The 56,678-nt window shown below is 49.3% G+C and carries 61 protein-coding genes and 1 pseudogene (1 of these 62 running past the window's edge); 8 read left to right on the top strand and 54 right to left on the bottom strand.

The window, feature by feature from the left end; all coding sequences use genetic code 11:
- Nucleotides 1–191: 191 nt before the first annotated feature.
- Together B5F22_RS07075 and B5F22_RS07080 are read right to left on the bottom strand one after the other, a co-directional pair.
- On the bottom strand, nt 192–1,025 hold the full coding sequence (locus tag B5F22_RS07075; RefSeq protein ID WP_143482204.1) for a DUF6076 domain-containing protein: 834 nt from the start codon (nt 1,023–1,025) through the stop codon (nt 192–194).
- 69 nt (nt 1,026–1,094) lie between these two features.
- The gene (locus B5F22_RS07080; RefSeq protein WP_087392038.1) at nt 1,095–1,418 is read right to left on the bottom strand and encodes a hypothetical protein; all 324 of its coding nucleotides are present in this window, start codon (nt 1,416–1,418) and stop codon (nt 1,095–1,097) included.
- A 384-nt stretch (nt 1,419–1,802) separates the two neighbouring features.
- Between B5F22_RS07080 and B5F22_RS07085 the strand changes: the two genes are divergently transcribed.
- The 5 genes from B5F22_RS07085 to B5F22_RS07115 all read left to right on the top strand — a co-directional run bounded on the left by B5F22_RS07085 (nt 1,803) and on the right by B5F22_RS07115 (nt 5,031).
- Entirely contained in the window at nt 1,803–2,012 is a 210-nt protein-coding gene (locus tag B5F22_RS07085; protein WP_087392039.1) for a helix-turn-helix domain-containing protein, read from the top strand.
- A complete protein-coding gene (locus tag B5F22_RS07090; protein ID WP_087392040.1) occupies nt 2,009–2,476 on the top strand; it encodes a helix-turn-helix domain-containing protein in 468 nt (155 codons plus the stop codon). The genes B5F22_RS07085 and B5F22_RS07090 overlap by 4 nt, the downstream gene beginning before the upstream one ends.
- A 396-nt stretch (nt 2,477–2,872) precedes the next feature.
- On the top strand, nt 2,873–3,277 hold the full coding sequence (locus tag B5F22_RS07100) for a hypothetical protein (protein WP_087392042.1): 405 nt from the start codon (nt 2,873–2,875) through the stop codon (nt 3,275–3,277).
- Between the two features lie 147 nt (nt 3,278–3,424).
- Entirely contained in the window at nt 3,425–3,730 is a 306-nt protein-coding gene (locus B5F22_RS07105) for a hypothetical protein (protein WP_087392043.1), read from the top strand.
- Nucleotides 3,731–3,981: 251 nt separating this feature from the next.
- Complete coding sequence (locus B5F22_RS07115) at nt 3,982–5,031, top strand: tyrosine-type recombinase/integrase (RefSeq protein WP_242955077.1); 1,050 nt, start codon at nt 3,982–3,984, stop codon at nt 5,029–5,031.
- On the opposite strand, the gene B5F22_RS12475 is transcribed toward B5F22_RS07115, so the two are convergent.
- From B5F22_RS12475 to B5F22_RS07220, 21 genes are all read right to left on the bottom strand, one after another.
- Nucleotides 4,996–5,154 carry a hypothetical protein gene (locus B5F22_RS12475; protein ID WP_204210547.1) on the bottom strand — a complete coding sequence of 53 codons (159 nt, stop codon included), beginning with the start codon at nt 5,152–5,154 and terminating at the stop codon, nt 4,996–4,998. The two genes, B5F22_RS07115 and B5F22_RS12475, sit on opposite strands and share 36 nt — an antisense overlap.
- A gap of 16 nt (nt 5,155–5,170) precedes the next feature.
- Entirely contained in the window at nt 5,171–6,703 is a 1,533-nt protein-coding gene (locus B5F22_RS07120) for a recombinase family protein (protein WP_087392045.1), read from the bottom strand.
- Nucleotides 6,700–8,310, bottom strand: coding sequence for a recombinase family protein (locus tag B5F22_RS07125; protein WP_343223930.1), 1,611 nt, complete (start codon nt 8,308–8,310; stop codon nt 6,700–6,702). Before B5F22_RS07125 ends, B5F22_RS07120 begins: the two co-directional genes overlap by 4 nt.
- Nucleotides 8,311–8,338: 28 nt before the next feature.
- Nucleotides 8,339–9,958 (bottom strand): recombinase family protein, encoded by a 1,620-nt coding sequence (locus B5F22_RS07130; protein WP_087225078.1) that lies wholly within the window; start codon nt 9,956–9,958, stop codon nt 8,339–8,341.
- 144 nt (nt 9,959–10,102) lie between these two features.
- Nucleotides 10,103–10,333, bottom strand: coding sequence for a DUF6870 family protein (locus B5F22_RS07135; RefSeq protein WP_087180054.1), 231 nt, complete (start codon nt 10,331–10,333; stop codon nt 10,103–10,105).
- Nucleotides 10,334–10,983: 650 nt separating this feature from the next.
- Nucleotides 10,984–11,409, bottom strand: coding sequence for a sigma factor-like helix-turn-helix DNA-binding protein (locus B5F22_RS07145; RefSeq protein ID WP_067536939.1), 426 nt, complete (start codon nt 11,407–11,409; stop codon nt 10,984–10,986).
- Nucleotides 11,410–11,921: 512 nt separating this feature from the next.
- Nucleotides 11,922–12,410 carry a response regulator transcription factor gene (locus tag B5F22_RS07150; protein ID WP_140398257.1) on the bottom strand — a complete coding sequence of 163 codons (489 nt, stop codon included), beginning with the start codon at nt 12,408–12,410 and terminating at the stop codon, nt 11,922–11,924.
- 98 nt (nt 12,411–12,508) lie between these two features.
- Nucleotides 12,509–12,700 carry a PspC domain-containing protein gene (locus B5F22_RS07155; RefSeq protein ID WP_087168767.1) on the bottom strand — a complete coding sequence of 64 codons (192 nt, stop codon included), beginning with the start codon at nt 12,698–12,700 and terminating at the stop codon, nt 12,509–12,511.
- Complete coding sequence (locus tag B5F22_RS07160; protein WP_087225087.1) at nt 12,690–13,442, bottom strand: ABC transporter permease; 753 nt, start codon at nt 13,440–13,442, stop codon at nt 12,690–12,692. Before B5F22_RS07160 ends, B5F22_RS07155 begins: the two co-directional genes overlap by 11 nt.
- Before the next feature lie 9 nt (nt 13,443–13,451).
- Nucleotides 13,452–14,237: an ABC transporter permease gene (locus B5F22_RS07165; RefSeq protein WP_343223931.1), complete on the bottom strand. Its 786-nt coding sequence runs from the start codon at nt 14,235–14,237 to the stop codon at nt 13,452–13,454.
- On the bottom strand, nt 14,182–15,105 hold the full coding sequence (locus B5F22_RS07170) for an ABC transporter ATP-binding protein (protein ID WP_087225189.1): 924 nt from the start codon (nt 15,103–15,105) through the stop codon (nt 14,182–14,184). Before B5F22_RS07170 ends, B5F22_RS07165 begins: the two co-directional genes overlap by 56 nt.
- Nucleotides 15,106–15,238: 133 nt before the next feature.
- The gene (locus tag B5F22_RS07175) at nt 15,239–16,162 is read right to left on the bottom strand and encodes a HAMP domain-containing sensor histidine kinase (protein ID WP_087225093.1); all 924 of its coding nucleotides are present in this window, start codon (nt 16,160–16,162) and stop codon (nt 15,239–15,241) included.
- A 2-nt stretch (nt 16,163–16,164) separates the two neighbouring features.
- Nucleotides 16,165–16,866, bottom strand: coding sequence for a response regulator transcription factor (locus tag B5F22_RS07180; protein WP_087225097.1), 702 nt, complete (start codon nt 16,864–16,866; stop codon nt 16,165–16,167).
- Entirely contained in the window at nt 16,859–17,047 is a 189-nt protein-coding gene (locus B5F22_RS07185; RefSeq protein ID WP_087392046.1) for a helix-turn-helix domain-containing protein, read from the bottom strand. The genes B5F22_RS07180 and B5F22_RS07185 overlap by 8 nt, the downstream gene beginning before the upstream one ends.
- A gap of 187 nt (nt 17,048–17,234) precedes the next feature.
- Nucleotides 17,235–17,723, bottom strand: coding sequence for a response regulator transcription factor (locus tag B5F22_RS07190; protein ID WP_087225103.1), 489 nt, complete (start codon nt 17,721–17,723; stop codon nt 17,235–17,237).
- 32 nt (nt 17,724–17,755) lie between these two features.
- Nucleotides 17,756–18,118: a metal-dependent transcriptional regulator gene (locus B5F22_RS07195; RefSeq protein ID WP_087225107.1), complete on the bottom strand. Its 363-nt coding sequence runs from the start codon at nt 18,116–18,118 to the stop codon at nt 17,756–17,758.
- An 11-nt stretch (nt 18,119–18,129) separates the two neighbouring features.
- Nucleotides 18,130–19,869 (bottom strand): ABC transporter ATP-binding protein, encoded by a 1,740-nt coding sequence (locus B5F22_RS07200; protein WP_087225110.1) that lies wholly within the window; start codon nt 19,867–19,869, stop codon nt 18,130–18,132.
- The gene (locus B5F22_RS07205) at nt 19,866–21,680 is read right to left on the bottom strand and encodes an ABC transporter ATP-binding protein (RefSeq protein WP_087225113.1); all 1,815 of its coding nucleotides are present in this window, start codon (nt 21,678–21,680) and stop codon (nt 19,866–19,868) included. Before B5F22_RS07205 ends, B5F22_RS07200 begins: the two co-directional genes overlap by 4 nt.
- A 23-nt stretch (nt 21,681–21,703) precedes the next feature.
- Nucleotides 21,704–22,303, bottom strand: coding sequence for an MptD family putative ECF transporter S component (locus tag B5F22_RS07210; protein WP_087225116.1), 600 nt, complete (start codon nt 22,301–22,303; stop codon nt 21,704–21,706).
- Between the two features lie 17 nt (nt 22,304–22,320).
- Nucleotides 22,321–23,802, bottom strand: a complete 1,482-nt coding sequence (locus tag B5F22_RS07215) for an ABC transporter ATP-binding protein (RefSeq protein WP_087225118.1) — start codon at nt 23,800–23,802, stop codon at nt 22,321–22,323.
- Between the two features lie 19 nt (nt 23,803–23,821).
- Nucleotides 23,822–24,544 (bottom strand): energy-coupling factor transporter transmembrane component T, encoded by a 723-nt coding sequence (locus tag B5F22_RS07220; RefSeq protein ID WP_087225121.1) that lies wholly within the window; start codon nt 24,542–24,544, stop codon nt 23,822–23,824.
- 180 nt (nt 24,545–24,724) lie between these two features.
- Between B5F22_RS07220 and B5F22_RS07225 the strand changes: the two genes are divergently transcribed.
- The gene (locus B5F22_RS07225; RefSeq protein WP_087225124.1) at nt 24,725–25,690 is read left to right on the top strand and encodes an AraC family transcriptional regulator; all 966 of its coding nucleotides are present in this window, start codon (nt 24,725–24,727) and stop codon (nt 25,688–25,690) included.
- A gap of 203 nt (nt 25,691–25,893) precedes the next feature.
- Here the strand turns inward: B5F22_RS07225 and B5F22_RS07230 are convergent, their stop codons facing one another.
- The 6 genes from B5F22_RS07230 to B5F22_RS07255 form a co-directional block, all read right to left on the bottom strand.
- Nucleotides 25,894–26,382, bottom strand: coding sequence for a response regulator transcription factor (locus B5F22_RS07230; protein WP_204210549.1), 489 nt, complete (start codon nt 26,380–26,382; stop codon nt 25,894–25,896).
- Nucleotides 26,383–26,459: 77 nt separating this feature from the next.
- Entirely contained in the window at nt 26,460–27,209 is a 750-nt protein-coding gene (locus B5F22_RS07235; RefSeq protein ID WP_087392047.1) for an ABC transporter permease, read from the bottom strand.
- Complete coding sequence (locus B5F22_RS07240; RefSeq protein WP_087392048.1) at nt 27,202–28,119, bottom strand: ATP-binding cassette domain-containing protein; 918 nt, start codon at nt 28,117–28,119, stop codon at nt 27,202–27,204. Before B5F22_RS07240 ends, B5F22_RS07235 begins: the two co-directional genes overlap by 8 nt.
- A 134-nt stretch (nt 28,120–28,253) precedes the next feature.
- The gene (locus B5F22_RS07245; RefSeq protein WP_087392049.1) at nt 28,254–29,327 is read right to left on the bottom strand and encodes a HAMP domain-containing sensor histidine kinase; all 1,074 of its coding nucleotides are present in this window, start codon (nt 29,325–29,327) and stop codon (nt 28,254–28,256) included.
- Complete coding sequence (locus tag B5F22_RS07250) at nt 29,324–29,995, bottom strand: response regulator transcription factor (RefSeq protein ID WP_087392050.1); 672 nt, start codon at nt 29,993–29,995, stop codon at nt 29,324–29,326. The genes B5F22_RS07245 and B5F22_RS07250 overlap by 4 nt, the downstream gene beginning before the upstream one ends.
- Nucleotides 29,996–30,178, bottom strand: a complete 183-nt coding sequence (locus B5F22_RS07255) for a helix-turn-helix domain-containing protein (protein ID WP_087392051.1) — start codon at nt 30,176–30,178, stop codon at nt 29,996–29,998.
- A 113-nt stretch (nt 30,179–30,291) separates the two neighbouring features.
- On the opposite strand from B5F22_RS07255, the gene mobC (B5F22_RS07260) reads away from it, so the two are divergent.
- Nucleotides 30,292–30,621, top strand: a complete 330-nt coding sequence (mobC, locus tag B5F22_RS07260; RefSeq protein ID WP_087392052.1) for a plasmid mobilization relaxosome protein MobC — start codon at nt 30,292–30,294, stop codon at nt 30,619–30,621.
- A gap of 120 nt (nt 30,622–30,741) precedes the next feature.
- On the opposite strand, the pseudogene B5F22_RS07265 reads toward mobC (B5F22_RS07260), so the two are convergent.
- The 14 genes and pseudogenes from B5F22_RS07265 to B5F22_RS07330 form a co-directional block, all read right to left on the bottom strand.
- Nucleotides 30,742–32,133, bottom strand: a pseudogene (locus tag B5F22_RS07265) (relaxase/mobilization nuclease domain-containing protein).
- Between the two features lie 93 nt (nt 32,134–32,226).
- Nucleotides 32,227–32,628: a hypothetical protein gene (locus B5F22_RS07270; protein WP_087392053.1), complete on the bottom strand. Its 402-nt coding sequence runs from the start codon at nt 32,626–32,628 to the stop codon at nt 32,227–32,229.
- Nucleotides 32,629–32,719: 91 nt separating this feature from the next.
- On the bottom strand, nt 32,720–33,064 hold the full coding sequence (gene mobC / locus B5F22_RS07275) for a plasmid mobilization relaxosome protein MobC (protein ID WP_087392054.1): 345 nt from the start codon (nt 33,062–33,064) through the stop codon (nt 32,720–32,722).
- On the bottom strand, nt 33,061–33,765 hold the full coding sequence (locus B5F22_RS07280; RefSeq protein ID WP_087392055.1) for a hypothetical protein: 705 nt from the start codon (nt 33,763–33,765) through the stop codon (nt 33,061–33,063). The genes mobC (B5F22_RS07275) and B5F22_RS07280 overlap by 4 nt, the downstream gene beginning before the upstream one ends.
- A gap of 3 nt (nt 33,766–33,768) precedes the next feature.
- Entirely contained in the window at nt 33,769–34,695 is a 927-nt protein-coding gene (locus B5F22_RS07285) for a DUF4316 domain-containing protein (RefSeq protein WP_087392056.1), read from the bottom strand.
- A gap of 12 nt (nt 34,696–34,707) precedes the next feature.
- Nucleotides 34,708–35,340, bottom strand: a complete 633-nt coding sequence (locus tag B5F22_RS07290; RefSeq protein WP_087392079.1) for a hypothetical protein — start codon at nt 35,338–35,340, stop codon at nt 34,708–34,710.
- A 472-nt stretch (nt 35,341–35,812) separates the two neighbouring features.
- Nucleotides 35,813–36,652 carry a hypothetical protein gene (locus B5F22_RS07295; protein ID WP_087392057.1) on the bottom strand — a complete coding sequence of 280 codons (840 nt, stop codon included), beginning with the start codon at nt 36,650–36,652 and terminating at the stop codon, nt 35,813–35,815.
- Nucleotides 36,653–36,799: 147 nt separating this feature from the next.
- On the bottom strand, nt 36,800–37,402 hold the full coding sequence (locus B5F22_RS07300; RefSeq protein ID WP_087392058.1) for an alpha/beta hydrolase: 603 nt from the start codon (nt 37,400–37,402) through the stop codon (nt 36,800–36,802).
- Nucleotides 37,399–38,202 carry a helix-turn-helix domain-containing protein gene (locus tag B5F22_RS07305; protein ID WP_087392059.1) on the bottom strand — a complete coding sequence of 268 codons (804 nt, stop codon included), beginning with the start codon at nt 38,200–38,202 and terminating at the stop codon, nt 37,399–37,401. The genes B5F22_RS07300 and B5F22_RS07305 overlap by 4 nt, the downstream gene beginning before the upstream one ends.
- 399 nt (nt 38,203–38,601) lie before the next feature.
- Nucleotides 38,602–38,976 (bottom strand): cysteine-rich VLP protein, encoded by a 375-nt coding sequence (locus B5F22_RS07310; RefSeq protein WP_087392060.1) that lies wholly within the window; start codon nt 38,974–38,976, stop codon nt 38,602–38,604.
- Nucleotides 38,973–41,081 (bottom strand): type IA DNA topoisomerase, encoded by a 2,109-nt coding sequence (locus tag B5F22_RS07315; protein ID WP_087392061.1) that lies wholly within the window; start codon nt 41,079–41,081, stop codon nt 38,973–38,975. The genes B5F22_RS07310 and B5F22_RS07315 overlap by 4 nt, the downstream gene beginning before the upstream one ends.
- Nucleotides 41,078–41,221: a DUF3789 domain-containing protein gene (locus tag B5F22_RS07320; RefSeq protein ID WP_087242977.1), complete on the bottom strand. Its 144-nt coding sequence runs from the start codon at nt 41,219–41,221 to the stop codon at nt 41,078–41,080. Before B5F22_RS07320 ends, B5F22_RS07315 begins: the two co-directional genes overlap by 4 nt.
- A gap of 192 nt (nt 41,222–41,413) precedes the next feature.
- Nucleotides 41,414–41,809, bottom strand: a complete 396-nt coding sequence (locus B5F22_RS07325; protein ID WP_087392062.1) for a helix-turn-helix domain-containing protein — start codon at nt 41,807–41,809, stop codon at nt 41,414–41,416.
- A gap of 224 nt (nt 41,810–42,033) precedes the next feature.
- A complete protein-coding gene (locus B5F22_RS07330) occupies nt 42,034–42,561 on the bottom strand; it encodes an SLOG family protein (protein WP_087392063.1) in 528 nt (175 codons plus the stop codon).
- A 154-nt stretch (nt 42,562–42,715) separates the two neighbouring features.
- On the opposite strand from B5F22_RS07330, the gene B5F22_RS07335 reads away from it, so the two are divergent.
- On the top strand, nt 42,716–43,030 hold the full coding sequence (locus B5F22_RS07335) for a helix-turn-helix transcriptional regulator (protein ID WP_087219096.1): 315 nt from the start codon (nt 42,716–42,718) through the stop codon (nt 43,028–43,030).
- Nucleotides 43,031–43,133: 103 nt separating this feature from the next.
- On the opposite strand, the gene B5F22_RS07340 is transcribed toward B5F22_RS07335, so the two are convergent.
- The 11 genes from B5F22_RS07340 to B5F22_RS12290 form a co-directional block, all read right to left on the bottom strand.
- The gene (locus B5F22_RS07340; RefSeq protein WP_087348818.1) at nt 43,134–44,132 is read right to left on the bottom strand and encodes a nucleotidyl transferase AbiEii/AbiGii toxin family protein; all 999 of its coding nucleotides are present in this window, start codon (nt 44,130–44,132) and stop codon (nt 43,134–43,136) included.
- Nucleotides 44,125–44,745 (bottom strand): DUF6088 family protein, encoded by a 621-nt coding sequence (locus B5F22_RS07345; RefSeq protein ID WP_087348820.1) that lies wholly within the window; start codon nt 44,743–44,745, stop codon nt 44,125–44,127. Before B5F22_RS07345 ends, B5F22_RS07340 begins: the two co-directional genes overlap by 8 nt.
- 121 nt (nt 44,746–44,866) lie before the next feature.
- The gene (locus B5F22_RS07350; RefSeq protein WP_087392064.1) at nt 44,867–45,280 is read right to left on the bottom strand and encodes a deoxyuridine 5'-triphosphate nucleotidohydrolase; all 414 of its coding nucleotides are present in this window, start codon (nt 45,278–45,280) and stop codon (nt 44,867–44,869) included.
- Entirely contained in the window at nt 45,277–46,044 is a 768-nt protein-coding gene (locus tag B5F22_RS07355) for an FAD-dependent thymidylate synthase (protein WP_275532480.1), read from the bottom strand. The genes B5F22_RS07350 and B5F22_RS07355 overlap by 4 nt, the downstream gene beginning before the upstream one ends.
- Entirely contained in the window at nt 46,031–46,357 is a 327-nt protein-coding gene (locus B5F22_RS07360; RefSeq protein WP_087348666.1) for a hypothetical protein, read from the bottom strand. The genes B5F22_RS07355 and B5F22_RS07360 overlap by 14 nt, the downstream gene beginning before the upstream one ends.
- 13 nt (nt 46,358–46,370) lie before the next feature.
- Nucleotides 46,371–46,853, bottom strand: coding sequence for a hypothetical protein (locus tag B5F22_RS07365; protein WP_087392065.1), 483 nt, complete (start codon nt 46,851–46,853; stop codon nt 46,371–46,373).
- A gap of 69 nt (nt 46,854–46,922) precedes the next feature.
- Nucleotides 46,923–51,899 carry a class B sortase gene (gene srtB, locus B5F22_RS07370; protein ID WP_087392066.1) on the bottom strand — a complete coding sequence of 1,659 codons (4,977 nt, stop codon included), beginning with the start codon at nt 51,897–51,899 and terminating at the stop codon, nt 46,923–46,925.
- A 36-nt stretch (nt 51,900–51,935) separates the two neighbouring features.
- Nucleotides 51,936–53,099 carry a DUF4366 domain-containing protein gene (locus B5F22_RS07375; RefSeq protein ID WP_087392067.1) on the bottom strand — a complete coding sequence of 388 codons (1,164 nt, stop codon included), beginning with the start codon at nt 53,097–53,099 and terminating at the stop codon, nt 51,936–51,938.
- Complete coding sequence (locus tag B5F22_RS07380; RefSeq protein WP_087392068.1) at nt 53,089–53,346, bottom strand: DUF4315 family protein; 258 nt, start codon at nt 53,344–53,346, stop codon at nt 53,089–53,091. Before B5F22_RS07380 ends, B5F22_RS07375 begins: the two co-directional genes overlap by 11 nt.
- Before the next feature lie 17 nt (nt 53,347–53,363).
- Entirely contained in the window at nt 53,364–55,880 is a 2,517-nt protein-coding gene (locus B5F22_RS07385; protein ID WP_087392069.1) for a M23 family metallopeptidase, read from the bottom strand.
- 33 nt (nt 55,881–55,913) lie between these two features.
- Nucleotides 55,914–56,678 carry the 3' end of a conjugal transfer protein TraE gene (locus tag B5F22_RS12290; RefSeq protein ID WP_158096643.1) on the bottom strand. 2,124 nt of this gene lie beyond the right edge of the window, so 765 of the gene's 2,889 nt are visible here — the last part of the coding sequence; its start codon lies beyond the right edge, outside the window — the gene reads right to left on this strand; the stop codon is at nt 55,914–55,916.

The following is a 56,678-nucleotide window of genomic DNA, read 5'->3' on the forward strand; positions in this document are numbered from 1 at the left end:
TATCTCAGAGTCTTGAATACTCTCTGGTACTACCTTGTACTATTTCAGACTCTTATAGTTTGGCAGAGGCATTCTTCCCTGACAAGTCGCTGCTTGAATTGACGCTTACTGTCATGCAAAGGATACATCGCTATATACAAAGAATACAGCCGAGGGGTGCTTCTAGATGAAGCGCCCCTCGGCTCATGTTATTATTTCCCGTATTTCTCCCGGAGACTCTGGTGTCCCTCCTGATCCCGCCGCCGTAGATCATCTGCCGAGCAGGTCTGCCATTGGGGATCGTCCGTCCCCAGATCTAACTGCATGACTGCTTCCGGATAGTGCATCTCCGGGTCAAAGCCCATGTCCTCGGCCAGCATCCGCTGCCAGGGGGTATTTGCCGGTGGAGCCTGCACTTCATCCACAGTGTAGTCTTCCAGATCGTGCATGGTGTCAATCTTCCGGAGAAATTCCTCCCCAGTCAACTTTCCGTCCAGATAGTCTATTCGAGCCAGTCGAGCATTCTCGCTCCAGGCATCATATTCCATGTAGTCCACGGGAATCAGATCCTGCCGGTTTTCGGGAAGGGCTATGGTGTAGCGCAGCATACGGGCGTACATCCTGTCACGCAGCTGTTTGCAGGCCAGCAAAGCCTCGTCCTGCTCTGCATCCAGGTTGCGCTTGAAGCGAGAACCTCTCTGCTTGCAGGGGAAACCGTCTGTCTCCCGGTCGCAGTAGTGGGTTTCCTTTCTGGTCTTGGGGATGAAGTAGAGCCAGCAGTAGTCACAGCGGGCGATGCGCTGTTTGTCCTGCCGAAAGTACAGGGCAAGCTCCAGCCCCAGCAGAGCAAAGAGAGAATTGACGGCATAGACCTGCCCCTTACTTGGCGTATGGGGCAGCAGGGCAGGATCACATAGGGACTGCAGTTCCGGATAGGTTCCAATCAGCTTCTGGAATCGTTCCTGCTGCGTGGCTCGCTCCATACCATCACAGGCAATCCCCAGTACATTGCGTAAGTACACCTGGGTCCGAACAGGCTCCTCCAAAATCTGAAGCAGCTGCTCTGCAGCCCGGAGGAGGAAGGATGCACTGCCGTCATCCTCTTGCCGCAGGGATTAGTCCAGGAGTTGCTCCAGAACAAAGTACCCCACCGGGTCAACCTCCTGGAGCATACTGGGCAGCAGAAGCGCCTCGGCAACAAAGTCTTCAAAGTCGTCCAGGGATACCTCGAAACACGATTCAAAGAAGGGATGCTGCTCCCGCAACTTTTGGATCTCCCGGCGGTATGGGCGGTAATCAATCTCGGAAGCAGCTATGAGATGCTCAGCGGGAGTTACACAGGGAAGTGCGGTTGTCCTGCCGTCGGCATGGTGCAGGATCACAGACCAAAGATTTTTATCTTCTGCCTTCAGCAGCAATCGGGAAATCCCATCTGCCATCGATCAGCCTCCTCTCAAGATCACTTCCTGATGTAAACTGTTCTTTTTTAATTTTACACTGAACTCAGCCCAAAGGGCAACCGCACCTTGAGAATGAAATACCCATCACCAGAGATGATACTCACCCGGGGAAGTACCGCCATGACACTGTTATAGGAAAAACAGCTGAGCGTGCCAAGGGGAAGCAAAGGCCGTGTAGGTTAAGCAGGGCAGGAACGGGTATGGTGGTGGCCAACCAGAAACATAAAAGACCGCTGAACTGCTGCAACAGTTCAACGGCCCGCTGCGTTTCGGAACACAGCCCAATCTGTGTTCCGTCTATCAGAGGGACCTCCGGAGCGCAAGAAGTTTTTCTCTGCACTTAAAGAGATTGGAGGTATTGCAATGAAACTCTCAACCTGTAAAAGTTACGACGAGCTGCCGCTGTTTCTCAATGCGGAAATAGTGGCAGCTGTATTGGGTGTCTCGTCATCCAGTGCTTATGAGCTGATGCATGAACCTGGTTTTCCTACTCTACGTGTGGGCAGCCGCATGGTGGTTCCGAAAGAAAAGTTCATGCAGTGGGCGGAAGCACAGTCTGGAGGTATGAAATGAAGAAGAGCTGGACCAAGCGTGATCCCATCAAGAACTACTTCCCGGTGCCCAACGAGATATACTCTCTGGGCCTGTCCTCGGATGCCATCTCCATCTACGGGTATCTCCTCAGCCGGGAGGACAGAAAAACCTATCAGTGTCTGGTGAGCTACCGGATGATCTCAGAGGCCATTGGGAAATGCGTAACTACGGTGCGCAAGTATGTGACAGAGCTGGAGGAACGGCAGCTCATCCGCACGGAGCATACATCGGTAGTTGCCAAAGATGGTCGTAACCTTAACGGTCGTCTGCGTTACACCATCCTTCCCATTCAGTTGGTCATAGATGAATTCAACAACCATCAGCTGCAGGTGGCTGAACAGCAGAAGAAGCAGTGGGAGCTGGACAAGAAGAAGGCTGCCCGTGCTGCCAAGGAACGGGACGCAAGCCGGAAGGGGACAGATGCCCCGTGTGGCCGCCTGTGAGCCGCTGTGTGGAACGAGAAGGGGCAGGGGAGACCCCTGCCAAACTAGATAGGATTGAAGCGAATTGGACCCGATTTCAGGGGGGAGGACAAAATGGGCCCCCGCCGAAGCCCAGCGCAAGCGGGTTCGGTGGGGAGAGGAGGAGCAGTGGAATGAGCGAGTTTTCGCCCTTCCGGGCGGAAATGAGAGATATGGAGCTTGCGACGACGAGAAGCAGGAGAAAGACACGACGCTCCTTGAGCGCCGTGACGGCCACAACTGCCCGCAGTGCAGGCAGTTTCAGGCTTTTCAAAGGGCGTTCCTTTTGGCGAAAAATTCAGGGAGGAACGCTCTGTTGGGGACGAGCCTTACAGTCCCAAGGACTTTGAGGCAGTTGTAAAGGGAAAGGAGAATATTATGGTCAAAGGAAAACAGAAAACAACCGTCTTTTTCACCCCTTCTGCGAGGGAGAAAATTGAGGACACCTACCGGAGTGATAACTGCAAGAGCCAGAGCGAGTTCATCGAAAAAGCAGTGGAGTTCTATCTGGGCTATCTGAACACCAAGAATGCCGGTGCATTCCTGCCCGAGGTTCTCTCCACCATACTCATCGGCATCACGGATGACTTCGCACAGCGCATGGGCAGGTATCTCTACAAGGTGGCGGTGGAACAAAATCTGTGCAATCACATTCTGGCATCAGACACCGACATGGATCAGCGAACCTATGAGCTTATGCGTGGCCGGAGTGTGCGGGAGGTGAACAGCACCAACGGCCGCATTAGCTTCAAGGAAGTCCTGGACTTCCAGAAGTCGGTGTGATTCATGTGAGTGTATGAAAATCTGATGTGCAATACAAAGATAAAAGCCCTTGCCAGCCGCAGAATCTTTCTGAAAGAATTTCAAATAAGGGCTGGATATTGCAAAACGGTTGGGGTATTGTGTGTTGCTGATAAGGAGGCGGCACACATGAACGACTACATGAGAGCATTGCACCAGCACTTCTTCCAAAAGCCCAATCTCGCAGAGCTGGAGATGGAGATTGAAACTGCCCGCCAAGACGTGCGGGACTGGCTGGACAAGGCCCAGCGGCGCAGGCTCATGGACTTGGTGGATGGGCAAGCCCTGCTGCGGGAGGCCATCGCCCTGGCCAGCTTCACCGCAGGGTTCAAACTGGCCTGGGGAATTGCAAAAGAACTGGAGGCGGATGGTCTGCACCCTCTGGATGAGGGGGAGGCAGACTGCATCCACCCAAGCATAGGAAAGGAGGGGTAATCAAGATGACAAATTGGATTCCCGTTCAACGGTGCCAGTACTGTGGGTGCGAGGATATCGGGCTTGACTGGCAACACGGCGAGGCACTGGTCACATTCAAGAAACACGGTATGATGGGCAACCGACTGCAGTACTTGATCTGTCGTCGGTGCGGTGCTGTGCTCTATCAGTGCGTGGCAGAGCCATACAGGTTTCCTCCTGTGAAGTAGGCCACACAACAAATGAAACTGAACTACTGGAGGTGAAACAACATGGCAAAGAGACGACCATCCGGGGACGGCATGGTGCGCAAGCGGGACGATGGCCGCTGGGAGGGCCGCATTGTGGTGGGCCACAAGCAAAACGGAGAGCCCATTTTCCGATATGTGCTGGGAAAGACGCAGAAGGAATTGCTGGCCAAGCTCCACCGGGACATGGAACTCTACCAGGACGCACAGCTCACCGAGGACAGCCGCATGACCCTGTGCCAGTGGCTGGACCGCTGGATGGAGGAATACGGGGCCGTCACTCTGCGGCCCAACACACTGCGCAGCTACGAGCAGTACATCCGGTGCTACATCGATCCCTATCTGGGTGGCAAGATCATCTCCCGCATCACCCGAATGGACATTCAGAAGCTGTACCGGAAGTTGAAAAAGGAGGGGCGGGTTCACGACCACCCAGAGCACGGACACGAACTGTCGGACACCATGGTGCTCCGTATCCACGCCATGCTCCACCGCTGTCTCAAGGATGCGGAGCAGGAGCACATCATCGCCTACAACCCCACGGACGGAGCCAAGCTGCCCAAGAGCAACTACAAACCCAAGCAGGTCCTGGATCGGGAGCAGATTGACACCTTCCTGGCGGCAGTAGACAAAAACGAAGTCTGGCGGGACTTCTTCTACACGGAGTTGACCACCGGCCTGCGCCGGGGTGAGATCTGCGGCCTCATGTGGCGGGACTTCGATGAAACCGCCGGGACGCTGAAAATTCTCCGCTCGGTGCATGTGCCAAAGCGGGGCGAGCTGGAGATCGGCGAAACCAAAACCAGTCAGGGCAGGCGCACCATCCGACTGCCGCCCAGCACCGTCCAGCGTCTGAAAGAGCGGAAGAAACACGCCATCAGCCAGTGGATCTTCCCGGAACCTCTGGCCCCGGAGAAGCCGGTGCGCCCCAGTGCCGCCTACTACTGGATGAAGGTGATGCTGAAGGAAGCGGGACTGCCCCACATTCGCTTCCACGATTTGCGCCACCCTTATGTCAAGTCCACGACAAAAAAATATTTATTTTTTCTTGTCCCCACAATCCAGCTTTCTTGATAGGAATTTTGCCGCCTCCCGTTTCTGTTCGGCGGCAAAAAACGCATGAAGTCGCTCCTTTTCTTCCGGCAGCATACACCCAAAAGTTGTGCCGCCTTTTCTGCAATAAAACGCAATCCGCATAATCAATCCCTTTCCCTCATTTGTGAGTTGTCAAGCTGTCCCTTATCTTAAAGGCAATATCTACCCGTTTATCAGGATAAACATAAATCTTATCAATCAGAAGATCAACTAATTCCGACGTCAGCCCATCGCTTTCCGTCAGCATCCGGGAAATATCCATCTGCTGGCGCTGGTGCTGCCGTTCTTCCTGTTTGGCTTCAAGACGGGCCATGACAACCGCTTTGGTATTCTGTACTTCCAACAGTTTTTCACTGATCTGCTCTTTTTGATCCTTGTATTCCGGGAGCGGAATCCTGCCGGAAACAAGAGCTTCATACAGTTTCCGCTTTTCTTCCTGCAGTTCAAAAATCTGTCGGTCAAAGTCAGCTTGACGTAAAGCAACGGTATCTACCTTACGGAGATCCTCTAAGCTGTCAATACCGAAAGCTACCTGAAACTGTTTGCATAGCAATTCATATACAAGCTGATTCAGTTCTTTTTCCCGGATATGAATGTTATAGCAGTCAAGTGAAGGAATCGTGCTGGAAAAGCGACACCGGTAAGATGTCCCATTTGCCAGGTGCAGGGCATGTTTACAGCATCCGCAGATAACCTTCCCACGCAGGAGATAGTCGTGTTTTTTCCTATTTGGAATCTTAAAACGCTGAATAGAGGCATTGGCTTTTGAAAAGATTTCCTCATTCACCAGCGGTATATGATGGTCCGGTATTTTGATCCAGTCGCTTTCCGCTTTGCTCCGCATCTTGTGGCCGCCGATTTCTGTAACCTCTCTTTTGCCAATCACATAAGTGCCCATATATCGTTCGTCAGCAAGAATCCGAAGCACCGTAGAATTGCACCACATTCCGTGAGTTCTTGAAACATCGTGTGTCTTAATCCCTTTTCGGGCCTTATGCTCTCCGGGTGTGGGAATCTGCTGACGGGAAAGTTCCCGCGCAATATCGGTTGCGTTCATGCCATTTACGGCATACTCAAAAATTTTCTGTACTACTTCGGAAGTCTCCGGGTCCGGCACCATCCGTCCGTTTTCCCCTTTGCGATAACCGTAAGGGCAAATTTTACTTTGGTATTCGCCCCGCTGGAACTTCAGGTATTTGGCCGTTTTGGTCTTTACCGACATATCACGGCTATAATACTCACTGATTAAATACTTGAAGGCGACTTCCATACCTCCGGTATCACCTTTTAACTTTTGGGTGTCAAAATCATCATTGACAGAGATAAAGCGGGTATGAAACAGCGGAAATACCCGCTCGATAAAATAGCCGGTTTCCAAACTGTTGCGGCCAAACCGAGAAAAATCTTTTACCATGATACAGTCAATCCGATTGGCCCGTACCAGGTCAAGTAATTCCTGCACCGCAGGGCGCTCGAAGTTTGCCCCGCTGTACCCGTTATCTACAAATTCCGTAAGTTCCGCATTAGCATATTCCGGCAGTTCAGAGGCATATTCCCGAAGGATGTTTCTCTGGCTGGAAATACTCATACTGTCTGTTTTTGCGTCCTCCAAAGAGAGACGGATGTAAAGAGCAATCCTGTACTTCTTCATTCTGCCTCCGCCTCCTTAAACGCCTCAAATTCTGCGCGGAACGTGAATTTTACATCTACCTGTTTATCCGGGTAGACTGTGATCCGCTCAATCAACCGCTCAATGAGGGCGGCAGTCAGGACGCCTCCGCTCAAAAGTTCCTGTTCGTCTTTTTCCAGATCTTTGCACTTTTCAGCCTGCTTCTGGCGGACATCAGCCTGCTTTTCGTAAAAAGCAAGCTCCTTTTGCGCTGCCTGTATCTGCTTTTCATAGGTCGCTTTCAAGTCGAAGTATTCTTCACTGTCAATCGCACCGTTCATCAGATTTTCATAAAGAGTCTGCAAAAGCTCACGGCTTTGATTAAACTGCAGCTTTGCCCGGTTGACTTTCTCACGGGAAGCAGCTTCTTTTTCGTGCTTTTGCATGTTGTCTTTCAGAAGCAGCGCGTAATCCCCCAGGACGGCGGCAAGTTCCCTTTTAAGAATATCCAGTATCGTTGCGATCAGCTCGGTTTCGCTGATGGAAACGCCAGTGCATTTATCTTTATGTACCCTGGTAGGGGTCAGGCAGTGGAAGCGATATGAACCATTGCATTGTTGGCGCTGCCGATGCAGGCTTCTCCCGCAGTCTCCACAGAAGATACGCCCCTTAAAAATATTGGGCGTGTATGGGATAACCGGGTGCTTCTTGCTTTCCTCGGCCACTTCTGCCCGGTACTTCTGAACGGCATCGAAAATCTCTTTGGAAACGATAGGCTCATGGGTTCCAGTAACGACAATCAGGTTTTCCTCGCCTGCGGGCACCTGCCGGTGAAGGACCGTTTTTGTTCGCCCTTGCACCATGTCGCCGGTATATTTATCCTCCTTCAAAATCTTGGCAACTGTCCAGGTCTGCCAGTAGCCGCGCCCTGCTAACGCCTGATGGGTGATCTCCCCGGTTTGCATCTTATACATTCCGGGAGAAGGGTAGTTTCCTTCATTGAGCAGAAGCACAATCCGGTTGAGGGGGACTTTTTCATAAGCCCACTGGAAAATCTGGCGTACCACAGGAGCCGCCACCGGATCAATAATCAATTTGTGGCAGTCATCAGGGTCTTTCATATATCCAAATGGCGCCCTGCCACCCACATACTTGCCCTCTTTCATATCTTGACGGGCCTGGGCCTTTATCTTACGTCCTATGTCCAGAGCATAGGCTTCGTTAATCATATTTTTCAGCGGAAGGATAATACCGCCGTGGAGATTATCAGGATTTTCAGAATCAAATTGATCCGTAACGCTGATGAACCGGACATTATGGGAAGGGAAATACCGCTCAATGTAATATCCCGTGTCAATGGCATTGCGTCCCAGGCGTGAAAGGTCTTTGACAATCACACAGCCTACTTTGCCGGATTCAATATCCGAAAGCATCCGTTGGAAGCCGTCACGGTTAAAATTCGTTCCTGTTGCTCCATTGTCGATATAAATGTCATAAAGACGCAGTTCAGGTTTTCCCAATAGGAATTTTTCGAGAACCAGCTTTTGCGTTTCGATAGAATTTCCACGTTTATTGTTATCCTCCACAGACAGCCGGATATACAGCGCCGTGCTGATAAACGGGGAAGCAGGCATGGCAGCCTGCGCCATAGTATGTTTCCTGCTCTTTCTCGCCATTTCAGACCACCATCCTTTCCTGTACCGGCGTAATCAGGGCGAGGGCTTTTTCATATTCGTCCTGATAATTAAATTGAATCTGCAATTCGTCTTTCCCCAGCACTGTAATCACCTGCACAAGTTGGATCACCGCCTTGCGGTCCAGTTCTTCCAGATCGGAAAAACGCCTGAAATTCTCAATCCAGCGATTCCGCTCACTCCGGTTTTCCATTACATCGGTCCGTTTTTCCTTAAGGGCAGCAACCGCCTGTTCCAGTTGGGTGATACGGGCGCTGTAACTGCTTTTGTTATAAAGGAACTCCGACTTGTCCAGAAAGCCGTTTACCATGCTCTCATACAGTTTCATCTTATATTGACGAATCTGCTCCAACTGCTGCTCATTCTGGGCGATCTGCCGCGAATACTCCTTGATAAGTTCACGGTTGATACGGCTCTGGTCTATGCCGGATAAGATTTCATCCAGAGAGACTACATTGGCAATAAACCCTTTCAGGCTGTCCCGCACGCACTCCATCAGCTCATGTTCCTTTACCATGACCGGATGGGCGCAGCCGTTCTTCTTTCCGGTGGGACAATAGTAATAGTGATATTCTTTGTCTTTGTAGCGGTTCGTTTTGCGTACCATCCGGCTGCCGCAGCAACCGCAGACCAGTATGCCGGAAAACAGATAGACTTTATCTTTTTGGGGAGATGTACGGGTGTCCAGGTTGCGAATCCTTTGCACCAGGTCAAAATCGTTCCGATCAACAATGGCTTCGTGAGCATTTTCCACGCGAACCCACTCGGAGGAAGGGCGGCTCTCCATTTCTTTCAGTTTGAAGTGCTGGGAACCCTTTCGGCCCTGGACCAGCGTACCGGTATAGGTTTCATCCTGCAAGATCCGGGTGACAGTATTTGCCGACCACCGGCAATCCTTCCGGTCTGTATAGCCTTTCTTGGCATGGGGAAGGCCATAATACTTTTTATATGCCAAAGGAGAGAGCGTACCCAGCCGGTTCAGCTCATTCGCGATGGCGTAGGGGCTGAATCCTTCCAGGCGCATCCTGAAAATGCTCCGCACCACCTGGGCAGCATATTCGTCTACTACAAGAAGATTATGGTTATCTTCGGATTTACGATAGCCGTAAACCGGGAAAGCTCCAACGAAATCCCCATTCTTACGCTTAGTTTCCAGGGAACTTCTCGTCTTAATGGAAATATCCCGTGCATAGGCTTCATTCATAATGTTCTTTACTGATACAGTCAGGTCATCGCCTGCGCTCTCATTGAGAGTATCGATATTGTCATTGATGGCAATAAACCTCACGCCATAGGCCGGAAAGACACGGCGCATATAGCGGCCAGTCTCAATATACTCACGGCCAAGACGGGAAAGGTCTTTGACGATGACACAGTTAATCTTTCCCTCCATGATGTCATCCATCATTTCTTTAAAAGCCGGACGGTCAAAGATAACCCCGCTGTACCCATCGTCTACCTTTTCGGAAACCAGCTCGATTTCCGGGTGACGGCTCACGAAATCTTCGATCAGCTTTCGTTGATTGCCGACACTGTTGCTTTCATTTGATTTGTCATCCGTATAAGATAAGCGGATATATTTGGCAGCTTTATAAACCTGCATAGAAAAACACTCCTTTCATCACGGAAAAATCCCCGCAATTCAAGGAGTGCAGTCTGCGTATCAGTATTCAATTCCTTTTCCATGTTTATTATAACGCTCCATGCGGGAAAAATCAGCCCCCAAAATAAAAAATATCAATAATTTTCAGCGTAGGATTCCGCGGAGGCATTCTTCCAGGGTAGCGCCTCCCTGGGAAAAACTTGCCCTGACAACAAATCCGCCGCATTTGAAATGATACGGGTCCCGGATCTGCCGGACAAACTCGGCAATCCTTTCTTCCCGCGGCAGGTCCTTATTGACAGATACATCCCGGATGTCGGCAAGTCTGTCTGCTTCCGGGGTATGTATGACCGTATAGGCCGGTGTTTGAGTCATAACAACAGCTCCTTTCTTTTCATACTGGATCATCAAAATCACATGAATAAGGCCGGACACACGAAAAGAGCGGCCCGGCCTCATGGTATCTGATTTCGATTTTATAAGAATCCATGCCGCTGCTCGAAAATCAAAACAACGGCATGGATGTTTTCTTGGTAACTTGCCGTATTTGCCACGCCCCCCGGCAGGCCCTTTTCCGGGCCGGGGATGCCACAGGCTGCGGCCAGCTTTACCGCATCATAGCCCTGCTCGTGCCGTCGCTTCGCCAGAGCTAACGAACACAGAAGGGACTCCCCCCAAGTCTTTGACGGGTCGTGAGAAAGTATCATTATACCCTGTATCAGTCATCGCGTCTGGCCTGCCACAGCCAGATCAATGGATAGCGTAGATCGCTCGGACGGCTGGGCTTCATCACCTCCTTAAAGCCGCCTGTCATCGCGCCGCTCCATTTGCCGCTCGGAATACAGGGAAAGTACCTATGGCACCGTATATGCAGTTTTCAAGGTCCAGATGAAGGATTGGGAGCTTGTCTGCATATACAGGTGGGTGTGGCACCGTTGAAGGTTCTCACTCACCGAAATGGCATTGTCCCAAAAAATTGTCCTTCTATAAGTCGTGACATTTTCGGGGGTACATTTATAGGGGGTTTAGAAATTTTCTTCTAAAATTTTTTCCAGACGCCGAAGTCCGCGCCGAATACTTTCATGGACAGCATGGAGAGAAACACCTTCCATCTTGGCAATATCCATCAGGGTAATGCCGAGAATATAGTGAGCGTACACACGCTGGCGTTGTTTCTCTGGCAATGAAGAAATCGCCTGGTACAGCCGTTCTTCCTCCAGGTGCCTTTCTACGATCTCCTGCAGCGTTGGGGTAAAAAGAACAGCTTCGCGTTCAATATCATCCCCATAATCAAGAGAAAGGAATGCCTTATGCCGGTATGTACGGCGGCGATATGCCACTTCTTTCCGCTGATATTCTACCAGCACATCCACAACCTCATCGGGCAGGCTGATAAACAGATCCGTTTTATATATTTCCGGGTAAAATTCCCGCAGATTGATTTCTTTCATGGTAATCCTCCAATTTCGATTTTTGAGTGGGTTAATGGACAAATCGAAATCAGAGGGGCGGTGATCTACACCGTACAGGTCCGGCGGCAGGCTTGTCCTGCGCCTTATCTGTAAAAAAGAGCGCCCACCGTACAGCGGTAAGCGGCGCCTGTCGTATTCCGTCACCATCTGACGGAGCAGAATGGAAAATGCAAAATCCTGTCGAATGGAAAAACCCCGCAATCCATCGCAGGATTACGGGGTTTAAATCTCTTTTATATGATCGGCTATGTCGAGGCCGGTATTCTGACCTCGGCAGCATTTTCCATGCCCTCCTTTAGTGAAGGAGAGCAGAGTTACCTATTATGTCCACCTCCCTCATTTTGGGGCATTATATAGGGATAAATGCTATAATTCTTCCAGAAGCGTCATGGTTTTACTGAATTTAATCAACAACACATGACAAAATCAGGTATTATCCACACAACAGAAAAAAGAAAACTTAAGGGTGCGGCAGAAATACCGCACCCTTTCTATATTTCAAATTTGTAGCCTACACCATAGACGCTTTTTACATAATCCGGCAAGTCGGGGGCAACCCGGAGTTTCTTTCGCAAGTTGCTTATGTGGTTGTTGATCGCTTTCCGGGAATAGTAGGAATAATCCTCGTGCCATACCAGATCCAGGAGCATTTCATAAGTGAACACCCGCTTTGGATTCAGTATGAGCAAAGCAAAGATTTCAAATTCCTTGACCGTTAGCGGAATTATCTGGCTCCGTACAGTAACAAGGCGCTGCTCTAAGCAGAAATATAAAGCACCTTCCCGGATTTCTGTCAACGGCTGATCTGCCTGCGGAGGAATAAAATACTGGCCTCGAAGAAGTGTTAAGTATGGGACATCAGCCGGAATATTGCCAGCCTCATAGTCACGAACAAACTGAGCCAGCTCCTTCTTTTGACTGGCAGAAAGCAGAGCAAACAGCTTTTCACCGATCTGCTTGCCGGAATCTTGTAAATCCAATACGGCTAATTTCCCATGTTGTCACCACCTCCTTAATTTCTAAACAATAAAAAATGTTCGCTTATTGATACCTTTCATGTTAGGCCGCCAAATTTCACTTAACGCGCCGCCTCTTTTGGTATAAAGATTGCCAGTATAATGTAAAGCATCAGCCCGCTACCATACACCATAATCAATAGGGCGCAGATAATACGCACAATCTTCGGAGAAAGGCCGAAATATTCAGCAATACCCCCACAGACACCGGCAATCCACCGATTATCTCTTGATCTACGAAGTTTATTTGCCATGATATTTTTTCTCCTTTCCGCTGCGTTGGTGACATACCAATATGAGCGCAGCCAAACAGCCGCATAATAGCAACACAAATAGGCTTTCAAACAGATTGGTGGTTGTCGTCTCATAATACCCCGCTACCCCCAGCAAGGCAGTAATGGGATAAAATGTTTTCGTCAGGCTGGACATACTCATAAACAGCCCGGCGAAAGAATAAATTTCTGCCAGCAGCAAAGCCAGCCAATAGCTCTTTTTGGTATAGGACACTAACGCAATAATTGGAGATACCGCTAAAAAGACACCAATGCCCTCTAACAGATAACTCTTAAAAAAGGATAGTACCATTCCCACAGATAGATCGGTATGATGCAATAATAATTCTACGGAAAAGGTAATTGCAAAAAGCAATAAATAAATCAAAATGCTAATTGCAAAGGTCACAATCATTTTTGCTGCGGTCAATGTAGTTTCATTCACGGGGATCAGCAACAATGATTTCAAGGTGTCGTCTTGTTCCTCCCGGCAAATCATATAACTTCCGAGCATTGCAACGATGGCAGGCAGAACAAACATGGTAGCCCACGGTTGTACCATTGTCATGTACCAGCCTGCGTCACTCAAATAAAACCCATCAACGGTTGTTTCCCGTCCCGCTACCAGCACAATGACCGCAATCAATACAGTTGCAAAGACAGTAAGCAAGATGATACTGGAACGGCGAAGTTTTCTCCATTCCGCCCAAAGCATTTTTCGCATCAAATCACCTCACTTTCTCTTGCGAAGCGAAAAAGCAGCAAACAGCACAGACAGCGCATCCCAAATAAAGATACAGAACAACGCCAACGGGACATTGATATTCTGTGCGAAAGCAAGTCCCTGAATATTTCCGCTTCTTGCAATGATAACGGAAATGCTGGACACAGGATGCAGGTACATACTGATTGACGTGATAAAAAAGCCGAGAAATACATAAAGCAGCGTCATGCAAACGGGAAAAATATAGCCCTTTTTTGAAGCGGCAAGGGCTAAAATCGGCATAACAGCAAAAGCGGTCAATACGCCAATCTCCAAACACCTTTCTGCCAAAAATCCAACACTCTGCCACTCAAAAGCGACAAATCCGGGCAAAACACTGAATAGAACCGTAGCCACCGCCGAAATCAGCATGAAAACAATGGAATAGATCAACACAACAATAAACTTGCTGAAAAAATAACCCATTTTACTGACAGGGACAATCCAAAGCTGTTTGAGCATATCATAGCGGTTTTCATCGTGCATCAGCACAACACAAAATACGCCCAGCACAAAGGGAAGGATGATAAAGGGGGTATATCCAAAGGCGGCCAGCTTGTAAAACGCTACCGGGTCAATACCGTTCGCCTCAAAATAGTTGTAATAGATAAAAGAGAAAAACGGCATGATAAACGCAGCCAGCAGCATAAACCAAATCATTTTCTTGCGCCGCAGTTTCAAAAATTCTGTCTGAACCAAATTAAGCAATTCCCTCACCCCCCGTAATTCTTTTGAAATAGTCCTCCAAAGTATCATTACAGAGCTGGGAACTGATAACGGACACATCGTGCATAACAAGAGCTTTGTTGACTGCTCCCATATCCAGAGAAGTGTCATAGATACATAATGTGTGCCCATCGTACATATCAAAATTGGTCACATGAAATTCCTGCTCCAAAATCAGCATGGCCTTTGGCATATCACTTATCCGAAGCAGAACATACTTCCGATTTTTCTTTTCTAACGCTTTCATGGTATTTTCTACCAGCAAGGTTCCGTGGTCGATAATACCAATATCATCCGCCAGAAGCGAAATTTCAGAAAGGATATGACTGGAAATCAAAATCGTTTTTCCACGTTCCGCGCTTAAATGTTTGATAAAGTCCCGCATTTCCGCAATGCCAATGGGGTCAAGTCCGTTGGTCGGTTCATCGAGGATTAAAAGTTCCGGGTCATGCAGAATTGCATTGGCAATGCCGAGCCGCTGCTTCATTCCCAGCGAATACTTGCTGAACAGCTTTTTATCTTTGTATGGTAGTCCCACCACTTTCAAAGCGTTTTTAACGGCGTTGGGGGCAGCAGTACCACGCAGCCTTGCGAAAATTTCAAGGTTCTCTGTTCCGGTTAGATTAGGATAGAACCCCGGCGTTTCAATAATTGCGCCAATGCGGGGATAAATACGTTTCTCATGGCCTTTGATGTTCTGTCCGAACACATCTACCTCGCCGGAAGTAATAGATGTCAGACCTAAAATCATCTTCATAATGGTGGTTTTTCCAGCTCCATTACGTCCCAGCAACCCATATATGCGCCCTTTCTTCACATGAAGATTAACGTCTTTCACGGCAGCCTGATCCCCGTAAGTTTTTGTTAGTTGTTTTGTTTCGATCAGATAATCGCTCATACTTATTTCCTCACTTTCCGGGCTGTAATGCCGCGATATAATACCGGCATCTCCAACCACAAGGCCAGTATAAAACACAAACCTTGCCATAACCTTGCCGAGATAAAATTTTTTCAAAAAAAGCTCTGCGAAATCACAGAGCTTTCGGAAGTATAATGGTAAATGTTGTTCCCGCTTCGGGAATACTGTCTGCTGTGATGGTGCCTTTATGGGCGTTCACCAGTTCTTTTGCAATGGAGAGGCCCAGCCCGTTCCCTCTGGCAGACCTGGAGTGGTCGCATTGATACATCCGTTCAAAGATATGGGGAAGATCTGCGTCAGAAATCCCTTTCCCGTTATCCGCCACCATGATTTTTGCCTGCTGCTCCGTTTCGGTCACGGTCAGGGTCACTTGTCTTGCGCCGCTGTGCGTCAGGATATTTTGCAGCAGATTATTGAGAATACGGGTGTAGGCGGTAGGGTCAACCCTCGTCATGTATTCTGTTTCGGGTATCTCAATTTCATAGGTGAGATCGTGGCTTTCCAGCAGCGGCACCCAGTCGGCCATGATGTCGCGGGAAAGTTCATTCAGGTCGCAGACTTCAAAATGAAAAATCTGTTCCCCGGCGTCCAGCTTCACCCATTCAAACAGGGCGGTCACAAAGTCTTTCAGGTAGTGGGCTTTTTCCATAGCCACCCGGATATATTCTTCTTGCTCGGCCCCTGTCACCATCTTGCTTTCCACGGCCTCCAAATAGCCTACAAGAGAAGCAAGAGGGGTTTTCACATCATGGGAAAGACTTGTCATCAGCCGCTTGTACGCCTGTTCAGACTGCTTTTGCTGGATCAGACGTGATTGGTTACTCATGGCGATCTCGTTGATGTCGTAGCAAATTTGTTTCGTCAGGTCACTTTCCCGTGCCAGCACACGGCGGTTCATGTTTCCGTCCTTTATATCCATCAGGGCATCTTTAATAAGGGAAAGCTGCCCCCGGACACGGTGAAGTTTTGCCAAAAGCCAGCCAATTACCAGCAGGGCAATCAATAGGGCCAGCAGCAGATAAAGATTTAACTCCATGCTCATGCCTCCTTATTGAACCGATACCCCACACCCCGGACGGTTTGGATATAAAACGGCTGTTCTGGATTTGGCTCAATCTTCTTCCGTAGTTTACTGATAAAGGCCATGATATTGTTATCGTCAAAGTCGTATTCTTCCGTCCATACCTGCGTGTAAAGTTGCTTTTTTGTAAATACCCGTCCCTTATTGGACGCCAAAACCAGAAGCAAATCAAATTCCTTGCCGGTTAGCTCTACCGGGATATTTTGGACAGTCACCATCCGATTGACTTTATCAATCACCATATCTTTCAGAAGCATGGTGGCGGCCTCGTTCCCGGTCACGGGATTTAGGGTGGTGTAGCGCCGGATTAGGGAATTGACGCGGGCCATCAGCTCGTTAATGCTGAAAGGTTTTGTCAGGTAATCGTCCGCCCCCAGCCGCAGGCCGGAAACCTTATCTTCCTCGTCGCTTTTGGCGGTCAGCATCAGCACCGGCACATTATTTTTCTCCCGGATTTTCTGCAATACCTGAAAGCCGTCCATACCCGGCATCATCACATCCAGAATAATCAGGCAATAGGTGTCTTTGTTTTCTTTCAGCAGCCGTAAGCCCTCTAAACCGCCATGCGCCACCGCCGCAGACAAATTTTCCTGTTCCACACATTTTTTCATCAAGGCACAAAGTTCCTTATCATCGTCTATAATCAAAACACTATTCATGTTTCAAAGCCCTCCCTTGCTTTGTCCTGCCGTCCACTGGCTTTTTGGCATCTTTGGGGATTAACCATAGTGTTGCCATTTTCAACGCGCCGGGAAAACGGCCGTCAACACAGTAATAGTTTATTTGACGGGCCGAAACGCCCCATTTTTCGCTGGCTTCTTTAATCGTCATATAGTCCATACCTTCACCTCCAACATAATTCATTATATTTCTTTCTCTCGAAGAATACAATATGTGGAATGTAAATAATAGCGGATAGGGATAGGTAAAATGGCATACCGGTCAACAATACATGACAAAATCAGGCATTATCCACACAGCAGAAAAAGCGAAAATTTAAGGGTGCGGCAGAAATACCGCACCCTTTCTATACATCAAATTTATAACCTACACCATAGACACTTTTCACATAATCCGGCAAACCAGGCGCAACCCGGAGCTTCTTTCTCAGGTTGCTTATGTGGTTGTTGATTGCTTTCCGGGAATAGTAGGAATAATCCTCATGCCATACCAGATCCAGGAGCATTTCATAAGTGAACACCCGCTTTGGGTTCAGTATGAGCAAAGCGAAGATTTCAAATTCCTTGACCGTCAGCGGAATTACCTGACTCCGCACGGTAACAAGGCGCTGTTCCAAGCAGAAATACAAATCACCTTCCCGGATTTCCGTCAATGGCTGATCTGCCTGCGGAGGGATAAAATACTGGCCTCGAAGAAGTGTTAAGTATGGGACATCAGCCAGAATATTGCCAGCCTCATAGTCACGAACAAACTGAGCCAGCTCCTTCTTTTGGCAGGGAGAAAGCAGAGCAAATAGCTTTTCACCAATCTGCCTGCCGGAATCTTTTAAATCCAGTACGGCTAATTTCCCATGTTATCACCACCTCCTTAGTCCTCTAAAGCATCTTTCAGTTTTTGAAAAGATTCATTGCTAATAACATGTTCAATCCGGCAGGCGTCGGCCTCCGCTGTCCTGGGGTCAACGCCTGCTGCGATAAGCTGCTCGGTAAAAAAGCAATGGCGCTCGTAGATTTTTTCGGCAACCTCGCGGCCAACATCGGTCAGATGGAGAAAATGATCTTCGTCCATCGTGAGAAAGCCGCCGTCCCGCAAGGTAGCCACTGCATGGCACACGCTGGGCTTTGACACCTCCATGTGCCGGGCCACATCTACGGATCGCACCATACCGAGTTTCTTTTGGAGAACAAGGATGGTTTCCAGATAGTCCTCCCCGGACGCATGAAGTTTCATAAATATTTCTCCTAATTGATTTGCCAACCGGCTGTGGTCTGCTGAATATCCCACAAATGCCGATATAGACCATGATTATCCATTAGTTCTTTATGTGTACCTACTTCTTTTACCTCGCCCTGATCCAATACAATGATTTGATCTGCTCCAGCAATCGTTTTCAATTTATGGGCGATCATTACCACAGTACGGTCTTTCACGAGTTCTTCGATGGCTTGCTGAACCTCCACTTCATTTTCCGGATCAAGGGAGGAAGTTGCTTCATCTAACAGCAGCACAGGGGCATCTTTCAAAATTGCGCGGGCGATAGAAATCCGTTGTTTCTCGCCGCCTGACAATGTGGAGCCGCCTTCGCCAACCATTGTGTCATAGCCATCTGGCAGAGCCATAATGAAATCGTGACAATGGGCCAGTTTTGCGGCTGCTTCAATTTCTTCCTGCGTGGCATTTTCCCGGCCATAGCGGATGTTGTTGCCGATGGTATCCTGGAACAAATATACATCCTGAAAGACCACAGATATTTTAGACATCAGTTTTTCCGGGTCAACCGTCTTTTCGTCAACACCTCCAAAACGAACAATACCATTCTGTGGATCATAGAACCGGGCAATCAGCCGTAGCATTGTACTTTTTCCGCTGCCAGAAGGTCCGACAATCGCTGTCATAGTTCCTTTCGGGAAACTCGCATTGACATTGTGAAGGACAACATCCTCCCCATAACCGAAGGTGACATTTTCAAAGATAACATCGTGATCCTTCGGGGCTTCTCCTTCGCCCTGCATGGTTGGTTCTTCCAGTAAATCTACAATGCGCTTTCCCGCCGCAGCCTGATAAGTAAATACAGGGAGCTGAGTAATTGCGCTCACCAACGGATCAAATACACGGGAACCGACTAAAAGGAAGATGATAAACATTGGCAGTTCCAGAGTTCCTCCCAGAAGCAGATAAGTACCGGCCATTGTAATCATGGAAAGCCCGATCTGTAAAAACGCAACTGCTATCAGATAAAACGGGCCAGACACACCTTCCAGCTTAATGCTTTCTTTCATAAAATTGTAGAACGCCCGCTCCAGCTTTTTGAAATTCGCCCCCCGCAGGTTATATGCTTTTATTACCTTCATTCCGGTCAGATATTCCTGCAAGCGGTTCGTTTGTTCAATTCTTGCTTTTGTATGTGCAGCACCGCGCTTGCGGTCAATCACACGGACACCCCAAAGGATTAAGAAGGTCACAGGAAGTCCGGCAAACATAGCCAGTGCCATACGCCAATCAGCAAAAGCCATTCCGAACAAAGCCAGAAATGCGACGATGATACCACTGATAAGCTGCGGCAAAATGTGGGTAACGCCTTCCTCAATCTGGCTAAAATCATTCATCATGGTATTTCCCAATTCGCCGGAGTCCTTGCTCATTAGAAAACCTAAAGGCAATTTGCGGATATGCTCTGCGAGGCGGATACGCCCGTCCGCGCTGGTTGCGTAACCGTCATGGAAGGTAGCATGAGTAGCCTTGCGCTCCAAAAGATATACCACAACGGAAGTCGCTAAAATACCTCCCCATGAAAGCCATAAAGTCTTAATATCCAGCGAACCGGCATCCCCGGCAAAGAAGGAATATATCGTGATAACAAACAGTGCCAGGAACATAAAAGAAAACAGATTTATATTGGTAACAACCGTCCAGATCACCGGCTTTTTCAGTTTCTTTGGATTTCCCGCCGTCACCTGATAAATAGGATTTGTCTTTTTCATGCCTTTGCCACCTCCTTATCTGTTCCTTTTTTCAGTTCCCAATCGGACGAAGCTGTGTAGGCCGCCCACATCTTATGATAGGTTCTTTCATTTGCCAGAAGTTGGTCATGGGTTCCTGTTTCTTCTATTTTTCCATGATTGATGACCATAATCTTATTGGCGTTCCGAATGGTCATCAGCCGGTGAGCAATAATCAATACTGTCTTGTTTTTAATCAGTTCTTGTAATGCCAACTGCATTTGAAATTCATTCTCTGGATCAGCATAGGCGGTTGCTTCATCAAGAATCAGGATCGGAGCATTTTTCAAGATCGCTCTTGCCACAGAAACACGTTGTTCCTCGCCTCCTGATAGATAAACACCGCCTTCCCCGATTAAGGTATCGTAACCCTGGGGCAGCTTCTCAATAAACTCATGGCATTGTGCTGCCCTTGCCGCCGCATAGACTTCTTCTCTTGTAGCGCCGGGTTTTCCTACAGCAATGTTGTTATAGAGCGTATCGGAGAACAGAAAGCAGTCCTGAAATACGAAAGACATGGTATTCATCAAATCTTCCGTTCTCATATCCCGGATGTCTATGCCGCCAATCGTTATGCTGCCTTCCTGTACATCCCAAAACCGTGGAATAAGCTGTGCAATCGTTGATTTACCAGAACCGGAAGGCCCTACAAGAGCCGTTATTGTTCCTTGATCGGCAGTAAAACTCACATGATCTAAGACCTTTGGCCCATCCTCATAAGAAAAAGATACATTGTGAAATTCAATCGTATATTCATTGGGCTTTTTACTGATTTCAGGTTCTTTTACCTCATTTGTGCTTAACACTTCGTCAATGCGCCGCACACCTTCATTGATATTGTTGAAGCTGGAACCGAAGCTGTTAAACTTAAACACAGGTGTTGCAATTCCCGGTGCAAAGATCAAGACGAACAGCAATGTCATGGCAAATGCCATATTCTGCGGATTTCCTGTAAGAAACAACATCCCCACAGGGATGATAAATGCGGAAAGTGAAAGTACAAATACACGGAACAGGACATAACAAGGTTCATAGTTATCCGCATATTTCGTTGTCATATCACGGTAGGCAATAATATCATCATAGAATTTTCGGAAAGAGCGCACAGTCTGACCAAAAATTTTGATGGAAGGCATCCCCCGCACATACTGAACCGATGATGTGTTGATATTTTCCATTGCATCGTAATATTCCTTCAGACCTTCTTTTGCCTTAGAGCCGAACATAAAGGAGAACTGCACAACAAACCCGACAATAATCGGCAGGATGCAGGCAAGGGCCAGCCAGATATTCAGGCTAAACATCACAATGACCATAAATACAATCACAGCAATGGTACTAATCATATCCGGGAACTGATGGGCGATGAAAAGTTCAATCTGTTCCACATCCTGCTCCGCAATCTGCTTTACCTTACCGATAGAGTTACGGCTGAACCACCCCAAAGGCAATCCGCTGATATGTTCGGACAGCTTTACACGGATTCCATAGAGGGTACGATAAGCCGCGATATGACCGATCATGCCGCCTACATACATAAACACATAGCAGATTACCAACCCGACAATTCCGAATAAAGCCCAAAAAGTCATATAGGAAGTGTCCACCTGACTAATATCTGCGGCATTACGCAGAAGCTCCGTCATAACCTTATAAACTGCCAGATAGGGAGCTAACTGAAACAAAGCCGCAATCGTCGAAAGCGAAGCCCCGACAATCATCAGAGTTTTTCGTTGTCCAGCCATCTCCAGCAAACGCGGGATGCCTGTCTTTTGCTTTTTTTCTTTGCTCATAATCCTCACCTCCTTTTTGCCGCCTATTCCGCATTGGAAAGACGTTTTTTTACTATTTTATTTCCCCAAAGCACGCCCAGACAGGTGAGGATAACCGTTGCCACGCACAGCACAATCATGACCGGAACAGAAACGATATTCATGCACCATTCAGCAATTTCCAGAAGGCCGGAATCATCATTCACCAGCATGGAACGATAGGCGTCCTGCATCCAGATGAACGGTATGTATTCACCGAGAGCCAGCCCTACCAAAGCGAAGGAGGAACCTACCATCGTTGCTTTGGTTGTACGCCTCCCCAAAACACTATAAAGGATTTCTCCGATCACACCGCCAGCCACAGTGCAGAAGAACATCATGCCATAAGGGGCCATCGTAAACAGGCAGATACCCAGCAGAAATGAACTGATTAAAATACCACCTGGGATTGTCAGCTTTGATAACATGACAACATAGACAATCCCACCGATAATTCCGAGGACACAGGGAAGAACCAATAAAATTGGTGGAAAAAAACCAATCGTAAAGGCCACCAGGAAGCCAATCACAACCCACAGCGCACTGAAAACGCCAATTCGGATTAAATCCTTCAATCTACGACTTTCTTTTGTTTGATTTCTCATAGCGACACACTCCTTTTTTAGAATGAAATTTGAAAATATTGAGCCAGGTTTTCCGGCTTGTACTTATCAGGGGAAAGATACTGTATCGTACCATCCTCCTGTAAAAGAAGAAGGGAAGAAAAAAGCTCTGCGGCAAATTCATAATCGTGGGTAATGACAAACACACACGCGCCACCTTCAGCCAGCTTTTTTATTTCAGTCTGGACAATCTTCATATTCTCTGCGTCCAGTCCGCTGGTCGGTTCATCAAGGTAGAGAAGCGGTAAACGGTTCATTTCTGCCAATGCAATAGAAAGCCGCTGTTTTTGTCCGCCAGATAAAGCTGTTGGATGTCTTTTCAAGAATTTTCCCAATCCCAAATTCTCTAACTTGCAAATGGCCTGTTCTTTTTCTGCCTCTGTCTTTTTCGTACCCATCAGCATTTCCTCCAATACATTCGGGGCAAATAACTGATAATCTACATCCTGCATGACATAGAAAGATTTTTTTCGCCGCTGCTGCTTGCCGGAATAACTTCCGTTGATAGAAATTTTTCCGGTCTTTTGCTTTTCAAGGCCCATAAGTGTTCGGATCAGTGTGCTTTTCCCGGCTCCGTTCTTTCCAATGATACCGATGATCTCGCCACCATGAGCAGAGAAAGTAACATCATGCCATAACAGGGGTTTCCCTGGATAACCAAAGGATAAATTCTTTATCTGAATGGAGACATCTCCCTTTACAGGGTAGTAGGCTTTTGGTGTAATCAGTGCAAGATCGGATTTTCGCAGGCCATGCCTTGTAAACCATTCCGCTGTCTGCCGGTCAAAATCCCTGCCGTCCATCTCTTTATCAATTTTTCCATCCTTCATAATCAGCACACGATCCGTAAGCCCGTTGAGGTAGTAGAGCTTATGCTCCGAAATGATGATGGTGTTGCCCTGCTCTTTGAGGGATTTTAATACTTGACGAAGCTGCTCTGTACCCTCCGAATCCAGATTGGCCGATGGTTCGTCTAAGACATAAATTCCGACTCCCACCATATAGATGGACGCAATGGCTACCTTCTGCTTTTCGCCGCTGGAAAGGTCAAAAATGCTCTTTCCGAGCAAGCCCTGAATTTGTAAAACGTCCACCGCTTTTTCATATTGCTCCTGCATTTTATCCATAGGTGTTCCCAGATTTTCGCTTGGAAATGGAATTTCCGTTTTAACATGAAGTGTAAAAAACTGAGAACGTGGGTCTTGAAATACCGAACCGACCAGCGGTGAAAACTCACCTGTTTCATGTTCTGCAATATCCATACCGCAAACACGACATTCCCCTGAAAGATCTCCCTCGAAAAAATCCGGGATAAGCCCATTTATGCAGCGGGTCAATGTGGTCTTGCCACAGCCGCTATGTCCTGTCAAAAGGATAAATTCACCCTTACGAATGATGAAATCAATCCCTGTCAGACTTTCTGAGTCAGCATTATGATAGGTAAAACTAAAGTTTGAAAATTCAATGACAGGCTGGTTCATGCTTATGCCTCCTTCCCATCTAAAGTAAAATCACATGATAGTTGATAAATGCTAAACCTGCCGCAAGGAGCGCAACACAAAGCAAGTAGATAGAATCTGTTACCCTTAGTTTCACTTTCGTGCAGCACGTTCGTTTTCTTTTTGTGCTAAGCCCTTTGCAGATTGAAGCGGCAGACAATTCTTCCGAAATTTTTTCGCTGCGATATAAAAGCGGCACAAAAAAGTTTTCTGCATTTTGCATCGGATGGCATACCTTATCCCACATAGAGGAATGGAGATTCCGCATTTTAAGGCTTTCCCGAATGTATCCGATCTCTTTCAATATCGTTGGTATGTAACGATAAATAACTGCCAACGGGATCAACACTAATTTTGGAACACGCCAGATTTCCAATGAGAAAAGCAGTTCATCCATTGGTGCTTTTTCAATCAGAACCCTCACTGCCAAATACGCCGGATATAGCCTCGCCATCAACAAAAGGAAAAGCGGAAACAAATCCGAAATAATCGGAATGTATATTTCTTGCAGCGCAAACAGTATCAGCAGCATAGCGGCATAGGACAGAAGGTTTTTCCAGAATACCGCCCACCCGCATTGAAGTAACAGCAGGAAATCTACAATCAGCACTAAAAGAAATAATGCGAGCAGATTCCGAAATACTGATGCCAATACCGCCACCACGACAATCTGTATAATTAAAATGCGGGGATCCGGCATTGACGCCTTAAATCTCATCCGCATATTTTCACCTCCTTTACCTTGTGAAAACAACAGGTATGTGCTACAATATCAAGTGGTTAGCTCTGGCTAATCGCCGTTTTTAAGTATAGTACGAGACTTTTGTTTTCACAATGGATTTAGGAAAGGAGCGTCGTATCGGCGTATAAGTTCGTCCAAACGGCGTATTTATAGGTGACGATAATGAAACATCTAAAAGAAATGTATCATTCCATGCTTTCTGATGGAGGATTCTTCTTAGATAACGAACACAGGCAGCCTTATAATGAATTTACCTGTTACACTTTACAGGCAGATAAGGGGCAAGGACATTTTTGGGTCTATTTTTATGAAAATATGTTTGAAATCACCATCAGAGATTTTCTTTTTCTCGATGACATTATGTTAGAGTGTCCAGAACCGGAATTTTTGTCTGTTACTTATTACACCTCTGTGTCAGGTGAAGAATTTCATCCTTACCGCCAGCTTTCTCCTAACAGTTTACAGGCACAAATCGGGCAGGCAGACAAGGTCTATCAGGCGATTTATCATAAGAACATTCCTTTGCAGAGTATCAGTTTTACGATCATGCCGGAGTTTTATCAACGGTATTTGCAGCAGAAATTTCCAGGAGAATACATTGATCCCAGCGAAGCATTTCGTAAAATGCAGATCGGAACGGATTTCCCTGAATTGATTGTTCTGCTAAAGCAAATCGAAGGATACCGGGGAACGGGTCTTACGGCAAAGATGTTTTATGAAGGCAAAATATTAGAAGCGGTTTCTTTAATTATGGAGCGGGCTAAAAGCAATCAGGAGAAGAAAAAGAAGCTGCATCTGACGGAGCAGGATCAGGAGAACCTTTCCGCAGTTGCGGCTTATCTGGATAACCATTATGCCTTTTCTGTTCCGATTGAGAGATTGTGTCGCATTTCTTTTATGGGGCAGACGAAGTTAAAAGCTGCCTTTAAGGAATGTTTCGGCTGTACGCTCTATGATTATATTTTGCAGAAAAGGATTGGACAGGCCCAGCACCTCCTTATGGGAACAGAATTAAGCATCGCAGAGATCGCACAAGCGGTTGGATATGATCGGCCGGAAAGTTTTGCAAAACAATTCCAGCGTGTTACTGGATTATTACCACGAGAATACCGAAGGCTTATAAAATAGGTCTTGTACAAATGGGCAAGCAATGCAAACATATACATGTTTTGCGATTTTGACCGGATCGCACCGGCCAAAATGCTTGTTGAGGGATAACCCCCAAGCCCCCAAGATCGCCACCTTCGGTGACGGCCACGCGTCCTGCGGACGCTAAAAAATCTTCAAAAGGAAAGCTGCAGAGTTGATAATTGCTCTGCAGCTTTCCTTTTTCATATATCGAATTTATAGCCTATTCCATAAACGCTTTTTACATAGTCCGGCAGATCCGGTGTAATCCTGATTTTCTTTCGCAGGTTGCTTACATGGTTGTTGATTGCCTTCCTGGAATAGTAGGTGTAGTCCTCATGCCATACCAAATCCAGTAGCATTTCATAAGTGAACACTCGCTTTGGATTCAATATGAGCAAAGCAAAAATATCAAATTCCTTTACTGTCAGCGGAATTGCCTGCCCTCGCACAGTAACAAGGCGCTGCTCCAAGCAAAAATACAAATCACCTTCTCGGATTTCCGTCAATGGCTGATCGGCCTGCTGTGGGCTAAAATACTGGCCTTGAAAGAGAGTTGGGCATGGGACATCAGCCGGAGTATCGCCAGTCTCATAGTCACGAACAAATTGAACCAGTTCCTTCTTTTGGCTGGGAGAAAGAAGGGCAAATAGCTTTTCACCGATTTGCCTGCCGGAATCTTTCAAATCCAGAACGGCTAATTTCCCATGCTATCACCCCCCCAAAAAAAGTTTTTCAGATGCTTCTTTACCATCTTCCAGCAGATTGCTTATTTTATATCTCGTTTTTTCATAATGATAATTCCAATACAAGTCAACAGCACTCCGTATATTACAAAAATAGCTGCGACAACAGAAAACCATTCAGCCACCGTCATTACTTGCACTCTTTGGAACATTGCTACCGGCCAATACATCGAAATCACATAACTGTTCCAGATTGCATCTTCAATACGATGAACAATGTAAAACCCAAAAATCAGTAAAAACATATTGACTACACTGGAAATTACGCTGCTCCTAAATAAAAAACAGGTAAACACCAGAAAGCTCGCATAAGAGGCATGGAGTATGATTTGGCTAAAGAAGAAAAATAACAACTGTAATGTATTTATTTGAAGTAAGCCATCAAGATTATGCCATAGTATTTGACTGATTATAGTTCCGCTTACGCCCGCAATTACGACATATAGAGTGGCAGCAAATGCACAGGTTGTCATTTTGGACAAATAGTATTGAGTTCTCGAAATTCCTTTTGAAATATAGTAATGAACAGCGCCACTCATAAAATCATCCGAAGCAAATACCACACAGAAAATCAAAACGGGAAGCCCTGTGCTGTAATTCTGGAAAAGGATACTATAATACTGAAATAGGGGCATTCCGTTAGCAACTGTTTCGGCTTTCATGCTCTCAAATACAGCATAAAACAGTACCGAGCAAATAGTTAAGCCGGCCCCCGCCCAAAATATCGTATTGTGAAATAATTTGTAAATCTGGGACCGCAGCAGATTAGTCATTTTTCTCACCTCCTGCTATAATCGAATTAAAGTAATCCTCCAAACTATCCTCATAGATTGTTGACTCGAAAAGAACAAGGCCATTCTGTATTAGAGTCTTATTGACAACTTCTGATTGTCCTACATACTCTTTTAAGGAAATTGTGTGTGGTGTCAGAATTTTATATTTCGTAATACCCAACTGTGCTTGTAGGATATTGGCCGCTTTATCAGCACAGTCAGTTCGGATAATCAAGTGTCGCTCGCATTGATCCATTAAATCATCTGCGGACAATTCTGAAACAAGAGAACCTTTGTGAATAATTCCATATCTGGTAGCGATTTTGGACAGTTCGCCCAAAATATGACTTGAAATCAAAAGCGTTATGTTTTGCTCTCGGTTTAACTGCACGAACAAATTACGCAGCTCTTGTATTCCAACAGGGTCTAACCCGTTAATTGGCTCGTCCAAAATCAAAAACTGAGGATTGCCCAAAAGGGCAACTGCAATCGCCAAGCGTTGTTTCATGCCCAACGAAAAATCTCCGACACGCTTTCTTCCGGTGTCCGCCAACCCCATGAGAGACAATACTTTATCTGTACTTTTGGTATTTTTTACGCCGAAAGCATGGCGGAAGATTTCAAGATTTTCTCTTGCTGTCATATTTTTATACAGAGCGGGGTTTTCAATCGTGCAACCAATATGGTGCCTTCCGGCCTGCAAATTTTCCTGCCCAAATAACTTGATTGTGCCAGATGTGGGTGAGGCAAGTCCTGCAACCATACGCATAAAAGTTGTTTTTCCCGCTCCATTTTCACCAATGAAGCCATATATATCGCCTTGCTGAATATTCATGCTAACACGATTGACCGCAGCAGTATGAGCAAATTCTTTACACAATTCTTTTGTTTGCAAAATATATTGCGGCATCAAGACACTTCCTTTCCTGTTTATTTAGTGGATACAGTGTATCTTGCTGGCTTGGAATAGAAGTGCGTTTGATGTGAAATCCGTGTAAAAAAATAAAGCCCTGCCCCTAAAAGGAAAGCAAGGCTTTGATTGGCTTATTTGTTTGCAATCGGAAATTGAAAATAAAACTCCACTCCATCAGTATGATTGATAGCTCCAAATGGAACTTGATATATGGTCAATATTTTAGAGACAATGGCAAGACCAAGACCATTACCACTTTGTCCCGTCCATTTCCCCCGATAGAACTTTGACCAAATTTGGGAGATCTCCTGTTCTGGAATAGTGTTTCCCTGATTGAAAACAGAAAAATAGATTGTCGAATTTTCCTGCTTTACGGCTAAATGAATGTTTCCGTTTTCGCATACATATTTTTTTGCATTGCTGATTAAATTTTCAAGTACCTGTTCTATTCTACGCCGGTCCGCATAAACAATAATTTCCCGCTCTGGTAGTTCATAAGTAAAATTGTATCTTTCACAAGGAACATCAAGCAATAACCGTCCGCCTACTTCCTCTGTCAGTTCAACAAAATCAAAAAGAGTTTCCTTTAGAACGGTGGTTCCGGCCTCTAATGCAGATAAATCTAATAAGGAAATGATTGTATAATTCATTCTCTCAGTGGCGGCCAGAATAGCATCCATATACTTTCTGCGCTTATCATTATCTATCTCGTTTTTTAATCCTTCAGTATAAGCCTGTATTAAGCCAAGAGGTGTTTTCATTTCATGCGATAAAGAATCCACTAATTCCTTTCGTTGTTCTAACAGTATCCTTTCATGCTGAACATCTTTTTTTAACTGTTTGTTGGCTTTATTTAATTCGTCCAAAGCATTTTGCAAGTTTGAGGCCAAAGTATTTAGACTATTTGATAAACTGCCTAATTCATCATTAGACTGAATATCACACACCGTCATAAAATCAAGATTTGCAAGTTTCTGTGCAGTATCAGTAATGCTCCCCAGTGGAACCACAATAATGCGATGCAAGTAAATCTCTTGCAGCCATTCTCCGCCAAGAAATAAAAGCAGCCAAATAAAAGGCAGCAGGAATTTATACTCTATCGGTGCTATGAGGAACATAATAGGATACAAAACTGTAATAACAAAGCGTATAGTTCTTGAGAAAGCAAAATATTTTTTTTCAACTGACTTAAATGAATTGCTCATGGTTTTACCTCAAACTTATAGCCAGAACGAATTAGTGTCACAATATGACGCCCTTCGGTTCCTAACTTTTGACGGAGCGTTTTGATGTGTGAATCGACAGTTCGTGTATTTCCTTCAAAGTCAAATCCCCAAATACGGTTTAACAACTGCTCACGCGAGAACACTTGATTTTTATTCTGCAAGAACAGATGCAACAGTTCGTATTCTTTATGAGTAAGCTCAACTTCATTACCAGACACAATGACTGTATGAGCCGATGGATATAGCATTATTTCTCCCGCAGATAAAATGTCCTGTGAATTAGTTGCAGTTGCATGACGCAACCACGCATTGACTTTGGCTAACAGTATTTTGGGACTAAATGGTTTGGTAACATAATCATCTGCACCATATTCATAGCCTTTGAGTTTGTCATTTTCTTCGCCTTTGGCAGTAAGAAAAATAATGGGTACATCACATATATTCCGCGCAAATTTACATACAGTAAATCCATCTAATCGTGGCATCATAATATCTAAAATGATAAGATCAACCGTATTGTTTTCCAAAATGGAAAGTGCCTCTACTCCATCATTAGCTAAAATGCAAGAGTGTCCGCCTTGTTGCATAAAATCGACAATAATGTTTTGCATATCTTTTTCATCTTCTGCTATTAAAAGTACAGCCATCTATTTGGCCTCCTTGCTTTTTTTCATCCTACCGTCTATTGGCTTTTCCGCGTCTTTGGGTATTAGCCAGATCGTTGCCATTTTTACGGCGCCAGGAATACGGCCCGCAGCGCAATAGTAGTTTACCCGTCGAGGGGTCACGCCCCATTTTTCGCTTGCCTCTTTCAAAGTCATATAGTCCATGTTCATACCTCCGCAAACACTAGTATAGTTCTTTTGCTCGAATAAAGCAAGAACTGGAATATGAATTATAAAAATCAATTTACCTGCATATAGCAACATTCCATTGGGCAAATATGAATTATAGAAACCGAAAGCATCAAATCGTGCAGCGCGTCCCGGTGACGCCGGAAGAACGGGCCTTGCTCCAACAGAAAATGGCCCAGCTCGGCACAAAGAATTTCTCGCCCTATGCCCGGAAAATGCTGATTGACGGGTATATCGTCCACATGGACACCAGCGACATCCGGGCGCAGACCGCAGAGCTGCAAAAAATCGGCGTCAACGTCAACCAGATTGCGCGGCGTATCAACAGTATCGGAGCTGTGTACGCGCAGGACGTTGAGGACATCAAGGGGGCGCTGGCACAGATATGGCAATTACAAAGATCCATCCTATCAAGGTAAATTTGAAAGCGGCACTTGACTACATCTAAAACCCGGACAAGACGGATGATAAAATGCTGGTAGTGTAACATACAAAGGTGGAGTTAGAAAAAGAATTTGCTTTTTTATTATACCATGCCTTTATGAATGTTCTTTTTCCTGTGCCCTTTCTGCAGACGGTCCCAGCAGATAGTCAATATTAGCTTTCACATTCTGCAGCTCCCGCATTTCTTCCCGTATCTGTTTATATTCCGCATAGGCTTTCCTTTTGGCTTCCAGCACTTCGGCATATTCTTCCCGCATAGCTTTTATGGTAGGCAACTTCTCCACACCCAGGCTGTCAAAGTATTTCTTTGCCGCCTGATGGATCAGAATGTCAGCCTCATGTTCAGTTCGGAACTTTTTGCTGTAACCGGCTTTTCGATACTCAATATAGATAGCCCTCGTTTTAGAATAGTTGACAATCTGTTTCTGCAATTCTCCATTTTGAGATAAACGGCTTTCCATATCCTTGATCTACGTGGAAAGCTCATTAAACCGGGAAGTCGTGGCCTGGGCCTTTGCTTGAAGGTCCTCATAGCTCATATCCCCGTGCTCTTTCAGGTAAGCCACAGCTTTCGCAAGCTGCTTCACATTGAATACTTTGGCCCAACGCTCATAACCGACGCCTTTGCCGGAACGCATTGCGGCGTCAATATCAATCAGCATCCTTACCGAAGAATGGGACCGCTTGGGCTGAACAGAGGGAATATAAGTTCCGGCAATCCTTTCCCGTATGGCCTGTTCGGTATAATCTCCTTTCAGAGTATTGCAGCGAGTAGGCTTCTTTTGGCCGGGAACACGGAAGTTCACAGATTTCCCGCGCCGGGTGACTTCCACACCGGACGCTTCCAGAATTTTCAGGAAATCCTCAAAGGTGGAGGGGGACTGCTCCAGGGCGGCGTCAATAGCCTGCCGGATCTGGTTCTGAAAGGAGAGCGGTTTGTTTCCATCGCCCAGCCATTTCCCATAATGGCCGCGGCTGGGCTTGGGATCTTCCACAATGGAAAGGCCATGCTCCAGACACAGCTTATCGCTGATCCGGCGCAAAGCCCAGGAGGAACCCCAGAAGTTGCGGAATTTCCGGGTACATTCCAGATTTACCGCGCTCACGATGATGTGATTATGGACATGGTGCTTATCTATGTGCGTGCAGACGATAAAAGCGTTGTTTCCCTTCGTCAGCCTCATGGCAAGCTCCTGGCCGATCTGGTTGGCTTCTTCCGGCGTCACTTCACCCGGCTTAAATGCCTGCCGGAAATGGTAGGCAATCACGTCATCCGCACCCCGGACTCTGCCGGTCTGGTGGATATACTGCCGCTTGGCTAAAGTAAATTCCGCATCCGCTGTACGGGTATCACACGCAAAACCGTAAATCAGCTTCCCATAGTCGGTTTTCTCTGGATTTTCTACATAATCAATGATGTCCTCGATTGCGGTAGAGAAGGAGCGTCCCTCTCCGATATGCAAGGGCATCAGCCTTGTGGTCGCCATTGCCCACCTCCTTTGAAAAATGTACGCTGTCAAAACATTTCAATGTAATAAAAAAAGCGGCCCGCCGGTTGATCGGCGGGCCAAATCCTTACCTTATGCAATTTTATACCGTGCCCGCAGGTGAAGGGCAAAGACCAGTACCGCCCCCAGCGCCCACACCACATAGGTCCATACCATATCTTTGCCGGAAAACTCATAAGCCATGGTAGCAAAAATAAATCCCCATACAACAGACAATACACCACCGATCAGCCAGAAACCGGGGCGGGTGCGGTGAAGCAGGAGAAGCCCCAGCAGGACAGTAATACCGATCACAATCGCCAGGGCGGGATGGACGCCTAAAAGCCCGTGGGAAAGAAATCCCGCCAGGATTGCCAGCGCAATGCTGTCAAAAACAATGATGTTTCCAAAGAACAGCCCGATCACCGTCACGATCAGTCCAATTCCAATGCCGATCAACAATTCTATGCCAACAGCCAGTAAAGCAGCGCCCATACGATGGCCTCCCTTCTCAAAAACAGGTTTTCTCTTTCTATAAAAATTCTACCGCTCCGGGACACAGAAAAGCAACCGTTTTTTTGAATATTCATGGAATGTTTGTAAATTCCGTCAGCAGCTTTTTTGCAATTTTCCAAAGCCCATCCATGCGGGATTGCAGATCTGCAATATCCACCGCATAGATACTGCCGGTCTCATGGGCTTTCCGAGCATACTGGTTCAGATTGTTGGAGCAGATACGAAGCAGCCGGGTCAGCTCCCGGACTTCGGACAGATCCAGGTTAATCACATATCCGTCAATCGCCATTTTACGGATAAAGGCAGAGGTATTTGTAATACCGGTTTGTGCCATGCGTTCCCTGATCTTATCCATTTCCTGTTCTGAAATCAAAATGTGAAGCTGGGCGCTGCGTTTTTCTTTCGGTGCCTTCATCGCTGGGGCTGTTCCTTTGTCTTTTTATTAGGAGCCGGGCGCGGAGTATTTGCGGCGGCCTCTTTCAGAAAGTGAGTGACAGAACGCTTTTCCGCCGCGATCATTTGATCCAGGTGATTTTCAAACACGCCGGGTATAAAGTTATGCCGGTATTCCTGTTCACTTGCCAGAATCCCGCGCAGCAGGCCCGGAACAGCCGGCTCCATCCGGAATTTTTCTGCCTTGCCAAATTGGGCGTGCAGGGACAGCCTATGTTCATGGTAATACGCATAACTAAATTCCATTGGCTCGCTCTGGCCTTCAAACTGGACAATCACCGCCGCAGCGGGGAGGGCGGTCCGTTCAATATGCTCCGCCATAACCCTGTAATCCTGCGTATAGAGATTTCCCTTGATCGCAGCACCTTCCATGCCGGTGATCTCCACTGTGTACGCGAGGATCGTATCACGGGTATCTTTGTAAAACTGCCAGGTGTAAAACGCATCGGAATCCCGGATAAAAACATCCCGCTCCCGAAAGCACCATGTCCCGGAGGGGCGGGACATCCAGTACAGCGGGGTACGCTCCGGGTGCTTTGTTTGAGCGATACGCTCCATGCTGCCCACATCAAATTCAAAATCAGATTGATAATGCTTTGTGTTCCGCTCCATTACAGAGCGCAGGCATTGTTCCACATCTACATTTTCAAATTTCAGCTTCAAGCATTAAAGCCCCCTTTCCGGCGGGGAAGGCTGAAAACCGCGGGCCTCATGCTCCATGCGGTCTGCCCGCAGCTTTTCCATGATCGAAGGCTTCTCATTCGGCAGCGTTTCCGGGGCCAGCTCCCTCACTTCCTCATGGGTCTGCCCATCGGTAAGGTCGGCCCGGATCGGCGGGTCGTTATTCACAATGCCATCAATCATGTTATAGTTGCCTTTTTCGCCCTCCAGGTCCAGCTCCGCGTTGCGAAGGTAGTTTTCCGGCGTCTGGAAGGGCTTGCCCGCAAACAGGATTTCCCGACGCGGGGTGAATTGCTGCAGAACACCTTCCCGCAGGCGGGCAAATTCCATATACTGATCCATCGTCAGCCCCCGGTACAGCATTTCCTCCTGTGAGTGCGACCAACCTTCCCCATAGAGGAAATAATACATTTCCGGCATATCGCTCACAAAACATAAAGAGCCATCCCGGTTGTCATAGCTTCCTGGCTGGCCTGGGGTAAAGGAATAGCGTTCCTCCCGGCCAAGATATACCTTATTGTCAGCGGAAAGCATGGCGACCATATTGGCATAGTTGCTGTGAACGGCAGAACGGATCTCCACAACCGGGTCCGCCTCCGGCGTCATCTGCCTGCCAGGGATCTCATTATGCTTTTCTGCCACATCATTTCTCGGCACACGGTCCACCGGACCAACAGTCTCAATATCCGGCTGCGAGGCCGGGACTCTTACAGCATTTGGTTCCGGTTCTTTCTCTTTGACAAAGTAACGGACATTGACCGTTGCCTTACGGTTCAATTCCTGGGTATAAGCCTGGGCCGCCTCCAGAGATTCAAATTCCAGGGGGCGGCCATCTTCTTTGCACCATGCTTCCGCATGGCCGAACATAGAAGCGGCACTTCTTACCGCCCAAACTCCATATACATGTTCCATTTCGCATCCTCCTTATCGTTCCGGCTCCTTTGCTGCCTTTTTAGGGGCAGACGTTTCCGTGGCTTTACCATTTTTAAGCTGCTGCCGGATAGAATAAGGCCGCTCGGCCTCCCGGTCAGCCGAAGTGATATTGACATATTCCCCTATAATGCAAAGCGCCTTATGATAGCTGTCACAGGAAAATACCCGGTCTGCCATTTCCTTCGCCTGGTCGGGCATCCCATGGGCTTTCAGAGTGCGGGAAGCAATACCTACCAGGTTGAAGATATTCCCATCCTGGCCGATCAGCGGGCAATCCGGCTTTTCTGGCACTTCCTGCGCCGGTTCATGGTCCAGGCGGTTGTCGATATAATCGGACAGCCAGGTGCCACCGAAAGTATCATGGGTTTGCAGCCGCCACATGGCGAGTTTCCCTATGTCCAGCTTGACATCCTCAAAAGGAAACAGCATACAGGTAAGGCCCTCATTTTGAAATACGCTCACATGGGTAAAAGCGGTTCCCTCTAAAAGAATCCCATCCTGTGTCAGCAGGTCATTGATCCCTTTGACCCACTCGCCAGGCTCACCGCCGCATCCCTGCAGGATAAGCCCTTCTTTATCCTCCATACGGCGAAGGTCCTCCGCCGTGATATTCTGAATTTCCATAGATTCCTCCTGGTTTGAGATCCTCTCGTTATGAGCCGGGTAAAGGACTTCGGAAAGCGCCTGTTCCCACTGCCTGCCAAATCCCCGGACTACGGTATCGGGAAGCGCACCGTTGCGTTGAAACATTTCTAAAGTGTCAAACGCCCGGTTGAACAGGAAAATGTTTTGGGCGTCCACATTGGGGGCAAAATGAATAATCCCTGCGGGATAGTTTTTTCCAGTGCCCACCCAGCCGCGCACAAAATCATCAAAGCCGTTTTTGATTCCGGCCTGAGCCAGATCATCGGTATGGCTGCCGGGCAACCCTCTTGTTTTCCCGTACTGCTGGCCCAAAACTAAAATACCGGTCTTGGGATTGTACATAAAGCGCCGGTTTGAAATATCCTGCATATCAAAAGCCTGGACCGCCACATCCAGCTTCATCATTGCGGGGACTACCGGCACGACTTCAAGTTTTTCCTTCTCCGTATCATCACCTCCCGTCAGATTCTTTCAGTTGGCTCATTACAATCGCCGGACGGACCCAAAGCCGCTGAAATTTTCTCCACTCGCTGTCTACAATGCCTTTTTCATCCCGGTAGAGCATGGCATAAGGGATAAATCCGGCTTTCCAGGCGTCCCGCAGACGTTTTTCCGCTGCCTCCATGGTATCGCCCCGGTAGCCGATCAGGACATAACAGCAGGCTTTATGTGATTTTCTCTCGAATCCTCCGGCCTGCAAAAGCCGCCCGGCCTCCACAAGCGGCTCATAATCATCCGGGGTGTCATTGGCAAAATACATGCGCTGCGTCCTGGATTCCCGCAGAAGGTCCACATGCCAGGGCCGAAGAAGGCGGGCCTCCAGCCCGCCCGTAAAGGCCGGACGCTCTTTCTGCCTGCCCAGCATTTCAAATACCGCTTCAATATGCTGCCGGGAACAGGCAAGCAGGTTATCGTCCAGCACTATATTTCCTTCGGTGATCGGCAGTTCCCTAAGCCTTCCGCCTTCCCGCCTGGGGACGGAGCAGAACCAGCAGCGGTTGGGGCAGCCCCTTGAAGTGATAACATAACCTTTTTTCAGATACATCCCCGGCACGAAATTACCGCCAGGCATATTGAAGGCAGGACCACCCATGTGGACGGGGACGCCCAGCTTCATCCACTGTTCGGCAAGCTGGCACGCTTTCTCCATGTCATAGGTAAAGGCCACAGAAACATGCACTTCTTCTATATCCGGCAGGCCGCCCCTTGGCGGCGGGCCGGTAAATGCCAGAGGATCATCCGGCGTTGCTTTGGTACGGCGTGGAAATACACGCGCAATCTTCAAATACACATCCCTCCTAAAAGTTAATTGTTCGGTCAGTTACATTTCCTTTCTCCCAATATCCGGGCAAAGAAAAAGCAGAAAACCTCTTTCAAGATTTCCTGCTCGGCAGTGCCGCCGGTAGGCGGCAAATTATTCTGTTGTCTAAAATCCTACTTACATATTAAGTACGGCAGCAATCGCTTCTGGTGCATCTTTGTTAATTTCATGGCCTGCACCGGGGACAATTTGCAAAGTTGCATGGGGAAGTAACTCATTTAGCTTTTTCGATGCTTTTAGATTGGCGCTATCTTTTTCACCGCATACAATAGTGACAGGACAAGTAAGCCCATTTAATTGTGAAGTAAAATCCAATGACCGCATCGAGTGTGACAGTTTAATCGTATCGCTTTTTGATAATCCCATGCCATCAAAACTCTTGCCGGGCATACAGCGGAACAAGATATTTTGAAAATCTATCAGGAATGTTGGTACTTTGTATTGTGCGCCGATTAAGACCAGAGATGCTACTTTATCCCCATGACGAATAGCGAAATCGAGGGCAAGCAGCGCCCCTAACGAGAGGCCACAGATACGAAGCGGCTCTGTTACATTAGAATACTGCCGTTCCAGATCAGCTAAAATCCGGGAATAGGATATTTCATTTCCTGTTGAAGAAAAAAGCTCCGGGCACTCAACATGGGAAGTCGAAAGGTGACGGACTACCTCTTTCCAGTCTTGTGCTGTTTGTCCCAATCCGTGTAAAAGAACTGTTTTCATTTTTTGTCTGTTACATCCCCTTTCCTATGATAAAGCAAATAATCTACCCCAAAGCACACAAGAGAAAGCGCAAGGGTGATCCCGCTGTTGAATATGTCAGACGTAAAATCAAACTGGACTTGTGGCAAAAAGCAAGCTGAAATATGGGTAATCGCAATCGGTACTGGTATTAAAACCAACAGGGCAAAACCAAATGCCCGCCACAGATTTTTCCTGCATTTGCGGAAAATTCCGTATATTATCCAGATTGCAGCAATCGCAATCAGCGTTACGCAAATGCCCAATGTGAATATAACTGACTTATTCAATAGCAAGGACAAGATTGCCAGTAGTGGAATAGGGACGGCACTGACTACAACTAAGGTTTTCAAAACGATCTTTGTTCTGGAAATCAGACTTGGAAGTATCATAAGCCATGCAGCCATGATTGAAACAGCGGCAATCAATGACCATGATAATCTGTCCGAAGTAAAGTAGTCGCAGATCAGACATACACAGCCAGCAATCAACGCTGCCGCAGAAACGATTACCAAAATAATGCGCTTGCCTTGTTCTGATAAACGATAATTACGTTTCTTATATGGCAACTCGTTTGGTTCGGTCATTTCATCTTTAATAAGATAGTCAGAGGACACATTGAAAATGTCGCTAAGCTGGGCTATAAAATCCAAATCAGGGAGCGATTGTCCCAATTCCCATTTTGAAATCGTCTGTCGTGTAACTGTTACCTTTTCAGCAAGCGCCTCTTGCGAAAGTCCCCGCTGTTTTCTTAATTTTTGTATTTTCTCTCCGAGGGTCATAGTGTCGTTTCCTCCTGCTATTTGATTTTGAAAAAATCATAGCAAATAAGGCGTTTCATTTCTACCAACACAAGCTGGAACCGCCGCAACGAACCATTGCGGCGTCGCTTTTTAACGCATAATCAGCTATTTCTTTGATTATACCAGCGCAAGCAGATTTTTGAAACACGGTAATTGTAAACATGGAGAGAAAACAGGGGTTTGGGGATATGCCCCAACAAGCAAAATCCCGGCCCGGTAGGGGTGGTCGCTTTCTTTGCCTCGAATGACGGTTTTTTATTCCTTGTCCGCAACTTAACCTTCCTATGGAGGGGCAGAGTATAAATCTCTTGCCGCCTGTAAAAGTGAGGCCGGAAAGCCTTATAAATCAAGGCGTAAACAGGCTAAGTTGCAGACATATCATCCCTTGTGCTGGCGAATCCGGCGCTTGCGTTTTTTATCCGCGTCCCGTCTGGCCCAGGTCCGGCAGGCGTCAGAACAATACGCCTGGCTGGTCGTGGGAAGATACAGCTTCCCGCATACCGGGCATTTTTTCTGGCGCTGGGAAGTATCATTTCCCGTCAGAGCTGCTTCCAGAGCCGGTTCAACCGGCAGCACAGACCGCTCAAAATACCGGCAAAGACCGCCGGTCCACCATTTATGAAGCATATAGCAGGGGCAGTCCAGGGGAAGGCAGAGCTTTTCCCGCTCGTCATAGTTGGCGCATAAGCCTGTTACCAGCCTTCGGATCGCTGCGCGCTCGGAGCGGGTCAGCTCCCGCGGCGGGCCGGTCATTTCCTCCGTCCCCGCCGCTGCGAAAATTCCAGCTTGAAATTCACATACTTTTCGCCGGTATCGTCCAGCACCACCACAGCGTCATAGGTTTTGCCGGTTTTCTCACTGAAAAGCCCGGACATGGAAACGCGGCCCTCTTTTAAGAGCGCCGCGGCAACAGTTTTTGTGATGGTTTTCTTTTTACTGGAAAAGAACCGGTTTTCTTTCCATAACGCAAAGGCGCAGCCTTCATTTTCACAGAAGAAGCCTTTCTTCCCCTCATAGACAGCACCGCCGCACCGGGGACAGGTCCCGACAGCTTCCCGGCTGGCCGCGCTCTTGTTCCCGAACAAGGAGGAATAGGCAGGATCAGGGGCGGTGTTCTGCCGGATCAGGTCACGGATTAAACCGGCAATCCCTTCCATAAAAGCGTCCGCCGTCATTTCTCCGCGTTCCACCTGTTTCAGCATGGACTCCCATTCCGCTGTAAGCGCCGGGGATTTTATCACATCGGGCAGGACGGCAATCAGGTTGACGCCCTTATCCGTAGGTAAAAGCTGTTTCTTTTTCCGCTGGACAAATCCCGTGGACACCAGCTTTTCCAGTGTGGCGGCACGGGTGGCCGAAGTACCCAGCCCTTTCCGCTCGGCGTCCTCTGGCATATCCTCCGCGCCGGCTGTCTCCATAGCTGCGAGCAGAGAATCTTCTGTGTAGTGCTTAGGCGGGCTGGTTTTGCCTTCCCGGATCGTGGCGGCAGCCTTTTCAAATCTCTGTCCTTCTTTCAGCTCCGGCAGGCGGGCCGTATTTTCATCGCCGTCCTCCGGCTGTTTCTGTTTCAGGCTGGCACGGAAAGCCTGCTCAATGCCTTTCCATCCCTCATGCAGAATCGTTTTCCCTTTTGCGGTAAATGTGTGGCCCTCGGACTCTAAAACTGCCAGCACTGCCTCAAAGCGGTGGGGCTGGGCGGTAGCGCAGAGGAGGCGGCAGGCAAGGAGCATCAGGACATCCCGCTCACCGGCAGGCAAAGCAGACAGGTCGGTGCGGGCTATCTCCACCGTGGGGAGAATGGCATGGTGGTCCGTTACCTTGCTGTCATCAATGATCCCTTCCAGCTCCGGCGCCGTGGTGCTGTCCTTGCCAAAAGGCATATTCTGCCACAGCCAAAGAGCCAGAGAGCCAACCGTGGCCTGCATATCCGCTGTGATATACTGGCTGTCTGTTCGCGGATAGGTCGCCAGCTTTTTCTCATACAGGCTTTGTAAATAATCAAGAGTCTGTTGGGCAGTAAAGCCATACAAGCGGTTGCACTCCCGTTGCAACGTAGTTAAATCGTAAAGGCGGGGCGGCTGGACAGTCTTTTTCTGCCGCTCCACTTTGCGGACAACGGCAGGCTTTCCGTCACAATCTGCCCGTATCGCTTCCGCAGCCGCCTTGTCCTCCAGCTTTTCCCCGGCAGCGGTAAACCCTCCGCAGGCGAGTTCCGGCACATAGAAGGGCTTGCACTTAAAAGAACGGATCGCATCTTCCCGCTGGACGATCAGTGCCAGTGTCGGCGTCATTACCCGGCCCACATTCAGGGTGTCGCCATACAAGACAGAGAAAAGCCGGGTGGCGTTAATCCCCACGATCCAGTCCGCACCAGCCCGGCAGAGCGCCGTCTGGTAAAGCAGGTCATAATCGGCGCCGGGCCGCAGGTGTTCAAATCCATCACGGATAGCGGCGTCCTCCATAGAGCTGATCCAAAGCCGGAGAATGGGTTTGCTGCACCCGGCCTGCTGATAGACCAGCCGGAAGATCAGTTCCCCTTCCCGGCCGGCATCAGTAGCGCACACCACAGCGTCCACACGTTTATCCTCCATCAAACGGCGCAGGACGCCAAGCTGCTTTTTCTTATCCTTTGCCACATCATATTTCCAATGGGCGGGAAGGATAGGCAGATCCGCATACCGCCATTTGGCGTACTGCTCCCCATAGGCTTCCGGCTGGGCCAGCTCCACCAGATGGCCCACGCACCAGGACACCAGCCAGCCGCTGCCCTCCAGATACCCGTCCTTTTTCTCCTTTGCTCCCAGCACCGCCGCCAAAGATTGGGCCACGCTGGGCTTTTCGGCTACCACAAGTTTCATTCGTCCGAACCTCCTTCTTTATCAAAGAATTTTGTAAACTGCTCGTCTGCCTGCCTTCCGGCCTGCAGCAGACACATCAAAGTTACGCCTGCGATTGTGCCAAGCGTGAAAGACAGAAAATGTGATACTGCGCCCCACATGTGCCGCACCTCCTTTGAATTTTGAATATGAAAAAAGCGCAAAGGGATAAGAACACCTTTGCGCCGGGGTTATATAGCAAAACGCCGCAGAAAGAATCTGCGGCGTAAATTCATGTTATTCAGTTTTGTTTGACAACTTAGGATTTGTCTGATTAACAAACTGGAAGTTATTAAAAAATTTAGGAACTATCCTTATCTTCTCCAAAGCCATTCTATATCAGGAAAAGCCAAATGTACCACAAATGTCACACCAATTATTACTAATAATGCGACACCTATATAGCAGAATACTTTTATTACTTTCTTCAATCCCAACTTTCCTTTTTCAACATCTAAATAAATTGACGCAACTTTTTCATCTGTTAAATTTTTCTCCCTCACATCTTGGACATCAATACCTTTTACCAATTCATCCAAAGTCATACCGAAATAATCGCTTAACATTACCAATCGTTGGAAGTCGGGATATGACTGACCTGCTTCCCATTTAGAAATTGTCTGGCGAGATACCTGTAATTCTGCTCCCAGTTCCTCTTGAGACAGTCCCTGTTTCTTTCTGATCTCCAATAACCTTTCATTAAATTTCATCTGCTAAAGTCCTCCTATATGTTTAATAGGACAAATATATCGAAAACTCTTGAAAATAACAAGCAACCTTTGTTGTCAATCTGTCAACTGCCCATAACCTTCTCAAAAAACTTCAAAATTTACCGCCCCATTCATTTCTTACCCTGCAGGTAAGAAGTATTCCTCCCTTTTAGTTCGGTCAATTCCTTTTTGTCTATCACATATTTTACCACACCGACAAATTCTTATCTTCCCGAAGTGTTCCTGAAATATCCAAGATTTATCATGCTTTCAGGAAGATACGGCCCCACAGGGACCTCTCGCATTTCTTTCCGCTGAGCGTGGACCATGCGGATCGTGGACACCGTGCCGCCTTTTTCCCGCCCATCATAGACAGCGATCACCCGGTCTGCCTGGCCTACCATATAGCGGTTGCGCTTCATATAGACATTGGAAGCCCATTCCTCGCTGATAACCGCAACCTTCGCACATGCCTCCAGCATGGCTCTGGTCTGCCCGTCCTCCATCAGCCGCTTATAGCGGTTGCGGTAAGGAATTGCTGCCTCCAGGCGCAGCGCCGGATTTTCTTTTGCCTTTTCCAGAACAATCCGGGCAAATAGCTGATCGGCGCCGTCAGCAAAGCCGGAAATAAAATAGGTATAACCGTCTGCGATGGCTTTTTCAATTTCCCGGCGAAGGTCCTGCTCTGCCTGCTCCATATATTCAGCGGGGATCTCCCGGTGTCCGGTTACTCCGCATATTTTTTGTTCCATGATACCTGCCTCCCTTATGGCTGATAGTTAAAAACTACTGCATTTCTTATTTTAGTAGGTTACATTTAGCGTGTCAACAGAAATACCCCTTTTCATTTAGCGAATAGAGCCAGCCTGTAAGGTACAATCTATTACAGAATGGGAGGTGAATATGGTGTACGAAGATTTTGTCCCGGAAAGGCTGGCAAAACTGAGGATGCAGAAGGGTGTTTCCGCGCGGGATATGTCGCTGTCGCTTGGACAGGCCAACAACTATATCAACAACGTGGAGAACAAGAAAACGCTTCCTTCTATGCAGTCCTTCTTTTATATCTGTGAATACCTGGGCGTAACACCACAGGAATTTTTCGATGAAGGTAATCCGAATCCCGCCGCTTTAAAGGAATTTATCACAGAGGCAAAGAAGCTGGATTCCAAAACAATGTCTTACATCCTCGGCATTATGAAAGAACTGAATAGCAAAAAATAGAAGCAGTCGGCACGATGAGGCAGGCTGCTTTCTTTAATAAGTATTTCCATTTGCTGTTTTAACATACAGCCATAAGAAAAGGCCGCGTTTGCGGCCCTTTCCGTTATAATGCGTGGATTTCCTTCTCCAATTCTCCAACGGCCTCCATCATAGTTTCAAAAGATGGAATCTCCCCATAGAGCATATTCCGCATGGCAGAGTAATCCTCCTGCAGCGCACCCAGGCGGTATGACGGAGGAAGCAGCTTTAAGGTGGCCGGAACAGCCTCCGGGTAGCGCGCCCAGGCCCGCGGATAAAACTTCATCTTGAAATCGACCACTTTTTGCAGCAGATCCAGCCGTTCAAACGCTTTTTCCTTCACAGGCGATTTTGCCATACAGTAAAGGTCATAATAATGGCGGGAATACCGCTGGGGCATGGAAAGATGTTCAGGCCGGTTGGCCTCATGGTGAAGGATCGTCGCCTTTTCCCAGAAAGTCCGCTCCGGCGCCACCGTCAGGACAGAAACCTCTTTCTGCTTGAATAACTGCGGGTACTGCTCCGCGGCATACGGTACAATATCCACCAGCTCTGCCGGTGTCCAGGCTGCCAGCGCCCCAATCTCCAGCCGGATCACCTGTAAGGTAGAGGCATCGGTAAACAGGTTTGGATAAGCAAAGATCACCGTCTGTTTATCTTCCTCGTCTATGTAAAGATTGGCCGGAAGGCCCAATTCAGCAGAAAGCCCTTCCCGGACCTGCGGGCAGAAGGTTTCTGCCAGGAAAATCTCGGCCTTTCGGTTCGCCTCTTTATTGAAGGCATCCTGCTTGGTGTTCGAGCGTTTTTCCCAGGGTTCATTGATACCATACCCCAGGACACGCCAATCCAGAATCAGATCAATGTCCTCGGAAAACCGGCTGATAAGGTGATACCCTTTGGATAAACTGGTCCCGCCCTTAAATGTGACCGCCTTTTTCCACGGAGAGCGGTGGAACAGGTAATCCAGCGTCAGGCATACCCAAAAATCCTTTTCCACAATGGCATCGTGAAGGCCGGTTTTTGCTGCGGTGTTATGAAACAGCTCCCGCCGGTCATCAGCCGGAAGTCTGGCAATCTCAATCATTTTCTCTTTCTCCTTTGCAGATCTCTTTAATCACAGTGTAAATCCAATCCGTCGCTTCGGCCCCTTCTGCAAGGAGCGCCGCCTTTTCATCTTCATTCAGCCTGCGGGAAAGCACCCGTATGGTTTTTTCGTCCACATGTTCTTTCCCCAGGGTCTTTAACGCCTGGATCACCAGGATCGTCATAGGCGACAGGCCCGTGACCTCCTTGTTGGTCCGGTGCTTAAATTCAATCTTTGTCTTATCCCATTCATAGGTTTTATATGGCCCATCGCTGATATAGGACCATACTGCCGTTACCTGGGTAGACAGCCCCAGCATATTTAATGCGGTATCTCCACAGGGAGCGATAGTCCAATGATAGCATCTCGCCAGTGCTTTGGCAACCGCATCCGGGTCCGCCGCCACATATTCCCCAAGGAGCTTGCTGTATTTCGGCTTTTCAAATACTCCCCGGATAACACGGCGCAGAACCCCTTCCTGGATCAGCCGGTTAATGCTCTGCTTAATCGTATTGTTATCTGCAATATCCGCAAAATCTGAGTTGACGAATACGCTGCCCTCCGGGGCGTTTATGATCCGGTCACGGATTTGTTCTGTATAGCCGTTGTTCATACGACCAACCTCCTTCATGTAACCAATATTATATATGATTGGTTACATCAATGCAATAGCTACACCTCCTTTTTAGGTTGTCCGTATAAAAAATTTTTATTCATTCCGGCTAAAAATACACTTATTTTCCCGTGCTGCCAAAAGCGCCCGCGCCGCGTTGTCCGCCCAGATCATTCACGAAATCCGCGATCACCACAGGCATGATGATAAGCTGCCCGATCCGGGAATCTTTCGCAAGTGTTTGGGCCTCGTTTCCCACATTGCTGACAATGGCGTGGATCTCGCCCCGGTAGCCGGAATCCACAGGGGGCAGCTCACAGACCACCCCTTTTGCCGCCAGGCTGCTCCTGGGAAACACATAGGCGGCATAACCGTCAGGCACCTCCAGGCCAAAGCCCAGCGGGATTTTAGCAATCCCGCCAGGCTCCAGGGTACAGTCAAAAGGCATATAGACATCCGCCCCGGCGTCATTGGCATGGGAGCGGAGGGGACGGTGGTTCTCCGGCAGCCCAAAATCAATGATCTTGATCTTCACTGGCCGCCTCCTTCCAGCGCGGCAGGATAGTCCTGGCGCAGCAGGGCAAGGGGCAGCGCCCCTTTTTCGCACGGGCAGCCGCAGGACATATCTTTTTCCCGACAGCCCTCCCGCTGGCAGAAGGGGCCGGTAAGCTCCGGGCTGAACAGTTCCGGGTCCAGCGCATACAGGTCCGCCCATATCTTCAGCAGGACAAAGCGCGTTTCATCCGTATTGCGGCGGCAAGTCCGCTGGCCGATCATGTGCTTCCACTGGTAAGGCGTGGCGCTGATGATCAGCACATTGCGAAGGCTCTGCGGGGCAAGATACCCCGCGGCGTCCCTGGAAATCCCGCAGGCGCCTATATCCGCATAATGCTCCATGGCAGCCCGGCACTTTTTCAGGTAGAAGTCATGTACCCACTGGCTGGCCGTCAGGATCTCATAAGGCACCACAAAATCAGCCTGCCCCGCATAATTGCTGTACTGCAAAGAGGCGCTGATAAACTTGACCTCGTTTTGGTGCCGGGTGATCTGCGCCAGAAAACGCCTGCTGGCGCCCACAACCGCCACCGTGATAACCGAAAGCTTCTGTACGGCGGGGTGTGGCAGAGAGGCGATCCGTTTGACCGTATCGGCAGTATAGGCTTTCTCATAAAGAGCCATAAGGTCATCCATGGAATGGATCGCATGGCCCCGCTGGGTGAGCCTTGCCGCAAACACCATGTTTTTCTCTGCTTCCTGTACCGCAGTGCAGTTCAAAATTTTAGTTTCAATCTGGTTGATGTTCCAATTCCTCCTTTATCACAGCTTTTAGTAAAAACAGATAGTTAAGGCTGTCGGTGATCTTTTCCTCCCAGACAGCCAGCTCAAAAGTTTTCCGGTCCGTAAAGCACATATCATAAATGGAGATGATGTGCTTTGCCATCATCCCGGCCAACGCACGCTGCGGGGTGCTATCCTGGATCGCAGCCGCCGCTTTGAAGGCGCTGAGCCGGTCCGGGTTGTCGCCGGTATATTCTTTGGCCTTCTGAATCAGAAGCCCTTCACACTGCCGTACCTGTTCCCGGAAAACAGCCTGAAATTCTTTTTGTGTCATAACTCACCCCACTTTACGCCGTAGGAAGATAAACCCAATCGCGCATCAGGCACACGCTGGGTTCGTCCTCCCGCGGGATCAGCCGGAAGGCGCACTCGGAATACACTGTGCGCTTATCCTCAAATTCCATGTTGTAGGCTTTATAAAAGCGGTATTCCAGGTTGGAGATCACGCACCGGAGCATTTGAAGGGCTTCCCGCTGGGAAGTGACAATGCAATCCCGGTCAACGCTGCGTTTCAGGGCCAGCAGGGATTTATAAAGCTGCACTTCCGTCCGGTAAGGGCGGGCATACCGTTGATCCAGCCAGCCGCAGAAGGCTACCGGGCCGCTCTCGACCACATGCGCCTCCGGGTGGTGGAAGCCGTAGCTGTCCAGGTTGGCGGTATTCAGAAGGTAGAGCATTTCTTTCAGCTCCGCGCTGGGCATATCGTAAAACCGCAGCATGGAGCGGTAGAGATGGACATATCCGGGAATGGGAACAATGTTATTTACCATTGCAAATCCTCCATATATAGAGATGGGCGCGGGAGCAGCCGGCATCCCGCGCCATCTTTCTGAAATCTGTTATTCAGTTACAGCTACTAGCCTGCCCATGACGATAAAGCGGTCAGCGCCGCCATTGGTACAGGTGGAAAGGGTCAGCACCTTGTCGCTGGAAGTGACGGAAACGCCGGTTTCGATCACAGAACGCTCCTGCATTGCGGAAAGCCAGGTCGTATAAGCGCCGCTGTCTTTCCATTCCAGCGCCCAGGGAGAAGTTTCGCTGCCGGATTCCTCCGGGCTTGCCACAAATGCGGAAAACACCTCGACCACATAGCCGCCCTCCGGCGTTACCAGGTACATTTCCGGGTGTTCGTCATAGTAAGCCTGCGCTTTGTATTCCACCAGCGTGGAGAACATGGAGCCGTCCCGCATGTTGTGCCCATAGATGATCGTGTTGTTGTCGGAAAAATCCTCCGCGTTTTCATAGTCGATGAACAGGCAGCCCACCTTGTTTGCCGTACCGTCATACAGGTGTTTCAGGTAGTAGCTGTTATCCTCGCCCTGGGCCACCGGGTACTGAATGACCGTGCCGGGAAGCTCCAGCCATGCCTTGACATCCGGCCCCTGGGCCAGCAGGCTTTCAAAGTCCACCGTGGGCAGAGAAATGGAGGAAGCGCCGGTTTCCTCCGGCGCCTCCACAGTTCCATTTTCCCCGTCTGTTTCAGCCGGGGTGACATATTCCGAAAGCCCGGCATAGGTATCGGCGCTTTCCTTGTACTGGCCGATCTCCCGCGCCAGCATAAAGCCGCTGCCTACTGCCATGGCAATGCAGATCAGAAGCACACCCGTTGCCGCCTTGCGGCGTCCAGGGCTGGCCTTCTGGCCTTTTTTCTTGTAAGCGCACAGGAAAAGGGCAACACCGCTGCCGATCACCGCCGCGCCCAGCACGCCGATCCAGATATACAGGTTATAATCATCGCCTGTCTGCGGGACCGGCTTAGAAGGATTGGAAGGTGTTGTCGGGTTATCCGGGGTTTCCGGCGTATCAGGCGCTTCCGGGGTTTCTTCCTCCGGCTTTTCATTGAAGAAGCTCACTTCGGCGGTTTCATCGGCCTTGATCTCCACCGTGGCGCCATCCGGGATGATATAGTCCTCGCTGGCCTTATTTTTCACCTCGGTCACAGTGTATTTGCCCACGCGCAGCCCTTCGATCAGGATGATACCATCCTCCGGGCTTGTGAAAGTCTCGCAGTAGGTGCCATCCTCACTTTTCACCTCAAAGGCAAAGCCGTCCTTGCGGCCATCGCTGGAATCCTTCGTGATTTTCAGGTTGCCGCGGTAAGCCTCATTCACAAATCCGCGGCCAGCCTCACCATTTTCCACAACGACAACCTGCCCGTCCGTGGTGATTTCAAAATAGTAGGCATTGGGATCCAGCTTGTGGCCTTCCGGGGCCGTTTTCTCTTTAACAAAATAGCCCTTCGCCAAAAGGCCGCTCATTTCATGGAACCCTTCATCGGTTTCCGTCAGTTCCCCGATCAGGGCGTCGCCTTCATCAAATGCCTTATCGCCGTTGGTGTCCTCGTAAAGCTCAAAGACAGCGCCGGGCAGCCGGTGGAGGAATGGATTGTCCGCAGTGTCCTCGCCGGTATCATCATCGGCGCTTTCTGCCGTCTCACCAGCCTCACTTTCAGAAGTGTTTTCCCCGTTCTCCTGGATAGACTTCAATTCGTCCACAGCCTCGGTCTTGATAATCTGCACCGTACCGTGGATCAGGGTATTGTCAATCTCGATTTCAACGGCCTGCCCATCGGTGCCGATATAGACATGGTGCTGTTCCGGGCTGATGGAGTACAGGGCCGAAGGGCTGGCAATCTCCTTGATGATCCAATGGCCGAAAGGCACGTCCTCAAAGGAGAAGGCTCCGTTTTCCCCGGAAGTCGTCACCAGCAGGGCATTTTCCTCGGTAAATTCTTCCGTGCCGGGAGCAAACAGGCCGATCAGCGCGCCCTCCAGGGTAAGGTCCTCACCGCCTTCGGGGTCCTCGCCGTATTTCACGCCGTCAATGCGCCCACGGATCATCTCATTGGAAATGGCCTCGCCGTCATTGACCGCAATCGTAACCAGAGCGGTTTCCTGCCCGGCATACGCAAAGACTACCGGGTACTGCTGATCGGAAAGCACAAATGCCTCATTGGTGGTGCGTTCCTGGACATAGAAGCTGCCAAAAGGCAGATCGGAGGCAAAGACCGCCGAATACTGGCCGGGCGCGTCCTCCACCGGCGCAACCGCCACGACTTCCAGAAGCCCGCCCGCGGGAATCACGCTGCCATCCAGGGCAGTCAGGTCCTCCGAAGCGTACAGGCCAAAGGAAATATCCTTGTATTCCTCGCCAAGCCCAATGCCAAAGGTTTCGTCTGTTTCCAGGGATTTCAGAAGGTCGATCTCTACCTTCTGACGTTCATCATAAAGACCGATGGCCGCCTGGGTGATCTCTACCTCCTGACCGGCATAAGTAAGCTCGGTATAAATCGGTGTGGGGTCCAGCACCATGCCTTCCGGCGCCTGGCGTTCCTCCAGACGGTAGCGGCCCAGGTATAAGAGTCCGCTCTGGGCAGTTCCATCCTCACCGGTAGTCAGTGTTTCTACCACCGTGTCTTTTGCCGCCCGCAGGGTGCCGTCCCCGGTATAAATATCTTCATCGGCAATCACATCATAGACCGCGCCGGGAAGTCCCTGGACCTCGTACACCGGCTGATAGAGGCCATCGTTTTCCTGGACAGAAGCGAATACCTCGCCGGTCTTTGTAATGGTGAGCTGGCCTTTCTGCGGCATATTGTACTGCGTAACAGTTACAGTCGCCTCGCTGCCGTCAATGGTAAACGGCATCGGCTCATTGGACAGCACATAGCCATAAGGCGCAGCCACCTCATGCAGTTCGTAATCCCCCACAGGCAGAGGTTCCGGCAGCATCAGCCAGCCCTCGTCAGAAACATAGAAAGTATCGAGTGTCTCCGGGTTTGGATAGTAGATGTCCTGGGTGATAAATTCCCCGGTAGAAAGGTCTTTGATCTTAAAACCGGTGCCGGTCATGGGAATGATATTTCCCGTCTCCGCATCACATTTTTCCACTTTCAGCCGGGCCGTAATAGTGCGGTTGTTCAGGATATAGCTGTACGTTTCCCCATTGGAAGAAATAAAGACTGTAAAGTCCGGCACAAATCCTTTTCCGTCCTCACCGGCAACCTGATGTACGGTATAGTGCCCGTAAGGGAGCTGTTTGGAAGCGGCAAATCCGTCGCTGTCCGTTGTGAGCAGGTCGCGCTCGCTTTCCTTCGCGTTGTCATAGCAGCCTGCGGCTTTTAAGTAAACCTCAAAAACGGCACCGGCTTCCGGGCGTTCCACCACACCCTCATTGGGTTCCTCGGTGTTTTCATCCTCCGGCACATCCGGGTCCGTCTCATCGGTATGCTTTACAAGCTGAATGTTCCCATAGATCACCGTTTCCGTGACCTGGCTTTCCGCTGTATTCAGCTCAATCTCATACAGGGAAGGGGAAGCGCCGACCTCGTAGACAGTCTCGTTGAGCAGATACCCGGTGCTGGGGGAGATTTCACGGATCGTCCAGGCATCGCCGCACACATAATAGCGGGTCATAAAGCTGCCGTCTGCATCCGTGGTATAGGTATCGACCAGTTCGCCGTTGTTATAGATCCCGTAAGTCGCTCCGGCAAGGGTCGCATCCCCCTGGGCAGTGCCCGTATCCGCATCGCTCTTTACCACATGGACACGGAATTTCTTCAAAATGTTGCTGAAATGGACGGTGGAAGTCTGGCCGCTTTCAATGGTGACATACTGTGCGGCAGGTGTCACATAGCGGTCAACCGGAATTTCTGTCACAAGATAAGTGCCGGGAAGGAGCTTCTTTTCAATCTGCCCGTTTTCCCCGGTCGTCACGTTCTCATTGACTTCATTTCCAAGAAGATCCGTACCGGAAATGTTGAAGGAAATCCCGGAAACAATGCCGTCCTCACTGGTCTTGACGAGTTTTGCGGTGCCATAGGTTTCTGTCTTGATCTTTACAAAAAATGATACCGGGTCACTGGCTCCGGTCATCATGGTCTGATAGCCGGGCCTTCCCCAGATCAGCATATCGTTGGCAACCGGAATATCTTTCCGAAATTCAAACGTCACAGGGTCCATAATCATATCCTTGCTTGTGAAGGTATACTGATTGCCGTTCCTTGTGACAGACACGCCGCTGCCGGAAAGCAGATCCAGATCAATTCCCAGATTGTTTGTATCGGTAACGGTCAGGGTATAAACCCTCTGTTCCGAATCCCATTTCAGCTCCAGTTCCGGCGCCCCGTCTTTACTGGAAGAAGTAAAAGAGGGGACCGTGGAATGGGAAGCCACCTGCTCCAAGATCCAGTTGTACGCTTTTTCCGCAGGGCGTCCGGCGATCACGCTGTAATACTGATCTGCTGACGCATGGCCGTTCCCGTGGCGGCTGTATGGGTCGCTGCGGAGCTGTTGCTGGTACTCCCAGAGGATGATCTGGGTTGCCATTTTATAGTCATCCTCGTTGATGCCGGAGACCGGAAGGCTTGCGCCAGGTTTCCAGCCATAGATCGCCGTTAGGGTAATGCCCCGTCTGGCTTCGGCAGGAAGCAGGTTTAAGTATTGGCTGTTCGTCCCGCTCTCTGATGTATACGTGTTATCAGAGGTATTGTAGGGAATCCCGCTCTCCACACAATAAACCTGATGGCTGGTTCCATCGGAAACGGTCAGCATATAGTGGCGGTAAGCACTGCCTCCAGAGCTGGTGCGTACATCCATGGTCCCATCGGAATTGTAGACCAGGTAGGTGTAGGGCGCGGGCGAGTAGTAATGCTGCCCGTCAGAACCCACATACTGATCGCCCAGCCAGGAGCTTGCCGTCTGACCCGGCTCCATGGCAAAGGCAGACATGGGCAGCAGCCCCAGGAGGCACAGCGTGCTGAGAAGAAAGGCCAGCAGCCGTTTCAGACCGTGGCGGCACGTTTTTGTTTTCTCCATGAAAAATCCTCGCTTTCTTAAAAATAAAGGACAGCCTTATTTGCTGCCCTTGTCATCAAAATCATCTTCGGTAAGGTAATCCGGTTCCCCGTATGCCTCGTTGGTTTCATCATCTTCACCGTAACCGTCATCCTCGAACTCGTCCTCATCCATAGCCGCCTGCTGTTTCGGGCGCACGATCTTGAAGTAGTAGCCCAGCCCGCCAGCGGCCGCAAGAGCGATCACCAGGAAGATAATCATGCCGGTATTGCCGCCGGATTTCTCCGGCTCTGCTTCCGGCTGTTCGGTTTCTTCCGGCGCCGGTTCTTCCGTCACTTTGCCCAGGCAGCCGTTCAGGTCATTTTTGCAGACCGGGCAATCGGTATTCACCGCGCCCGCCTCGCATTTTTCCGTACAGTTGCAGGTGACAACCTCAATGGCGCTTTCGCCGCCATTATCCTGCTGGGCCAGGGAGAGCAGATCTTCCTCCGTAACGCCATTCAGGAAGTAGACGTTTTCCGAATCCCGCTTCCCGTCAATGATAAGGTAAAACACATTTCCGTCCGCGGTGGTGATGGTATAAAACTGCTTATCATCTTCCTGTCCGGTGGCTGAGTCCAGGACCGTGCCGGTGCCTTCCGGGGTAAATGCCCCTTCCGGCACAGCCGATTCCGTTTCGTCCTCTGTATCAGAACTTTCAGAAGAAGCCTCTGCTTCTTCCTGGGAGGCCGAAGGGGTCTCGGCGGCCTGGCTGCTTTCCGAATTGCCGGAAGCATTGTTTGATGAAGGAGAAGGCGCGGGCGTTTGGGAAGGCGCAGCCTGTGTTTCCCCACTGGAAGATTGGGGCGCGGCAGAGGAAGCCGCCTGGGTCTGCGCCGGTTCCTCATAATAAGGGTTATCCAGCTTTACCTCTTTGGAGCGGTTGCCGGAATAGTCCACCGCGTAAACCGTCACTTCCTTGCCGTCCCCGGCGTAATCCTTCAAGGCCACGGTACCCTTGCCGTTGACAAGGCTGTTGATCCGGGTCCCGTCCACATACACCGCCTCCACGCCGGACATATCATCGCTGGCCTCCACCGCCAGCTTATCGTCCTTTAAGGTCGCGGTAAGGGTGGGCGGCGTGGTATCGCTGCCCGTGGAAGCGTAAGCGGTGACAGGCAGGACAACGGCGCTCATGCAAAGCACAAGCGCCGCCAGAACATTCCTCACTTTATTCTTCATGGCCGACCTCCTGTTCTCCCGCAGGAGGGGCGGCCTCCGGAACCGTAAAGGTCCCAGCCCTGTGCGCCTTCAAAAATTCCGCCAGCTCCTTCGGGGTCAGGTGGAAATCACGGCCAATATCGCCGTAATCCTCGTTCTCCAGCCGGGTCTTTTCCTCTTTGAAAAGCTCCAGCTTTTTTTGCAGGTCTGCGATTTTCTTTTCCGTTTTTTCAATATCCCTTGCGAGTTTGTCAATTTTGGGATTCAATTTATTACCTCCGATCTTTAATTGGTTGAGATACGCCCAAATGCGTAAAAATGTTCGGTCCAGTAGGATGTATTGATATTGGCATACTGCACCGGATCCCCGGCATGGATCATCTGCCCGTTGCCGATATAGATCCCTACATGGGTTACAGGCGTGCCCGCCGAGTAGGTGCCGGTGAAGAAAATCAGGTCTCCCGGCTGGGCGTTCTCTCTGGAAACAGGGGTACTCATGTTGAAAAGCCCCTGAGCTGTGGAGCGCCCCACACTGGCAACACCGCTCTGGTTGAGGACATAGGAAACAAAGCCGCTGCAATCAAAGCTGTTTGGTCCCGAAGCGCCGAACACATAAGGCTTTCCGAGATGTTTCTGCGCCTCCGTAATCAGCGCCGCATAATCGCCATCACCCATAGGAGCGCCGGGATATGCGGGGATTTCCGGCCCGCCCGCGCTTCCAGGGATCAGGCTGGTCCCGGTATGGTCGCCGGTATCGGTAAAATACAGGGGATTAAGGTACTGCCCATCCACCAGCACTTCCAGGTGAAGGTGCGGCCCAGTGGAATCACCGGTGCTGCCCACTTTGGCAATGACATCCCCCTGTTTGACTTCCTGCCCGGCAGACACCAGAAGTTCCGAGCAGTGGGCGTATTTTGTGGTAAGGGTCCGCCCGTCCTCCATGGCGCCCTCCAGCACCACGATCAGCCCGTAGCTGCCTGCTTCCCCGGCCTGCGTTACCACGCCGTCATGCCCGGCCAAAATCTCCGTGCCCTGGGGCATCCCAATATCCACCGCCTTATGATAGTTCTTTTCTCCGCTGATGGGGTGGACGCGGTAGCCATAGTAGCTTGTGACATAAGGGAGCCAGTTGGTATCGCCAAACACGTTGGAGACATACTGGCGGTTGCCCTTCGTCATCATCAGGATATTAAAAAGCTGGGCCTGTTCCGTGTCCATACGGGCGGCGATCACGTCCGTAAAGGATTTGGCCGTCAGGTTGACATTGAGAATCCGCCACTCATAGGTCACTTCTACCTCATAAGTCTCGCCGGTACTGGGGTCCGTCCGGGTTTCCGTGCGGGTGCGGGTCTCCACTTCCTCCACAAATTCGAGGGAATACTGCTCGGCAAAAAGCTCCTGCAGCACCGCCTCAATATCCTCATACTGGAAGGCTTGATAGGACGCGGTGAGGAATCCCATCAGCTCAAAGGGGTTGTGTCCGATATTGCCCACATGATAGCGGTATTCATCGTAGCCGGGGTGGTCCGCTTCGGCATTGTCAATCTGCATCTGCAGGTCGGTTTCCCACTCCGTATAAACCAGCTCGGCATTGTTGATGTCCTGATCTTCCGCGGTATAGCTGGACGCCGCAATCGCGCCGGCACCGCCTGTCCCTATGCTGGAACAGGAAGAAAAGAGGGAAAAAATCAGGACGACGATCAGGAACAGGAGCGCCGCCATCAGGCAGAGGGCCGGGTGGCGGCTGGCAAAACGCCCAACCGCGCCTCCGGCTTTTTTCGTGACAGCGGCCGTTTTTCCGGCAGCCTGCCCGGTGCGCCGGGCGGTCCTGGCGGCCTTGGCATACTCCCTTTTTAAGCGGTGCTTCTGCCACATGCGGGAAAACACATTGCTCTGCAGCTTGGGGTTGTCGTGAAGGGCCTGCTGGTAAGCCGCCCTTGCGCGGGTTTTCACCGTCTTTTTCTGCAGCCGGGCCACTTTGCGGTAAGGGGCGGTTTTCCGGCGGTGGTTCAGGGCGCGAAGCCCTCCCTCCGCCACCAGCTCTGTGCGGTGGGCCGCCTCAATGCCCACGTTTTCATGCTCATTCTCATAGATCTTCTTGTGGGCATATCCGATGGCCGCGTTTGCGCCTTTTTTCACCGGGCGCAGAGGTTTGGCGCCTTTTATGTGTTCCTGTTGGGAGATCACCTCTTTTTCAAATTTTAAGCGCCGTTTGGCATTGCCGGTGGCAGCGTCCGGCTCTACCTCCAGCCGCAGTTTCCGCCTGGCCGGAAGATTGCCTTCGGCCTGTTCCAGCTTCCGGGCGGTCCGTTCCGCCTTCTGCCGGGCTTTCACCAGCTTTTTGCCGGGAGCATCCGGCGGCAGTTCGTCCTCGGCAAATTGCAGTTTTGAGGTACGGGGCTGTTCGGCGGCCGCTTCACTGGCGCTGCTGGACTCGGAAAATTTCTGCTGATGCCGAGAACGCCGGCTTCCGGGCTTTTCCCGTGGTTCCTCCTGCGGGGCGTCCTCATGGGCTTCCGTCTGCAAATCCTCCAGAGGGGAAGCATCCGCATCCTCCACCGGCTCTATCTGCGGGGCGTCACCGTTTTTCGGCCTTTGCTGCCGGGTATGGCGGGCTTTGACCGACAGGTCCTCCAAAGAGTCAGGAGAATCCCTTGCCTGCCGCAGATCAAAATCCTGCTCCCGGCCGCTGATACGGGTTTCCTCACCGGAAGCGGCGCCCCGTTCCACCAGCCCGTCACGGGTCATCTTGTGGAATTTCTTTTCCTTTGCCCTAAATTCTTCATCCCTTGGCAACTGCATCACCTCCCATACGCCAGGCGGTGAAGAAGGTTATCACGTCCCGGCCTCCGCGACTTCCTCCGGGCGGGTCGTCATGATCTGGTACAGGCTGGTGTCCTTCGGGAAGTGATCGACAAAGGGGATAATCACATTCCCGAAAAACAAAAGGCCCTCGCCGGGGCCGCTGTGGGTCACATAGGAAAGCTGCGTCGGGCTGATCCCAAGCTGTTTCGCCAAAATCTGCCTGTCGCCCTGAGCCTGGTTCAGCATGTAGATGAAATCCGAGTTTTCAAAGATGTTCTCGATCTCACGGGAGGCCAGCAAATCCTTCACGTTCTGCGTCAGGCCGCTTGGAATCCCGCCCCATTTTCTGAAACGCTTCCAGATCTCAACAGAAAAAGCACCGGTCTGGCCTTTGAGAAGGAGATGAAATTCATCAATATAGAACCAGGTCGTTTTATGCTTCTCCCGGTTGGCGGTGACGCGGTTCCACACGGCGTCCTGCATGATAAGCAGCCCGATCTCTTTCAAGGCTTTGCCCAGGGATTTAAGCTGGAAGCACAGGACGCGGTGGCTGTCCATGTCGATGTTGCTCCTATGATTAAACACATTTAAGCTGCCGTTGACATAGATTTCAAGGGCAGTAGCGATATTCTGGGCCTCCGGCTCGCTCTGCTTGCGAAGCAGTTCATACAGGTCGCCCAAAATCGGCATATTTTCCGGGCGGGGGTCCTGCAGGTAATCCCGGTACACCAGGCGGGTGCAGCGGTCAATGATGGTTTTCTCGATAGGGGTAAGCCCATCCTTGCCGCCGATAAT

The sequence above is a fragment of the Pseudoflavonifractor sp. An187 genome, from assembly GCF_002160275.1.
GTDB lineage: Bacteria > Bacillota > Clostridia > Oscillospirales > Oscillospiraceae > Enterenecus > Enterenecus faecium.

Excerpts from the sequence above, each read along its gene's own strand:
- B5F22_RS07290 (WP_087392079.1), bottom strand. The coding sequence starts at position 35,340 with ATGGAAATTCAGAATATCACGGCGGAGGACCTTCGCCGTATGGAGGAT.
- B5F22_RS07090 (WP_087392040.1), top strand. The coding sequence starts at position 2,009 with ATGAAGAAGAGCTGGACCAAGCGTGATCCCATCAAGAACTACTTCCCG.
- B5F22_RS07330 (WP_087392063.1), bottom strand. The coding sequence starts at position 42,561 with ATGGAACAAAAAATATGCGGAGTAACCGGACACCGGGAGATCCCCGCT.
- B5F22_RS07360 (WP_087348666.1), bottom strand. The coding sequence starts at position 46,357 with ATGACACAAAAAGAATTTCAGGCTGTTTTCCGGGAACAGGTACGGCAG.
- B5F22_RS07340 (WP_087348818.1), bottom strand. The coding sequence starts at position 44,132 with ATGATTGAGATTGCCAGACTTCCGGCTGATGACCGGCGGGAGCTGTTT.
- B5F22_RS07080 (WP_087392038.1), bottom strand. The coding sequence starts at position 1,418 with ATGGCAGATGGGATTTCCCGATTGCTGCTGAAGGCAGAAGATAAAAAT.
- mobC (WP_087392054.1), bottom strand. The coding sequence starts at position 33,064 with ATGAAGGCACCGAAAGAAAAACGCAGCGCCCAGCTTCACATTTTGATT.
- B5F22_RS07245 (WP_087392049.1), bottom strand. The coding sequence starts at position 29,327 with ATGAGCAATTCATTTAAGTCAGTTGAAAAAAAATATTTTGCTTTCTCA.
- B5F22_RS07300 (WP_087392058.1), bottom strand. The coding sequence starts at position 37,402 with ATGAAAACAGTTCTTTTACACGGATTGGGACAAACAGCACAAGACTGG.
- B5F22_RS07135 (WP_087180054.1), bottom strand. The coding sequence starts at position 10,333 with ATGACTCAAACACCGGCCTATACGGTCATACATACCCCGGAAGCAGAC.
- B5F22_RS07195 (WP_087225107.1), bottom strand. The coding sequence starts at position 18,118 with ATGAAACTTCATGCGTCCGGGGAGGACTATCTGGAAACCATCCTTGTT.
- B5F22_RS07165 (WP_343223931.1), bottom strand. The coding sequence starts at position 14,237 with ATGATACTTTGGAGGACTATTTCAAAAGAATTACGGGGGGTGAGGGAA.
- B5F22_RS07375 (WP_087392067.1), bottom strand. The coding sequence starts at position 53,099 with ATGAAGAATAAAGTGAGGAATGTTCTGGCGGCGCTTGTGCTTTGCATG.
- B5F22_RS07185 (WP_087392046.1), bottom strand. The coding sequence starts at position 17,047 with ATGGACTATATGACGATTAAAGAAGCCAGCGAAAAATGGGGCGTTTCG.
- B5F22_RS07315 (WP_087392061.1), bottom strand. The coding sequence starts at position 41,081 with ATGAAACTTGTGGTAGCCGAAAAGCCCAGCGTGGCCCAATCTTTGGCG.
- B5F22_RS07125 (WP_343223930.1), bottom strand. The coding sequence starts at position 8,310 with ATGGCGCAGGCTGCCATGCCTGCTTCCCCGTTTATCAGCACGGCGCTG.
- B5F22_RS07160 (WP_087225087.1), bottom strand. The coding sequence starts at position 13,442 with ATGCGAAAAATGCTTTGGGCGGAATGGAGAAAACTTCGCCGTTCCAGT.
- B5F22_RS07200 (WP_087225110.1), bottom strand. The coding sequence starts at position 19,869 with ATGAAAAAGACAAATCCTATTTATCAGGTGACGGCGGGAAATCCAAAG.
- B5F22_RS07120 (WP_087392045.1), bottom strand. The coding sequence starts at position 6,703 with ATGAAGAAGTACAGGATTGCTCTTTACATCCGTCTCTCTTTGGAGGAC.
- B5F22_RS07100 (WP_087392042.1), top strand. The coding sequence starts at position 2,873 with ATGGTCAAAGGAAAACAGAAAACAACCGTCTTTTTCACCCCTTCTGCG.
- B5F22_RS07235 (WP_087392047.1), bottom strand. The coding sequence starts at position 27,209 with ATGACTAATCTGCTGCGGTCCCAGATTTACAAATTATTTCACAATACG.
- B5F22_RS07210 (WP_087225116.1), bottom strand. The coding sequence starts at position 22,303 with ATGAGAAATCAAACAAAAGAAAGTCGTAGATTGAAGGATTTAATCCGA.
- mobC (WP_087392052.1), top strand. The coding sequence starts at position 30,292 with ATGAATTATAGAAACCGAAAGCATCAAATCGTGCAGCGCGTCCCGGTG.
- srtB (WP_087392066.1), bottom strand. The coding sequence starts at position 51,899 with ATGGAGAAAACAAAAACGTGCCGCCACGGTCTGAAACGGCTGCTGGCC.
- B5F22_RS07250 (WP_087392050.1), bottom strand. The coding sequence starts at position 29,995 with ATGGCTGTACTTTTAATAGCAGAAGATGAAAAAGATATGCAAAACATT.
- B5F22_RS07105 (WP_087392043.1), top strand. The coding sequence starts at position 3,425 with ATGAACGACTACATGAGAGCATTGCACCAGCACTTCTTCCAAAAGCCC.
- B5F22_RS07155 (WP_087168767.1), bottom strand. The coding sequence starts at position 12,700 with ATGGCAAATAAACTTCGTAGATCAAGAGATAATCGGTGGATTGCCGGT.
- B5F22_RS07305 (WP_087392059.1), bottom strand. The coding sequence starts at position 38,202 with ATGACCCTCGGAGAGAAAATACAAAAATTAAGAAAACAGCGGGGACTT.
- B5F22_RS07115 (WP_242955077.1), top strand. The coding sequence starts at position 3,982 with ATGGCAAAGAGACGACCATCCGGGGACGGCATGGTGCGCAAGCGGGAC.
- B5F22_RS07385 (WP_087392069.1), bottom strand. The coding sequence starts at position 55,880 with ATGCAGTTGCCAAGGGATGAAGAATTTAGGGCAAAGGAAAAGAAATTC.
- B5F22_RS07255 (WP_087392051.1), bottom strand. The coding sequence starts at position 30,178 with ATGGACTATATGACTTTGAAAGAGGCAAGCGAAAAATGGGGCGTGACC.
- B5F22_RS07320 (WP_087242977.1), bottom strand. The coding sequence starts at position 41,221 with ATGTGGGGCGCAGTATCACATTTTCTGTCTTTCACGCTTGGCACAATC.
- B5F22_RS07145 (WP_067536939.1), bottom strand. The coding sequence starts at position 11,409 with ATGAAAGAAATCAATCTGCGGGAATTTTACCCGGAAATATATAAAACG.
- B5F22_RS07215 (WP_087225118.1), bottom strand. The coding sequence starts at position 23,802 with ATGAACCAGCCTGTCATTGAATTTTCAAACTTTAGTTTTACCTATCAT.
- B5F22_RS07205 (WP_087225113.1), bottom strand. The coding sequence starts at position 21,680 with ATGAGCAAAGAAAAAAAGCAAAAGACAGGCATCCCGCGTTTGCTGGAG.
- B5F22_RS07240 (WP_087392048.1), bottom strand. The coding sequence starts at position 28,119 with ATGCCGCAATATATTTTGCAAACAAAAGAATTGTGTAAAGAATTTGCT.
- B5F22_RS07225 (WP_087225124.1), top strand. The coding sequence starts at position 24,725 with ATGAAACATCTAAAAGAAATGTATCATTCCATGCTTTCTGATGGAGGA.
- B5F22_RS07325 (WP_087392062.1), bottom strand. The coding sequence starts at position 41,809 with ATGAAATTTAATGAAAGGTTATTGGAGATCAGAAAGAAACAGGGACTG.
- B5F22_RS07130 (WP_087225078.1), bottom strand. The coding sequence starts at position 9,958 with ATGCAGGTTTATAAAGCTGCCAAATATATCCGCTTATCTTATACGGAT.
- B5F22_RS07170 (WP_087225189.1), bottom strand. The coding sequence starts at position 15,105 with ATGAGCGATTATCTGATCGAAACAAAACAACTAACAAAAACTTACGGG.
- B5F22_RS12475 (WP_204210547.1), bottom strand. The coding sequence starts at position 5,154 with ATGCGGATTGCGTTTTATTGCAGAAAAGGCGGCACAACTTTTGGGTGT.
- B5F22_RS07175 (WP_087225093.1), bottom strand. The coding sequence starts at position 16,162 with ATGGAGTTAAATCTTTATCTGCTGCTGGCCCTATTGATTGCCCTGCTG.
- B5F22_RS07270 (WP_087392053.1), bottom strand. The coding sequence starts at position 32,628 with ATGGGCGCTGCTTTACTGGCTGTTGGCATAGAATTGTTGATCGGCATT.
- B5F22_RS07310 (WP_087392060.1), bottom strand. The coding sequence starts at position 38,976 with ATGACCGGCCCGCCGCGGGAGCTGACCCGCTCCGAGCGCGCAGCGATC.
- B5F22_RS07345 (WP_087348820.1), bottom strand. The coding sequence starts at position 44,745 with ATGAACAACGGCTATACAGAACAAATCCGTGACCGGATCATAAACGCC.
- B5F22_RS07285 (WP_087392056.1), bottom strand. The coding sequence starts at position 34,695 with ATGGAACATGTATATGGAGTTTGGGCGGTAAGAAGTGCCGCTTCTATG.
- B5F22_RS07085 (WP_087392039.1), top strand. The coding sequence starts at position 1,803 with ATGAAACTCTCAACCTGTAAAAGTTACGACGAGCTGCCGCTGTTTCTC.
- B5F22_RS07180 (WP_087225097.1), bottom strand. The coding sequence starts at position 16,866 with ATGAATAGTGTTTTGATTATAGACGATGATAAGGAACTTTGTGCCTTG.
- B5F22_RS07220 (WP_087225121.1), bottom strand. The coding sequence starts at position 24,544 with ATGCGGATGAGATTTAAGGCGTCAATGCCGGATCCCCGCATTTTAATT.
- B5F22_RS07365 (WP_087392065.1), bottom strand. The coding sequence starts at position 46,853 with ATGGTAAATAACATTGTTCCCATTCCCGGATATGTCCATCTCTACCGC.